Raw genomic sequence first — 52,906 nt, 5'->3', positions numbered from 1 at the left:
GGCGCGCGATCGGCATGGCGCTGACTCTAGGCGGCGTGCTGCTGGCGATGGGCAGCCCTTCGGCTGCGGGCAGCATCACCGGCCTTGCGCTGGTGTTCGGCGCGGCGGTGGTGGGGGCGCTTGGCTCGGTCTTCGTCAAGACGCTGGAACTGGATGCCGTGCGCCTGCAAGCCTGGGCGGCGGTGGTCTCGCTCGGCGCGCTTGTCCCGGCGACGCTGGTGTTCGAGACAGGGCAAATGGCCGCCGTGACCGCGGCTCCGCTGGCGGTTGCGCTCTGCGCGCTGTTTGCCGGGCTGGTGGTATCAGTCGGCGCGCATTCAGCCTATTTCCTGATCCTCCAGCGTCACGACGCCAATGTGGTGGTGCCGCTCACGCTGATGACCCCGCTGCTGACAATTGCCTTCGGCGCGTGGCTGACAGGGGATGCCATCGGCTGGCCGCTGATTGCCGGCGGCGCGCTGGCAATGGTGGGTGTTGCCGTGATCGTCGTGCGCCCCAGCGCGACCTTGTTCAAGCCGCTGCTGGTGCGCTCGCGTTTTTAATTGCGCTTCATACCACCCACCCGGCCACCATAGCCTAATGGTACGATTGGTGTCCGGGTGGGGAGGCGGGGTGGGTGGCATGCTCGCTAACGCCTCAGCCGACCAGTTCGGCGACCTTGGCGTGGGCGGCGGCGATCTTTTCTTCCGCGCCTTCGCCCATGATCCCGTCTGCCGCGATCGTGGTGATATCGGTGATGCCGAGGAAACCGAGGAAGAAGGTCAGCCAACGGCTCATGAAATCAAACTCGGCGCCCACCGGGGTGCCGCCGCTGGCAATCGCGAGGTAGGCCTTCTTGCCGGTCAGCAGGCCTTCCGGCCCGGTTGCGGTGTAGCGGAAGGTGGTGCCCGCGCGGGCCACCAGATCGGCCCAGGCCTTGAGCGTGGCGGGCGGGCCGAAATTGTAGATCGGCGTCGCGATCACGATGGTATCGGCCGCCTGCAATTCGGCGATCAGCGCATCGGCAATCGCCGCCAGTTCGGCCTGCTCAGGGGTGCGATCAGCCGCCGGGGTCAGGTTGGCGCCAAACCGCGCGGCGCTCACGAACGGCAGATCATTGGCCGCCAGATCGCGGGCCACCACGCGCGCGCCGGTCTTGGCAGCAAGGCCGTGGGCGAGCTTGTCGCCAAACCCGCGCGAGACGCCCTCGGCGCCGTTGATGCTGGTGGTGATATAGAGAAGATTGGCCATGTCAGAAGGCTCCTGTCGGGATGAAAGAAAAAGGGGTGGAGCCGGCCGGGGAGGGAGAGCAACCGGCCGGCTCCGGGGGGGAAGGTCAGGCCGCGTCGACCAGCACCACTTCGCTGTCTTCCAGCGCGGTGATGGTCACTTCGGCCAATTGGGTGATGGCAACGCCGTCGCGTGCCTTGGCTTCGACCGAGTCGATCCGCACCTTGCCCGTCGCGGGGACGAGATAGAGGTGCCGATCGGCCGAGCGCGGGGTGTAGGTGACGCTTTCACCCGCCTTGATCGTGGCGCCAAGCACGCGGGCATCGGCACGGATCTTCAGCGCGTCATTATCGTTCGCCACACCGCTCGCCAGCGGGACAAAAGCGCCGTTGCGGCTGTCCTTGGGGAACTGGCGTGCGCCCCAGCTCGGCTCGCCGCCGCGTTCATCCGGGATGATCCAGATCTGAAACAGCGTGGTGTCCTCGCTTTCCAGATTGAATTCCGAATGGCGCACGCCGTTGCCCGCGCTCATCACCTGGACATCGCCTGCTTCGGTGCGGCCTTCATTGCCCATGCTGTCGCGGTGGGTGATGGCGCCCTTGCGGACATAGGTGATGATTTCCATGTCGCTGTGCGGGTGAGTGGGAAAGCCAGTGCCCGGCGCGATGGTGTCATCATTCCACACCCGCAGCGCGCCCCAGTGGACGCGGGCCGGATCGTGGTAATGCGCAAACGAGAAGTGATGATGCGCATCAAGCCAACCGTGATTGGCATTGCCGAGTGTTTCAAAGGGACGAAGTTCGATCATGTCGTGTCTCCTTATCCGAGGTTGAAACGGCAGATAGGCGGGAAAGTTCGAACGGATAAGTGCGATAAAACTTGCCAAGATGTTCAGATAATCCGAACATCGCGCACATGAAGCTTGGTGAACCTTCGCTCGATCACTTGCGCATCTTCATCGCCGTGGCCGCGCATGGCAGCTTTGGCGGGGCGGCCAAGGCGATGGGCCGCGCGGTCTCGGCGGTGTCTTACGGGATTGCCCAGCTTGAAGCGCAGCTTGGCCTCACGCTCTTCACCCGCGAAGGCTCGCGCCGTCCGGTGCTGACCGCGGCGGGCGAAGGCCTGCTGCCCGAAGCGCGCAGCATTGCCGATGGCGTGGATGCGCTGCGCGCCAAGGCGCGCTCGCTTCATGCCGGGCAGGAGCCTTCGCTCACACTGGTGATCGATGTCATGGTGCCGAGCGAAGTGACCGCGCATGTGCTCGGCGAATTTCGCCGGATGTTCCCGACCTGCGCGCTGACCTTGCGGATCGAGGGGCTGGGCGCGGTCGCCTCCTGCCTCATCGAAGGCGGGGCCGATCTCGCGATTGGCGGGCCGGTGATTGGCGAGCATCCGGGTATGGAGCGGCAGGCCGTGGGCGAAATTGATCTGATCCCGGTCGCCGCGCCAACCCATCCCTTGGCGCAAGGCCCGATCGCACCGGGGGAAAGCCGCCGCCATCTGCAATTGGTGCTGACTGATCGCTCACCTCTGACCGAGGGGCGCGAATTCTCGGTGCTCAGTCCCTCGACATGGCGGCTGGGTGATCTGGGCGCCAAGCATTCGCTGCTGATCGAAGGGCTCGGCTGGGGCAATATGCCGCGTGCCATGGTGGCGGGCGATCTCGCAGCGGGAAGGCTGGTCGAGCTCGACCTGCCCGAACAGCCCGGCGCGCGCTATCGCCTGTCGGCGCTGTGGCGGCGCGACACGCGGCTTGGCCCGGCGGCGAGCTGGCTAGTCGATGCGTTCCGGGAGGGGCTGGGGGGCTAGCCGCGCTCATGCCTCGGCATAGTCTTCGCGGGCAAGATCGCGCAGCACGAACAGATTGTTGATTAAAGCGGCACTGTGCATGAGCGTGAGGAAGGCCAGCAAGAGCGCACCAAACAGCCCACTGAACCACACCGCCGTCCACACCACCACCCAGAAAATCCACAATCCCCGGATCCCCCACCGCTCCATGATCCACCGCAGCAGGCGGTTGCTTTCAAGCTCAGGCCCGGCACGCTTCACGAACATCGTCGTGGTGACATAGTCGGCAAAGCTCATGATGGTGGCGGCGAGAAGCAGTTCGGTGCGCCACGGCGCGAGCGTACGGTACCACAGGACGGGATCGAGCCATTCGGGCATCAGGCCCGCCCCTGCTGGGAGCGCCTCAACGCACTGATCGCGAGTATTGTGAGGATCGCCGGGAACAGCCACGGCTGCGTTAGGGCGACCACCTCACGATGAGCCTCGATCCAGCCAAGGCCAGCTTTGCCAAGCCACCAGCTGACGGCCATTAATGACGCGGCTGCCACAAGTGCAAAAAGCCCCAAAACTGCCTTCAGCATCGGCATGCTCCATTTGATATTATTGAATAATATCAGTTGATAAGGAGTCGTTCAAGCGGCCGGATCAGCTTGTCGGAGTGATGTGTGCTGGCCCGAACAGCACCGCCGCATCGCCTGCTTGCCACGGCGCGAATTTGGGCATGATCGCCTTGAAGAGTTCTGATGCGAGGTGCCCTTCCAGCCATGCGGTGAGCCGGGGCAAGGACTGTTGGCCGAACCAGTCGGGATCAATGGCGGCGAACTGCCGGACAAACGGGAAGAGTGCGATATCGGTGAGGCTGCGGCTTTCCCCGCATAACTGCGCCGCGTTCGCCAGCCGCGCGTCGAGCGGGAGCAGCAGCGTCAGGGCTGCGGCGCGGTGGTCAAGCCCATCGGCGGCATAGCGGGTGGGATATTTGGCGCGGTCGAGATGGTGCTTGAACGGCCCGTCATTGGCGGCAATCAGCGCGGCATCATCCCCCGCGAGCCAGCCTTCCGGATCATGCTGCGCCAAGGCCCAGCGCATGATGGCAAGGCTTTCGTCGATCACCGTTCCATCGGGGAGCACCAATACGGGAACCGTCGCCTTGGGCGAGGCGGCGGCAAGCGCGGGCGGCTTGGCCGCGAGCTTCACCTCGCGCAGTTCGACCGTAATACCCGCCACCCACAAGGCCATGCGCGCGCGCATCGCATAGGGGCAGCGGCGGAACGAGTAGAGGATCGGCAGCGCGCTCATGCGCTGTCGGGCGCTGCGCAGGCCGCGCATGTCTCGCCCGGCAGCACCGCGCGCCCGCAGTCGCGGCACATCGTCGCCGTGCCGGGGGCAAGGCCGTGGCCAAGGCTCACCCGTTCATCGAAGACGAAGCATTCGCCCTGCCACAGGCTCGCTTCCGCCGGCACCTCTTCGAGATATTTGAGGATCCCGCCCTTGAGGTGATAGACCTCGGCGATGCCTTCGGTGCGCAGGAAGCTGGTCGATTTCTCGCAGCGGATGCCGCCGGTGCAGAACATCGCGACACGTTTCTTGCCTTCGAGCAAGGTGTCGCGATGCGCGCGAAACCACGCCGGAAAATCGCGAAAACTGCGCGTTTCGGGATCAACGGCGCCCGCAAAGGTGCCAATCGCAACTTCGTAGGCATTGCGGGTGTCGATCACCAGCGTATCGGGATCGCTGATCAGTGCATTCCAATCATGCGGTGCGACATAGTGGCCGACCGACAAGGCAGGATCGATATCAGGCTCACCCATGGTCACGATCTCGCGCTTCACGCGCACCTTCATGCGCTGGAACGGCATGGCGGGCGCGGCGGAGAATTTGACATCGCAGCTCGCACAACCCGGCAGCGCGCGGATCTGCGCCAGCACCGCGTCGAGCGCCTGCGCATCGCCCGCAATCGTGCCGTTGATCCCTTCGCGGGCGAGCAGCAGCGTGCCCTTGATGCCGTGGGCTTCGCATGCGCCCAGCAGCGGCGCGCGCAGGGCGGCGGGATCATCAAAGCGGGTAAAACAGTAGAGCGCCGCAACGGTCACGGCGCCGGTTTGAGGCGTGGTCAAACCCGCATCACCCAGCCGTGCGGATCGGGGGCGCGGCCGTGCTGGATATCGACCAGCCGTTCGCGCATCTTGGCGGTCATCTGCCCGATGCCGCCCGCGCCAATGTGGAATTCGCCATCGGGCGAGGCAACCGTGCCGACCGGCGTGACCACCGCCGCCGTGCCGCAGGCCATGGTTTCGAGCAGCAGGCCGCTTTCAGCCTCGGCGCGCCACTGGTCGATCGAATAGGCCTCTTCGCGCACGTCGAGGCCTTCCTCGCGCAACATGGCGATCAGCGAGTCGCGGGTGATGCCGGGCAGGATCGTGCCGGTCAGCGGCGGGGTGATGACACTGCCATCCGCGCGCACGAAGAACAGGTTCATGCCGCCCAGTTCCTCGACCCATTTGTGCTCGATCGCATCAAGGAACACCACCTGATCGCAGCCCTGCGCGGTCGCCTGCGCCTGCGGGACGAGCGAGGCGGCATAATTGCCGCCGGTTTTGGCCGCGCCGGTGCCGCCGGGAGCCGCACGGACATAATCCTGCGCCACCCAGATCTTGACCGGGTTCACGCCCTTCTTGAAGTAATTGCCCGCGGCCGAGATGATGACAATGAACTTGTATTGCTTGGCCGGGCGCACGCCGAGGAAGGCTTCCGAGGCAAACATGAAGGGCCGGATATAGAGCGAACCGCCTGCAATCGGCGGCAGCCAGGCCGCATCGGCCGTCACCAGCGCGCGCACCGCCGCGAGGAACAGCGCTTCGGGAATTTCCGGCATCGCCATGCGCCGTGCGCTGGCGTTGAACCGCGCCGCGTTTGCTTCGGGCCGGAACAGGGCAAGCCCGCCTTCGGCATGGGCAAAGGCTTTCATGCCTTCAAAGATTTCTTGCGCATAATGCAGCACGCTTGCCGCCGGATCGAGCGCGATGGCTTCGCGCGGGCCGATCACCGGGGTCTGCCAGCCGCCTTTGGCATCGTCATAATCGATCACCACCATGTGATCGGTGAAGACCGTGCCGAAACCGGGATCAGCGATCAGCTGTTCGCGAGTCGCATCGGGGGTCGGCGAGGGGTGGGGGATGCGCGTGAAGTCCATGCCTTGCGCCTAATCCCGCGCGGCCATTAGAGCAAGATGAGTGTTCGGCGCACAGGCCCGACGCGGCGCGCGCCTTGCCTGCACAACATGAAAAGGGCGCTTCCAGCCCGTCGGTGGAAACGCCCTTTCATGGTCAGCGGCCAGGAAGTGCCGCTCACGAAGCCTCTAAGGGTAGTGGAAATTACCGATAGTGCCTCGCGGGGAAACTTGCCGACCTCTCTGCTGAACCATGAGACATCGGATCACCTCCTTTCGCGCTAGTAGCCAAGACCCCGCGTTTCACCGGGGGCCGAGAGCCGCGTTCGCCGCTGGCCTCGGGATCAGTTGTGAATCATTGCGCGGCCAAGGACAAGACTTGAAAAAAGTTTTTCCCAAGTCAGAATAAAAGTTCTGGTGTTGCGCAGCGCCGCACCGGCTTCAGCGGCAATCCTCGATCACCCGCGCGACTTCCGGCCATGATGGCAGGTAGAGCGGGTTCCGCCCATCGGCTTCGATGGCAAATCGTCCGCGCGCAAAGGCCATGGCATCGAGCAACGAATCATCGCTCGCCAGCACGACGAGGGTTTCGCGCCCCGCCGCCTCGCCTTCGAAGGTGCGGGTGGCCGTATGGCTGCGGATGGTGACACGCGGGCCGGGCCCGCCGCTTTCCGGCAGCGACAGCACCACACGGCGGCGGTCGGCAAAGCAGCGCAGCCGCGCGAGCGGCTGATTGGCCGTGCCGACAAACACCGCCTCGGTGTAAGCGCCTTGCGGGCCATAGCGCCACGTGCCGGGTGTCTGCGGGGCATCGGCCCAATTGCTGACCGGCGGTGCAGGCGGAACGCGGCTTGGCGCAGGCGCCGGAGCAGCCGATGGCCGCGGGGCGGGCAGGGGGTGCGGCGGCATACCCGCCGGGACACATGCGGCCAGCGCGGCGCTCAGACCAAGCGCGGCGGCGATCTTCGCATCAAGCCTGAAGTCTGATCCTTTCATGCCGCTTCAATGCAGGCTATCGCATCGCGCGTCCATGACCAAATCCGCTCCCCCCGCCAAAAAGCGCCGCGTCGATCAGCTGCTCACCGAACGCGGTCTCGCCGAAAGCCGCGCCCGTGCACAGGCACTGGTGATGGCCGGGCTGGTGTTCGCTGGCGACGTCAAGATCGACAAGCCGGGCCAGCAGATTGCGGCAGACAGCCCGCTCGAGGTGCGCGGGCGCGATCATCCATGGGTCAGCCGCGGCGGGATCAAGCTTACCCATGCGCTTGCGCATTTCGCGCTTGATCCGGCGGGCGCGGTGGCGATGGATATCGGCTCGTCCACCGGAGGCTTTACCGATGTGCTGCTGACGCACGGGGCTGCGCATGTCTTTGCTGTCGACAGCGGCACCAACCAGCTGGCCTGGAAGCTGCGCGAGGATCCGCGCGTCACCGTGCTCGAACAGACCAGCGCCCGGATCCTGACCCCTGATCAGATCAACCGCCCCTGCAACTGGGTGGTGTGCGATGCCAGTTTCATCGCGCTGGCCAAGGTGCTGGAACGCCCGCTCGCGCTCGCCGCGCCGCAATGCCAGCTTGTCGCGCTGATCAAGCCGCAATTCGAAGTCGGGCGCGAGGAAGTGGGCAAGGGCGGGGTGGTGCGCGATCCGGCGCTGCACGAACGGGTCTGCGACGAGGTGCGCAGCTGGATCAAAGGTCTCGGCTGGCGCGTTCAGGGGATCGTTGAAAGCCCCATCACCGGGCCGCAGGGCAATGTCGAATTCCTGATTGCCGCGCAGCGCGGCTGACACAGGCAACAAAAAACCGGCAGCAACCCTAGGATTGCTACCGGCTTTTTTGTTCCGTTACCCGGTGCGAGGCACCGGGTCGGCAAGCTTTACAGCTTACTGAGCCGGGGTGGCTTCAGCAGCCGGAGCAGCGGCGTCAGCGGCCGGAGCAGCGGCGTCAGCAGCCGGAGCAGCAGCTTCACCTTCAGCCGGAGCAGCAGCGGCGTCAGCAGCCGGAGCTTCTTCGGTCGCCATGGCGTCTTCAGCAACGGCGGTGGTGTCGGCTTCGGTGGCGGCTTCTTCAGCGGCCGGCGAGCAAGCGACGGTGGCGACGGCGAGACCGGCAACGGCGATCAGAGCAGAAAACTTCTTCATGGTGCATTTCCCCATAAATTGGGCCGCGAGGCCCAGTTGAATTCGAGCGCGAAGAGACTTTTCCTGCCGACCGCGCTCCGAATCACGGCAAGAATGTGGCAAGGATTAGCAGAAAATGTGGCCGCGTCACCTGCATTTCGCATCGGTTCGGACAAAATGTGGCAAAAAACGGGGGAAAGTGCCTTATTCTCGGCCGGGCCTGCCGCATACGCTTGGCAGTGATGGCCCGGCTCATGTATCCGGGCCATGAAAGGGAGTCCCTATGAACTTGCTAGCATCCAGAGAACAGTTGCGGGCCAGCCTCATGCGGTGGTCGCTGTTTCTGGTGCCTCTGATCGTGCTGCTCGGTTTTGCAGCGGGCAAGGTCGCAGGGCCGGATACGCTGTGGTTCCAGAACCTGGTGAAGCCGGCGATCTATCCGCCGCCGCCGGTGTTCGGGATCGTCTGGTCGGTGCTTTATGTCATGATCGGCTTCGCGCTCGCTCTGGTGACAAGCGCATGGGGCGCCGATGGGCGCGGGCTCGCGATCCTGGCCTTTGTCGCGCATTTCATCGGCAATCTGGCGTGGACCACCGTGTTCTTCGGCATGCAGAACATCGTCGGCGGGCTGATGGTGCTGGGTTATGCGGTGGTGACACTGCTGGTGGTGATGGCGCTGTTCTGGCGGGTGCGCAAACTGGCGGCCTTGTTGCTGGTGCCCTATCTCGCCTGGGCGAGCTTTGCCACGGCGCTCAACTACCAGTTCATGGTCGAAAACCCCGATGGCGGCGTCGCCGGAGATGGCGGCGCGGTGCAGCGGGTGAAATTGTAAGGCACCCGCCTCTGGACAAGGCGCGGGCGGCTTGCCACATAGCCTCCCATGCAAAGCCAGAACCCGATCCTCGCCGACCTCGTCAAACTCGCCAACAGCGCTGCTGGCACCGTTGCCGGCATGACCCGTGAAGCCCGCGAAACCGCGCGCGAGCGGCTGCGTGAACGGATGGGCGGGGTCGATTTTGTCAGCCGCGAGGAATTCGACACGGTCAAGGCCATGGCGCAGAAGGCGCGTGAGCAGGCCGATGCGCTGGCGGCCAAGGTGGCCGAGCTTGAAGCGGCGCTTGCCAAGAAAAAGTAAGCCCTGAACCGGGCGTCGCAGCGATGCATCTGCGCGCCTCTGCCATTCTGGTTGCTGCCCGCCCGCATGGCGAGACCGGCGCGATTGCGCGCGCGCTGACCGCCGATCACGGGCTTGTCGCCGGATATGTTGCGGGCGGACGCGGGCGGCAGATGCGCTCGGTCATGATCCCCGGCAACCGTGTCGCGCTGGATCTGGCCGCGCGATCGGCCAATCAATTGCCCTTTGCCCGGCTTGAACTGGAACATAGCCGCGCCCCGTGGATGACAGAGCCGTTGCCCGCTGCGGCGATCACATGGGTCTGCGCGCTCACGGCCGCGGCCTTGCCCGAACGCGCGCCTTTTCCGCCGCTCTATGATGCGCTCGATGCGCTGCTTGACGCCATCTGCGTCGCGCCTTCGGCGCGCGGATGGCTCGCCGCGCTTCATGCTTACGAGGCGATGCTGCTCGCGGCGATGGGCTATGGCGAGCGGGCCTCGGGCTTGCGCCCCGATCCTGCGGCTTCTGCCGAGGCGCAGCTTGCCGCGCTCCACGCGCTCGAAATGCCGCTCGCCCACTACCTGCTTGATGATGCGCGCGGCGATGTTATGGCCGCGCGCAGAATGCTTATGGAGCGGTTGGCGCGCATCATGTGACGTGCGCTTGCGGCGCCGGTCATTGCGAAAAGGACGCGCATGAAGGTTGCAGTTCTGCCCGGTGACGGGATCGGCCCTGAAGTCACCGCCGAAGCGGTCGGCGTGCTGGAAGCGCTCGGGCTTACCGGGCTGACACTGACCCATGCCGATGTCGGCGCGGCGGCCTGGCGCGCCCATGGCCACCCGCTGCCCCCGGCCACGCTCGAAGCGGCGCGCGCCGCGGATGCGGTGCTGTTCGGCGCGGTCGGCGATCCGGACTGCGACACGCTGGAACGGCATCTTCGCCCCGAACAAGCGATCCTTGGCCTGCGCAAGGAGCTTGATCTGTTTGCCAATCTGCGCCCGGCGAAGGTGTTTGCGGGGCTTGAGCACCTCTCCCCGCTGCGCGGCGATGTCGCGGGCGCGCTTGATCTGCTGATCGTGCGCGAGTTGACCGGCGATGTCTATTTCGGCGCCAAGGGCCAGCGGATCAACGATCAGGGCGCGCGCGAGGGCTGGGACGCGATGAGCTATGCCGAACCCGAAGTGCGCCGCATCGCCCATGTCGCGTTTCGGGCGGCGGCTGCCGCTGGCCAGCCGCTGACCAGCGTCGACAAGGCCAATGTCCTCGAAACCAGCCAAGTGTGGCGCGATGTGGTGGTGGACGTGGCAGGGGAATACCCCGGCGTGACGCTGGATCACATGTATGTCGATAATGCCGCGATGCAGCTTGTCAGCCATCCCGGCCGCTTCGGGGTGATGGTGACGGGCAATCTGTTCGGTGACATCCTGTCCGACCTTGCGAGCGCCTGTGTCGGCTCGATCGGGCTGCTGCCAAGCGCCTCGCTGGGGTCGCGGCAGACCGCACATGGCACCTTCGGCCTGTACGAGCCGATCCACGGCAGCGCGCCCGATATTGCCGGGCAGGGCAAGGCCAATCCGATGGCAACGATCCTGTCTGCGGCGATGATGCTGCGCCATTCCTTCGGGCTCGAGGCCGAGGCCGCGCGGATCGAAGCTGCTGTCGCCCGCGCGCTGGCCGATGGCATTCGCGGCGGCGATCTGGGCGGCAGCCACGGCACCGCCGCGATTGGCGAAGCGGTGCGCGCGCGGCTCTGACCCTCCCGGCGGTGAGCGCCAGTTATGGTTTATAAAGGATTATGGTGCATCAGGGGGCCATGGAACAGGCCTTCTTTGTGCACCCCGGCAGCTTTGATGGTGAACCCGCAGGCGATGGGGCGGCACTGGCGCCCATGACGCTTGAACTCGCCATCATCCTGCCCACGCTCAACGAACGCGGCAACCTTGCGCCGCTGGTCGAGCGGATTGACCGTGCGATGGGCGCGGCGGCGGTCTGGGAAGTGATCATCGTCGATGATGACAGCCGCGATGGCACGGCGGACGAGGCGCGCACGCTTGCGCTGGTGGACAAGCGCGTGCGCGTGATCCAGCGCATCGGTCGCCGCGGCCTCGCGAGCGCGGCGATCGAAGGCTTCTGCGCCACCGCCGCGCCGTTCGTGGCGGTGATGGATGCCGATCACCAGCATGACCCGGCGCTCCTGCCGGGGATGCTGGCCGCGCTCCGATCGGGCGAGGCCGAAATCTGCGTGGCCAGCCGCTTTGCCGAAGGGGCGAGCACCGCCGATTGGGCCGCGCCCGAGCGCGAGAAGCTGTCCACCTATGCCAATGCTGTCGCCCGCAAGATCACCGGAGTTGCACTCAGCGATCCGATGAGCGGCTATTTCATGCTCCCCGCCGCGACCGCGCGCAGGCTTGCGCCGCGCCTGTCGGGGATCGGTTTCAAGATCCTGCTCGATCTGCTGGCGACGGCGGATGCGCCGATGCAGGTCAAGGAATTCCCTCTTAATTTCGCGGCGAGGCGCGAAGGAGAAAGCAAGCTGGACCGAGCCATTCTGTTCGATTTCCTCGCCGGGCTGTTCGACAAGACGCTCGGCAAGGTGATCCCGACCCGTTTTGCGCTGTTCGGGACCGTGGGCGCGCTCGGGGTGGTGGTGCACTTCATGGTGCTCTCGGTGCTGCTCTTCACGCTGGGAGAGCGCTTTGCCATCGCCCAGACAGGGGCCGTGCTGGTGGCGATGAGCTTCAACTTCTGGCTCAACAACTGGCTGACCTATCGCGACAAGCGGTTGGTCGGCGCGCTCGCGCTGCTCAGGGGCTGGCTCGGCTTTATCGCGACCTGCGCGGTCGGGGCCTTCGCCAATGTCGCGATCGCGACCTTCATGGAAGGGCAGGGCGTGTTCTGGGCGCTCGCTGCGCTGGCGGGGATCGTGGTCGGCTCGGTGTGGAACTACGCCCTGTCGAGCCGCTTCGTGTGGGGCCGGTTCTGAGGCGCTAGCGCCAACTTTCCAGCCACGTCCAGGCAGCAAAGCTCATCGGCCCATCAAGCGGTGCGGCGGAGAGCACCGGTAGGAACACCGCAAACAGCGCCAGCGAGGCGGCAGGCACGCTCCATGCCAGCCAGCCGATGCGCGGGATCGCCCGCAGGTCCGCCATTGCTAGCGCCAGCGCGCCGAGCAGAAACGTGCTTGGCATCAGATAGTGATAATAGAACTGCACCGGCTTGGGCGCGATCACCCACAGGCCAAGGCTGACCGCATAGCCGATCACGCAGGCGAGCATGGCGGCATGGCGGCGGGTGAGCCCGCGATAGCCGCACCAGAGCAGCGCGGGCAGCCCGGCGAGCATTGTCAGCGGATTGCCAATCAGCATCACCCCGCGCTGCGCCCCATCGGCGAATTCGTAGAGATACCAGATGCCGCGGGTGTTCAGCACCCATTGCGGCCAGGTGCTCATATAGGTGTGCGGGGTCACGACCGAGGCTTGCAGCCGCAGCATTTCGATCTGCGCGCCGATCAGCCCATGCGCGGTGACGAGGGAAGGGCGCAGCAAATTGCCCATCTGGTAGGCGGGCAGGAAGGCGAGCGCATAGACCGCAAGCGGCACCAGCCCGAGCCAGCCAAAAGCCTCGACCAGTGTGATCCCCGGCACCGGCGCACCGCGACGGCTCAGCAACAGGCGGCGACGCCCGGCCATGGCCCTTGCCACCAGAAACCCGATTCCCGGCAGCATCGCAAGCGGCGCGGCGTTCCACTTGGATGCAATCGCCAGCCCCAGCATCACCCCGGTCAGCGCGAGCCGCCAGCGGCCCGTTTCGGGCTGACTGCAGGCCGCTGCAAATTGCCATGCCGCGATCAGCAGGAACGCGGCCATGAAGATATCGAGCATCGCAATGCGCGCATGGACGAACAGCGGAAAGCCGCTCGACAGCAGCACGCCGAAGGCCATCACCGCAAAACGGTTCAAGCTGGCATGCCACATGGCCCGCATCGCCGCGCCCACCGAGACAATACCCGCGATCAGCGGCATGATCCGCCAGCCGATCGCATCATCGCCCAGCACCGCCATACCAAGCGCGATCAGATATTTGCCAAGCGGAGGATGCTCGGGGTTGAGCCAGCCACCTTGCCCTGTCTGCCACCACGCCAGCAATTCGCGCGCGGCGGGGACATAATGCACCTCGTCAAAATAGGGGTGCGAGGGCAGGCTCAACCGCCACGCCACCGCCACCCCGAAGACGAGCGGAATGATCAGGCACCACCACGCCGGATCACGCGGGTGGGACGGGTGGGGTAACGGCGCGGATGCCATGGCGTGAGAGGATCAGGCCGTTGCCTCTTGCTCGGCGGCGCGCTCCAGCCAGAACAGCCGTGCGGCCATCGCCAACAGGCCGATGCTCGCGGTGATCGCCACGAACAGCGCCCAGAGCGGCAGGTTCATGCCCACCTTGCGTGCGCGCGGCGCGATCAGGAACAGGGCGAGGGTCACGGCGAAGAGCAAGTCCCACCACACTTGCACGCCCCACATATTGGTCGAATGGTTTTCGAAAACCGGCAAAAGGCCGTCGGCAAAGATCGTGCCTGCCGAATAGGCCGCAAAGCCGGCGCACAAGGCGGCGGCCAGCGCGGCGCTGCCGATCTTCTGGTCGCGCAGGACAATGCTGCCCATGGCCAGCAGGGCAACCAGTAAACCGCCTGCAAACAAGGCGATAAGCGGAGTGAGCGTGAAGTCCATGTGCATTGCGTCCCCAAGATGGAATGAGCCTGTCGCTTAGACCAAGACTGTTGAAATGTGCAGCAAAACTTGCGGGGGCCTGAAAGCGCGACTAATCGCATCGCCCATGAAGAAGACCACTGGCATGAACCGCGCTGTCACCCGCACTTGGCGCCCCGCAACGCAGGCCGTGCGCGGCGGCACATGGCGCAGCGAACATGGTGAGACGAGCGAGGCAATTTTCCTCTCCTCGGGCTATACCTATGACAGCGCCCAGATCGTCGCGGATCGCTTTGCAGGCGAGGCCGAGGGCATGACCTATTCGCGCCTCCAGAACCCGACGGTGGCGATGCTCGAGGAACGGATCGCGCTGCTTGAAGGCGCCGAGGCTTGCCGTGCGCAGGCGAGCGGGATGGCGGCGATGACCGCTGCTTTGCTGTGCCAGCTTTCGGCAGGCGATCACGTGGTCGCCGCCCGCGCGGCGTTCGGCAGTTGCCGCTGGCTGGTCGATCAATTGCTCCGCCGCTTCGGGGTGGAAACCACCGTGATCGACAGTGCGGATGATGCCGCTTGGGAAGGCGCGATCCGCCCCAACACCAAGGTGTTCTTTTTCGAGACCCCGGCCAATCCGACGCTGGATATCGTCAACATGCAGCATGTCTGCGATCTCGCCCGCGCGCACGGAATCACCACCGTGGTCGACAATGCCTTTGCCTCGCCGGCCTTGCAGCGCCCGATGGAATTTGGCGCGGATGTCGTGGCCTATTCGGCGACCAAGCTGATGGACGGGCAGGGCCGGGTGCTGGCGGGGGCGATCTGCGCCTCGCAGCAATGGATCGATGAGGTGCTGATGCCGTTCCAGCGCAACACCGGGCCGATCCTTTCCGCTTTCAACGCGTGGGTGGTGCACAAGGGGCTGGAGACGCTGGATCTGCGCGCCCACCGGCAGAGCGGGAATGCCGTGAAGCTGGGCGAATTCCTCGAACCGCGCATTGTCGCGGCGGGCGGGCGGATGCTCCATCCCGGTCTCAAGAGCCACCCGCGCCACGATCTTGCGATGGCGCAGATGGATGCAACCGGGCCGATCTTCGCCTTTGATGTCGGCACCCGCGCGCGGGCCTTTGCGCTGCTCGATGCGCTGGAATTGATTGATATTTCCAACAATATCGGCGACGCGCGGTCGCTGATGTGCCATCCCGCCTCGACCACCCATGCCAATATGGGCGACGAGGCCCGCGCCGAGATGGGTGTGACCGATGGCTTGCTGCGCATCAATGTCGGGCTTGAGGATATTGCCGATCTTGTCGAGGATATCGATCAGGCGCTGACCCGCGCTGGGATCTGAGGGGACGCATGATGAGCAAGCGCGTGGAACTGGTGTTCGATTTCGTCAGCCCCAACGCCTATCTGGTGTGGTGGCCGCTGCGCGAGCTGGTGGATCGTTACGAGGCCGAACTTGATGTGGTGCCCGTGTTTCTCGGCGGGATGCACAAGCTGACCGGCAATGCGCCGCCGATGATCCGCGATGCCGAGGTCAAGGGCAAGAACGCCTATGCCATGCTCGAGATGAACCGCTTCATCGCCAAGCATGGTCTCGGCAAATACCGGATGCATCCGCAGTTTCCGTTCAATTCCATTCTGTTGCAGCGCATGCTTTATGCGGCGTGCGAGGATGGGCGCGGCGTGCAATTCGTCGAAAGCCTGCTGCGCGCGATCTGGGAAGAGGGTCTCGATATCAGCAGCCCTGATGCCGTGGGCGCAGCGGTGACGGCGGCGGGCTTTGATGCTGGTGATCTCTTCGCCCGCGCGCAGAGCGATGCGGTAAAGCAGGGCCTTGCCGCCAACACTGATGCGGTGGTTGCGCGCGGCGCCTTCGGCATCCCGACAATGTGGGTGGGTGACGAGATGTTCTTCGGCAAGGAACGCCTCGGCCAGATCGAGGAATTGCTTGCGGGCTAGGCCCGCCTATCCCGCCTGCACCGCTTCGAGCGGCACATCCATGATCGGATACAGCCGCCAATCGGCCCAGTCGTAGTGCCACCATTCATTGGCGAGCGGGATAAAGCCCTCGGCGACCATCCATGCCTCCAGCATCCGGCTCGCGGCCAGAGCCTCGGCAGGGGCATGGGTGTTTGACCGGTAGGCCGCCGGGGTGAAATCATCATAGGCGCTCGGCATCACCACCTCGATCCCGTTGCGGTGCAGCGACAGATCAATCGAACAGCCCCGGTTGTGGCGCGAGCCGGCCCTTGGGTTGGCGACGAATTCGCGCTGCTCGGGCGGCGTGGCCTCCCACATGTCGCGCGTGATCCGCCACGGGCGATAGGCATCGAAGATCAGCAGGCCGTAGCCCGCCGCCTCGGCCCGGGTCTGCACCCGCGACAGGGCTTCGGCCACCGGGCGCTGTGCCACGGCCTTGGCTTGCGGATAGAGCACCCGGCCCATGAAATTCGCCGGGGTCGCATAGCGGATGTCAAACCGCAGGCGCCGGTCGAAGCGGGCGAGATCCACCAGATCGGGCGTGGCGGCTGCCGCGGGATCGCGTGGCATGGTGAGGGCCTCCGCCGCGCCCGTCACACAGCCGCCCAGCAGGGGCACCAGACCGGCGGCGCCGATCCGGGCCAGCGCGCCGCGCCGTGTCATCCGCGCCTTCATCACCGTGCCCTGACCCCCCATCACCATTGCCCTCTCCGCCCGCCAGCCGCGCGCTTGCGTCATTTTACCCATGCCGTGCGGGATACCGAGGTGCAAAACCGCGTTGTAGCCCTTGTGGGAGCGCGCAGACCTGTTACCTTGAGGTTCGTCATGAAAGAACTCTTCCAGCACGCCGCCACCACCGACGGGGTCACCGTGAGGGTCGCCGTCAACTTCCTGCCGGAGCAATCGCATCCGGAAGCGGGCAAGTGGTTCTGGGTCTATCACATCCGGATCGAGAACGGCAGTCATGAGCCGCTGCGCCTGCGCACCCGGCACTGGCGGATCACCGACGGGCGCGGCATGGTCAACCATGTCGATGGCGAAGGCGTGGTGGGCGAACAGCCGCTGCTCACCCCGGGCCAAAGCCATGACTATGTCTCGGGCTGCCCGCTGACGACCCCGTTCGGCTCGATGGAAGGGTTCTACACCTTCGAACGGCCCGATGGCTCGCCCTTTGAAGTGCGCATCCCGTTCTTCCCGCTGGCTGCCCCTGAAACGGCGGACGGCCGCTCGCGCGCCTGAGGCGGCTTGCGATGGGCGCAGCGCGGCCCTAACGAGACCGGCGTGAAGCGAACCCATCTCCCTCTCAATGCCTTGCGGGTGTTCGATGCCGCCGCGCGCCACCTGTCGTTCACCCGCGCGGCGGATGAGCTGGCGGTCACCCCCGCCGCGGTCGGCCAGCAGATCCGCGCGCTTGAGGATGTGCTTGGCGTGGTGCTGTTCCGCCGCACCTCCAAGGGTCTGGAGCTCACCCCCGAAGGCATGGCCGGGCTTGATCCGCTGCGCGAAGGCTTCCTGCGGTTCGAGGAAAGCGTCGCCGCGATGCAGGCCGGCCAGGCGTCAGACCGTTACACCATTGCTGTCCCGCGCGAGTTCTTTGCCGAATGGCTGGGCGAAAAGCTTGCTGCCTTCCGCAACCAGACGCCGGGGGTGCAATATGTGCTCACCGCCGACGAACACGCCGATTTCACCGAAGCGAACCTCGATCTCGCGGTGCGGCTCGCCGAAGGGCCGGGCGATCTTGAAGGTATCGCGCTGACAGCGCCGCTGCGGGTGACTGTGGCTGCCCACGGCGCATCCGATGCGTGGATCGATTGGCCCGGCGCCCCGTTGCCCGAAGGGGCCGAGGCCGCGATCACCGCAGCGAGCCCGGGGCAGGCGCTTGCTTCGGCGCTGGCGGGCATGGGCCGCACTGTGGTGCCGCTGGCGCTGGCCGAAGGCGCGCTGGCTGCCGGACGGCTGGTCGCGCTGGGCGAGCCTGAGCCGGCCCGCCGCGCCTATTGGCTGGTCGCCCCGCCGCCGCAATGGCGCAGCAAGAAGGTGCGCGCGCTCGTCGCCTACCTTTCGGCCTGATCCGCCTCCTCCTCGTCCTCCTCGTCGGGCCACTGCCCGGTGATCTCGTGATGGATGCTGTCCCACAGCCAATGCCCGCGCGTCACATGGCGGGAATCGATCATGTATTGCGAGCGGTGCTTGATCACGAAGCAGATCATCCCATTGGCGCGCGGATTGTGCGCGCCATCGTGGATCGCCCGCTCCATCGCGCAATCCTCAAGCCGCATCCGCCCCCATTCGAGCGCTTCGTCCCACGCCCGCCGGAAATCCGCCGCTCCGGGCTTCTCGCGCAGCTTGTAGAGCGCCTCGATGCTCTTGCCGACCTTGGTCGCCGCCTGTGTGACGATGCCGCTCATGGCCAGCTCGTGGATGAAGGCGCGCTGCACATCGGGCGTGATCGAGTTCCCGCGCGGCTGCTTGTGGCGATAGGGGATGAAGTCGAGCAGCGGATCATCATCGGGAATGAGCATTTCCTCGAACGCCACCCGCGAGGTCGCCTGCCGCGGGATCGCGCGCTTGTTGACGAGGAGGGTGTTACGGGGCGGAGAGGGCGCGGGCGCGGGCTTGCGGGGCATGGGGAGGGGGGTGGCACGTTCGGGGGGCGTAGGAAAATTGTATTTCCCCTCTCTGTTCGGGGCGGGCTCTCCTTTCGCGACACCCCGAGTGTGACCCGGGGGTGGGCCTTTTGGGTGTCACACGAAGCCACGAAGGCACGAAGAGGGCGGCGCGATGGGCCAGAGGGGTTCACGCAGAGACGCAGAGGGAAGGGGAGGCGCGGAGGGGCCAGCTCCTGCCGTTACCTTCACTCGTCATTGCGAGGAGCGAAGCGACGCGGCAATCCAGGGACAAAGGTTGCGGCTGGAGCGAGCGCAGGCCATGGATCGCCACCCCTTCGGTCCGCAATGACGAAAGGCGGAGCCCCCCCCCGCGCCCAACCCCGCCCTGACGGTGGCAGGAGCGCAGACCCGCAGACCGCCCTTGATCGCGTGGAACAGAGCCGAGCCCCGAACGTGCCGGTCCTCGGCAGGGCCAAAACAGGGACTCGGTGAGCCACAACGCCCGCGTTCGTCCCCTCTTTTCGTCACCCCGGACGTGCCTGCCCCGGCGAAGGCCGGGGACCCGGGGGCTGGCTTTCTGGGTGTCACACGAAGACACGAAGGCATGAAGAAGGCAGCGCAGGGGGCTAGTGGGGTTCACGCAGAGACGCAGAGAGAAGGGGAGGCGCAGAGATGCCGACGCCCGCCGCAAGCCGCACCTCGTCATTGCGAGAAGCCGAAGGCGCCGTGGCAATCCAGAGCGTTACGTGGGCCACTCTGGATTGCGCCGCTTCGCTCGCAATGACGGGAATGGGGAGCCGCCCCTTCTCCCCTTCCCGTGGGGAGGGGCCGGGGGTGGGATTACGCGGTGCGCGTGTGGCAACGCCCTGCCGGTGGCGAAGGGGCTGCGCCATGGGGCGAGCTCAATCGGGTGGAACAGAGCCGAGCCCCGAACGCGCCGGTCCTCGGCAGGGCCACATCAGAATATGACTCGGGGAGGCACAATGCCCCCGCCATCACCCCCTTTTCGTCACCCCCGGCTTGCCTGCCCCGGCGAAGGCCGGGGACCCGGGGGCTGGCTAGCTTCTGTTTCACATCGCCTGTTCGCTGCAAATCTTTGGTCTAGGCGATGCGGGCGCGAGGGTCGCCCAAGTCCATGATATAAATTTTCTCCAATAGCCCAGCGCGATAGCCAAGCTTAGCCTGCACGCTCAACATACTCTTTATTGCTGCCGCTTGAGTGTATGGATTAGGCACCCGTTCAAATAGCGGGTCTCGCACATCGGCCGAAATAAACCGCCCGGGAAAATCAGGGTGCTCGACGTTTAGCTTTTTGTTGTGGTGTACGAAACCGTCAACCCGCAGATCAATCGTCTGAAGTTCGGAGACCTCCAATTCCCCCTTTGCTCGAATTACATCGGCCATTGGCAGGTCGACAACAAGAGGCGGCGCCTTCGACCCGTTCAACTTGAAGCTGTCCACAGAGGGTCCAATCGGTTTGACCGCTTGAACAGCAGCATTCGCAAGCTTTTCAGTCAGAAGAAATAGGCGGTTGCGCCAAGCCGCCTCATGCTCCAGCCATTGCCGCTGCATTTCGAGGCGCTCATTAGCTTCGATTTCACGGGTGTCCACCCGCTCCTTAGCTTCGGTTTCGCGCATTCTTTCCATAGCACTTAGCGCGGCCTTTGCATCGGCTTCTCGCCCTCCAAGTTTTGAGAAAACCCATGTGGCGAAATAGCCGACTGCTTCTCCAGCTCCAGTTTCCAGTAGCCACCATCCAAGGGGCAAGAGCCCAGAGGCTTGGGTCAAGAAGACTTCAATTTCAGACGAACCGGCGCGCGGCTCGCGCGCATGAACGATCAGGGTGTGTCGTTCACCGCGCCGAGGCAAGCGATTTTCGCTTAGGAAGATGAGGCCGTCAGAAATGATTCGCTCAAACCCAAGTAAGGAATAGCCGAGCGATCGCATCTCTACGTTATGCCGGTCTGCATCCCCGCCCTGATACTTTACGACTAGATCGGCTTTTTCCATACAAACCCCTGAAAGAATGAATGAATTTATGCCTTGCGACTAAGTGAGTCAATTGATGCATGCAAAACAGCGATGCGGACGAGAGGTGAACTAAGGGAGTTGTAAGCCGACCCCCGGCTCAAGGCCGGGGTGACGATGCTAAGGGCAAGGCGTGGCTCCCCGAGTCCTTGTATGACGTTCCTGCCGAGGACCGGCGCGATTGGGGCAGACGATGGCACCACGCGATCAAGGCCGCGCAGATGGCGAGCGCCCTGCCACCGGCAGGAAGCTTGACCCCCCGCCCAATTCCAACTAGAGGCGCGCATCTTTTCGGGAAATCCCGATTGAGCTGAACATTGGCGGTGCGTCCCTTCAACCGGGGCAGCCGTCAAAGTAACCCGGTCTTTTCAGGCGGGTGGAGCGTTTTCGGCTCGCGTTTGTGTGCTGCGGCGAGGGGGCTCTCTCGCTGTTCGCCTTGCGCGATTCGCACCCACTTCACTTTGCCGGCACAGACTCCAACAGGTGAAGTGAGAACTTAATGCCGACAATCAACCAGCTGGTCCGCAAGGGCCGCGTTCCGCAGAAGGCCAAGAGCAAGGTCCCTGCGATGGAGCAGAACCCGCAGAAGCGCGGCGTTTGCACCCGCGTCTACACGACGACCCCGAAGAAGCCGAACTCGGCGCTGCGCAAGGTGGCCAAGGTGCGCCTGACCAACCAGCGTGAAGTCATCAGCTACATCCCGGGCGAAGGCCACAACCTGCAGGAGCACAGCGTCGTGCTGATCCGCGGCGGGCGTGTGCGCGACTTGCCGGGCGTGCGTTACCACGTCCTTCGCGGCGTGCTCGACACCCAGGGCGTGAAGGACCGCAAGCAGTCGCGTTCGAAGTACGGCGCCAAGCGTCCGAAGTAAGGTTCAACGCAGGTCCGGCGCAGGACCGCTCCCCCTCCCGGCTACCCAAACGAGGTAGTCTCTGGGTGGCCGGGAGGGGGAGCGGGCCGGAGCCGCAAGGCACCACGGAGGTGGTGCCGCACTCCGAAGGAGTTAGAAAACATGTCACGTCGTCGTCGTCCCGAAAAGCGGGTCATCCTCCCCGATCCCCAGTACGGGGATCAGATCCTGTCGAAGTTCATGAACAACCTCATGCTCGATGGTAAGAAGGCTGTTGCCGAAAAGATCGTCTATGGTGCGCTCCAGACCGTGGAAGCCAAGGCCAAGGCCGATCCGATCCAGCTGTTCCATGATGCGCTCAACAATGTGAAGCCGCAGGTCGAAGTGCGCAGCCGCCGCGTCGGTGGTGCGACCTATCAGGTGCCGGTCGAAGTCCGCCCCGAGCGTGCCCAGGCTCTTGCCATCCGCTGGCTGATCAACGCGGCGCGCGGCCGTCCGGAAACCACCATGGCAGCGCGTCTGTCGGGTGAGCTGATGGATGCCGCCAACAACCGCGGCAACGCTGTCAAGAAGCGCGAAGATACGCACCGCATGGCGGATGCGAACCGCGCCTTCTCGCACTACCGTTGGTAAAATCGCTGATTGGGGGCAGCCGCAAGGCCTGGTCTTTCGGCTGTCACAATCATCTCTATATGAGGCGTTGACCGCACCCCGGCGGCCCTCACACAATTAAGGAACCAGATATGGCCCGCGAGTATCCGCTGGAGCGCTATCGCAATATCGGCATCATGGCGCACATCGATGCCGGCAAGACCACCACGACCGAGCGTATCCTTTATTACACCGGCAAGTCCTACAAGATCGGCGAAGTGCACGATGGTGCCGCGACGATGGACTGGATGGAGCAGGAGCAGGAGCGGGGGATCACCATCACCTCGGCTGCGACCACGACCTTCTGGACCGCCGAAGATGCGACGATGGATCCGATGTCGGATCCTGAAGCGCTGCGCGCCAACATGCCCAAGCACCGCATCAACATCATCGACACCCCCGGCCACGTCGACTTTACGATTGAAGTCGAACGTTCGCTGCGCGTGCTCGATGGTGCCGTCGCCGTGTTCGACGGCGTGGCAGGTGTTGAACCGCAATCGGAAACTGTGTGGCGTCAGGCTGACAAGTACGGCGTCCCCCGCATGTGCTTCATTAATAAGTTGGATCGCACCGGCGCCGATTTCTACTACTGCGTGCAGTCGATCATCGATCGCCTTGGCGCGGTGCCGCTGGTGCTTTACCTGCCGATCGGTGCGGAAAGCCAGCTCCAGGGCGTGGTCGACCTCGTGAACAACCGCGGCATCGTCTGGAAGGACGAGAGCCTCGGCGCGAAGTACGAATTCATTCCGATCCCCGATGATCTGGCCGACAAGGCTGCCGAATATCGCGAGAAGCTGATCGAGACCGCCGTCGAACAGGACGACGAGATCATGGAAGCCTATCTCGAAGGCAACGAGCCTGACGCGGCGACGCTCAAGCGTCTCATCCGCAAGGGCACCATGGCGCGCGCCTTCGTGCCGGTGGTGTGCGGTTCGGCGTTCAAGAACAAGGGCGTCCAGCCGCTGCTCGACGCGGTGGTGGATTACATGCCGTCGCCGCTCGACGTTCCGGCGATCAAGGGCGTGCTGCCTGACAGCGACGAAGAGCAGGAGCGTCCGTCGAGCGACGACGCGCCGTTCGCCGCGCTGGCCTTCAAGATCATGAACGATCCCTTCGTGGGCTCGCTCACCTTCACCCGCATCTATTCGGGCAAGCTGACCAAGGGTCAGGTCCTGAACTCGGTGAAGGACAAGAAGGAAAAGATCGGCCGCATGCTGCTGATGCATTCCAACAACCGCGAGGACATTGATGAGGCCTTTGCCGGCGACATTGTCGCGCTGGCTGGCATGAAGGATACCACCACCGGTGATACCCTGTGCGATCCGGCCAAGCCGATCATCCTCGAGCGCATGGAATTCCCCGAGCCCGTGATCGAGCTTTCGGTGGAGCCCAAGACCAAGGCTGACCAGGAAAAGATGGGCATCGCGCTCAATCGTCTGGCGCAGGAAGACCCCTCGTTCCGCGTCTCGACCGATCACGAATCGGGCCAGACGATCATCAAGGGCATGGGCGAACTGCACCTCGACATCATCGTCGATCGCATGCGCCGCGAGTTCAAGGTCGAAGCCAACGTCGGTGCGCCGCAGGTGGCTTACCGCGAATACCTCGGCCGTGAAGTCGAAGTTGATTACACCCACAAGAAGCAGTCGGGCGGCTCGGGCCAGTTCGGCCGCGTCAAGGTTGTGGTCACGCCCGGTGAACGCGGTCAGGGCTTCGTGTTCGAAGACCAGATCAAGGGCGGGAACATCCCGCGCGAATATATCCCGGCGATCGAGAAGGGCTTCCGTGAACAGGCCGAAAGCGGCCATCTCGTGGGCTTCCCGATCATCGACTTCTCGGTCCGTCTGATCGACGGTGCGTATCACGACGTGGACTCGAGCGCGATCGCGTTCGAAATCGCTGCGCGCGGTGCGATGCGTGAAGTTGCCCAGAAGTCGGGGATCAAGCTGCTCGAGCCGATCATGAAGGTCGAAGTGGTGACTCCGGATGATTATCTGGGTGACGTCATCGGCGATCTCAACAGCCGGCGCGGTCAGATCCAGGGCACCGATACCCGCGGCAATGCCCAGGCGGTGGAGGCGTTCGTCCCGCTCGCCAACATGTTCGGCTACGTCAATGAACTGCGTTCGTTCACACAAGGGCGCGCGCAGTACACCATGCAGTTCTCTCACTATGACGAGGTTCCGGCGAATGTCGCAGCCGAGGTCAAGGAGAAACTTGCCTAAGGCGAGCGATCCGTCTAGGGGCGGCGCCTGATTCAGCGGGCGCCCGCCTTGCACCTGCGCGAAGCAATCATCTTACTCAAGAAGGTATATTGAGAAATGGCCAAGGAAAAATTTCAGCGGAACAAGCCGCACTGCAACATCGGCACCATCGGTCACGTTGACCATGGCAAGACCACTCTGACCGCCGCGATCACCAAGGTGATGGCTGAAACCTTCGGCGGCAGCGCCGTGGACTTCGCCAACATCGACAAGGCGCCGGAAGAGCGTGAGCGCGGCATCACCATTTCGACCGCACACGTCGAATATGAAAGCGGCGCGCGTCACTATGCGCACGTCGATTGCCCGGGCCACGCTGACTACGTGAAGAACATGATCACCGGTGCCGCCCAGATGGACGGCGCGATCCTGGTGGTGAACGCTGCTGACGGTCCGATGCCGCAGACCCGCGAGCACATCCTGCTCGCCCGTCAGGTCGGCGTGCCGGCGCTGGTCGTGTACATGAACAAGGTCGACCAGGTCGATGACGAGGAAATCCTCGAGCTCGTCGAACTCGAAGTGCGCGAACTGCTGTCGTCGTATGACTTCGACGGTGACAATATTCCGATCGTCAAGGGTTCGGCTCTCGCCGCTCTCGAAGGTCGCGACGACAAGATCGGCAAGGAATCGATCCTCGCCCTGATCGAAGCGGTTGACCAGTACATCCCGCAGCCGGAGCGTCCGATCGACAAGGACTTCCTGATGCCGATCGAAGACGTGTTCTCGATCTCGGGTCGCGGCACCGTGGTGACCGGCCGTGTCGAAACCGGCGTTGTGAACGTGGGCGACGAAGTCGAAATCGTCGGCATCAAGGACACCCGCAAGACCACCGTCACCGGCGTGGAAATGTTCCGCAAGCTGCTCGACCGTGGTGAAGCTGGCGACAACATCGGCGCGCTGATCCGCGGCGTGGCCCGTGACGAAGTCGAGCGTGGCCAGGTGCTGTGCAAGCCCGGTTCGGTCAAGCCGCACACCGAGTTCGAAGCCGAAGTCTACGTCCTGTCGAAGGACGAAGGTGGCCGTCACACGCCGTTCTTCGCCAACTACCGTCCGCAGTTCTACTTCCGCACGACCGACGTGACGGGCGAAGTGATCCTGCCGGAAGGCACCGAAATGGTGATGCCGGGTGACAACGTTTCGATCGGCGTGAAGCTGATTGCACCGATCGCCATGGACGAAGGTCTGCGCTTCGCGATCCGCGAAGGCGGTCGCACCGTGGGTTCGGGCGTCGTTGCCAAGATCACCAAGTAATCGGCCAGCTCCGCACACGGAGCAGCGATGAAATCAGAAAGCCCGGTTCCTCACGGAGCCGGGCTTTTCTGCTTCAAGAGTAGGGTGAGCGTGCTGTGGGGCGGCCTGTTTCAGGCGCGCGCAATTTCCTTGCAGAACGCTCTTGCCAGAATCCCGTGTGCTCCGTATAGGCGCGCATCCGCAAACGAGATTCGTCTCGCTTGCAACGAAATCACCTGAAGGCCGCCCGCAGCGGGAAACCGGAAAATGTGCGGGGTCGGGCCTTTATTGTTTGGGATGCGCCGGGCTTCCGGTGGATCCTTGGCTCTTTCGCATCGGTAGTAGGACATGGAAGCTCAGAATATCCGCATTCGCCTCAAGGCGTTTGATCACCGCGTGCTTGACCAGGCAACTGGCGAGATCGCTGACACGGCCCGTCGCACGGGCGCGCTTATTCGTGGCCCCATTCCCCTGCCGACGCGTATCGAGAAGTTCACCGTGAACCGCGGCCCGCACATCGACAAGAAGTCGCGCGAGCAGTTCGAGGTGCGCACTTACAAGCGGCTGCTCGACATCGTGCAGCCCAACGCCCAGACTGTCGATGCGCTGATGAAGCTCGATCTGGCCGCTGGCGTGAATGTTGAGATCAAGCTGGCGTAAGCCAGCCGAAATGCCCCCGCGGTTTCGTGGGGGCCTCTATCGTAGGGGCTTTTGCAGCCTCACCAAGCGATAGGGTGGATACCGCCGGATGAAAATCATCCGGGCTGCGTCCCCCGTCTTGCTCCCACGGCGCTCCTGCCACTGGCGAGCATCCAGCCCGGACGGGGCGATGCATGACAATTCGGGCTGATCTGGGGCTGTGTTGCTTGCAACATGGCCTCGCCATGCACCCGCGGATGGGCCGTGGGTGCCTCTGTTGAGGAGTTAAAGACGATGCGCACCGGCGTGATCGCAAAGAAGGTTGGGATGACCCGCCTCTTCCAGGAGGACGGACGGCATGTGCCCGTGACCGTGCTCGCTCTGGAAGATTGCCAGGTGGTCTCGCACCGCACGGCCGACCGTGATGGCTATTTCGCTGTCCAGCTCGGCGCGGGCGAAGCCAAGCAGAAGAATGTTGCCAAGCCGCAGCGCGAGCATTTCGCGAAGTCGGATGTGGGCCTCAAGAAGCAGGTTGCCGAATTCCGGGTCGAGAGCGAAGAAGCGCTCGTGCCGGTTGGTGCGACCATCAGCGCCGATCACTTCGTCGCTGGCCAGAAGGTCGACATCACCGGCCACACGCAGGGTAAGGGCTTTGCCGGTGCGATGAAGCGCTGGGGCTTCGGCGGTATGCGCGCCACTCACGGCGTTTCGATCTCGCACCGTGCGCATGGTTCGACGGGTAACCGTCAGGATCCGGGCCGCGTGTTCAAGGGCAAGAAGATGGCTGGCCACATGGGCGACCGTCAGCGCACCCAGCAGAATCTCGAAATCGTCCGCACCGATGCCGAGCGCGGCCTGCTCTTCGTCAAGGGCTCGGTGCCGGGTTCGAAGAATGGCTGGCTGCTCGTGCGCGATGCCGTCAAGCTGCCGCTTCCCGAAGGCCTGCCGTTCCCCGGCGCCGTGATCGAGAAGAAGGCGCCGCAATCTGATGAGACCCCGTCGGTGGCCGAAGTGGCTGCTGAAGAGGTGGTCGCGGTCGAAGCCGTCGAAACCGACGCGCCGGCCACTGACGAAAACAAGGAAGGCTGAGCCATGAAAGTTAAGGTTCAGAAGATCGACGGGAAGGCGTCGGGCGATATCGAACTGTCGGATGACGTGTTCGGCATCGAGCCGCGCGCTGACATCCTGCACCGTGTGGTGACCTGGCAGCTCGAAAACCGTCGCGGCACCGCCCGTCCGACGCGTGAGCGTTCGGATGTCGCCCGCACCGGCAAGAAGTTCGGCAAGCAGAAGGGTGGCGGCACGGCCCGTCACGGTGGCCGTGCTGCGCCGATCTTCATTGGCGGTGGTAAGGCTCACGGTGCGCGCAAGCGTGACTTCGAGCAGTCGCTCAACAAGAAGATCCGGGCGCTCGGCCTCAAGATGGCGCTTTCGAGCAAGGCCAAGGACGGTCTCGTCGTGGTCGACAGCCTCGAACTCGCTGATGCCAAGACCAAGGTGCTCAAGGGTCACCTCGCTTCGGCCGGCCTTTCGGGCAAGGTGTTGGTGATTGATGGCGAGAGCGTTGATGCCGGCTTCAAGAAGGCCGCTGGCAACCTGCCGGGCATCAACGTGCTCCCGGCCATGGGCGCCAATGTCTACGACATCCTCAACCACGACACGCTGGTGCTGACCAAGGCCGCTGTCGAAAAGCTGGAGGCGCGCTTCAATGGCTAAGAAGGCAACCGTCGATGCGCGTCACTACGACGTGATCATCGCTCCGCACATCACCGAAAAGTCGACGCTGGCTTCGGAAAACAACGCCGTGGTGTTCAAGGTCGCAAATGATGCGACCAAGCCGCAGATCAAGGAGGCGATCGAGGCGATCTACGACAAGAAGGTCGTCGCCGTGAACACCTTGGTCGTCAAGGGCAAGGCCAAGCGCTGGAAGGGCAAGGCTTACACCCGCTCTGACGTGAAGAAGGCGATCGTCACTCTCGCTGAGGGTGAAATGATCGACATCACCAGCGGTATCTGAGGCCAAGGGACAGGACACGAACAATGGCACTCAAGAACTACAAGCCGACCAGTCCCGCGCGTCGCGGTCTGATCCTGGTCGACAAGTCGGCCCTGTGGAAGGGCAAGCCGGTCAAGGCGCTTACCGAAGGTAAGCGCAAGACCGGTGGCCGCAACAACAAGGGTCATGTCACCTCACGTGGTATCGCCGGTGGTCACAAGCAGAAGTACCGCTTCATCGACTTCAAGCGTCGGAAGTGGGACATGCCGGCTACGGTCGAGCGTCTGGAATATGACCCGAACCGCACCGCGTTCATCGCGCTCATCAAGTATGAGGACGGTGAACAGGCTTACATCATCGCGCCCCAGCGTCTTGCTGTCGGTGACACGGTGGTGGCAGGCGAAAAGACCGACACCAAGCCGGGCAACGCGATGCTGCTCGGTCAGATGCCGGTCGGCACGATCTGCCACAACGTCGAGATGAAGCCGGGCAAGGGCGGTCAAATCGCCCGTTCGGCCGGCACCTATGTGCAGGTCGTCGGTCGTGACCGTACGCTGGTGATCGTGCGCCTCAACTCGGGCGAGCAGCGTTACCTGCGTGCCGATTGCATGGGCACGGTGGGTGCGGTGTCGAACCCCGACAACGCCAACCAGAACTTTGCCAAGGCCGGCCGTTCGCGCTGGATGGGCAAGCGTCCGCTGACCCGCGGCGTTGCGAAGAACCCGGTCGATCACCCCCATGGTGGTGGTGAAGGCCGCACCTCGGGCGGTCGCCATCCGGTGACCCCGTGGGGCAAGCCGACCAAGGGCGCACGCACCCGTCACAACAAGCAGACGGACAAGATGATCATCCGTTCGCGTCACGCGAAGAAGAAGAGGTAAGAGACGATGGCACGTTCCGTCTGGAAAGGTCCGTTTGTCGAATTGAGCCTGCTCAAGAAGGCCGAAGTCGCACAGGACACGAACAACACCAAGCCGATCAAGACCTGGTCGCGCCGTTCGACCATCCTGCCGCAGTTCGTTGGACTCACCTTCAACGTCTACAACGGGCACAAGTTTATCCCGGTCTCGGTTTCGGAAGAAATGGTTGGCCACAAGCTCGGCGAATTCGCGCCCACGCGCACGTTCCCGGGTCACGCTGCTGACAAGAAGGGCAAGCGCTGATGAGCAAGGCAAAGGCACCCCGCCGCGTGGGCGATAACGAGGCGCTGGCCGTCGGCACCACCATTCGTGGTTCGGCGCAGAAGCTCAATCTCGTTGCGGCCCTGATCCGTGGCAAGAAGGCTGAAGAGGCGTTGAATATCCTCGCCTTTTCGAAGCGCGCAATGGCGAAGGATGCGAGCAAGGTGCTCGCTTCGGCCATCGCGAATGCGGAAAACAACCACAATCTCGATGTGGACTCGCTGATCGTGGCAGAAGCCTCGGTGGGCAAGTCGATCACGATGAAGCGGTTCCACACCCGTGGCCGCGGCAAGTCGACCCGCATCCTCAAGCCGTTTTCGCGGCTGCGGATCGTGGTGCGTGAAGCAGAAGAGGCGTAAGTCATGGGCCAGAAGAGCAATCCGATCGGTCTGCGCCTGCAGATCAACCGCACCTGGGACAGCCGCTGGTACGCCGAAGGGCGTGATTATGCGGGCCTGCTCAAGGAAGACCTCGCGATCCGCAAGTACATCATGGAAAACCTGCCGCAGGCAGCGATTTCCAAGGTGGTGATCGAGCGTCCGGCCAAGCTGTGCCGCGTGTCGATCTATGCGGCGCGTCCGGGTGTCATCATCGGCAAGAAGGGCGCGGACATCGAAAAGCTGCGTTCGAAGCTTGCGACGATGACTAAGAGCGATGTGAAGCTGAACATCGTCGAAATCCGCAAGCCGGAAATCGATGCCAAGCTCGTCGCACAGGGCATCGCCGACCAGCTGGTGCGCCGCGTGGCGTTCCGCCGCGCGATGAAGCGCGCCGTGCAGTCGGCGCTGCGTCTGGGTGCCGAAGGCATCAAGATCGTGTGCGGTGGTCGTTTGGGTGGTGCGGAAATCGCCCGCGTCGAATGGTACCGTGAAGGCCGTGTGCCGCTTCACACCCTGCGCGCCAACATCGATTATGCCGAAGCGGAAGCGCTGACCGCTTATGGCATCATCGGGATCAAGTGCTGGATCTTCAAGGGCGAAATCCTCGCTCACGATCCGACCGCACAGGATCGCCTGATGATGGAAGCGCAGACGTCCGGCGTCCGGCCCGCTCGCTAAAGGTAACAGATCATGTTGCAACCGAAGAAAACCAAGTTTCGCAAGGCTTTCAAGGGCCGGATCAAGGGTGAGGCCAAGGGTGGCACCACGCTGAACTTCGGCTCCTATGGCCTCAAGGCGCTGGAACCCGAGCGGATCACCGCGCGGCAGATCGAAGCCGCCCGTCGTGCGATCACCCGCCACATCCGCCGTCAGGGCCGTCTGTGGATCCGCGTGTTCCCGGATGTGCCGGTGTCGAAGAAGCCTGCCGAAGTCCGTCAGGGTAAGGGCAAGGGTTCGGTCGAATATTGGGCAGCCCGCGTTAAGCCGGGCCGTATCCTGTTCGAACTCGATGGCGTTGCCGGCCCGCTGGCCGCCGAAGCTTTCGAGCGTGCGGCGATGAAGCTGCCGATCAAGACCAAAGTAGTCGCCCGTCTGGGTGACACCAGCCACCTGGGAGGCGAATAATGGCCGATATTGCGGACCTTCGCACCAAGACCGATGATCAACTCGCTGCCGAGCTTGTCGAGCTCAAGCGCGAGCAGTTCAATCTGCGGTTTCAGGCTGCGACCAACCAGCTCGAAGCGCCTTCGCGCATCCGGCAGGTGCGGCGTTCGATCGCTCAGATCAAGACGCTGCAATCCGAGCGTGCGGCTGCTGCCGCCGCCAAGGCGTAAGGGAGTTAGACAATGCCGAAGCGTATCCTCGTCGGGACTGTCACTTCCGACAAGACTGACAAGACCGTGACCGTGAAGGTCGAACGTAAGGTGCGTCACCCGCTCTACGGGAAGATCATCCGTCGTTCGAAGAAGTATCACGCGCACGACGAAAACAACGAATATGCCGTGGGCGATGTGGTCCGGATCGAAGAGACCCGTCCGATCTCCAAGACCAAGACCTGGACCGTCAAGGATCGGGTCGTGGCTGGCGGGGTCCAGGCTATCGAAGCCGATCTCGATGTTGCCGCGGCAGGCAACTGAGTTTGACGTTTAACGGAACTGCCGGGCGCCAGTCAAATTTGGCAGTCCCGGTAAGCCAGTGAGAAGGAAGACGGATCAATGATCCAGATGCAATCCAATCTCGACGTCGCGGACAACAGCGGCGCCAAGCGCGTCCAGTGCATCAAGGTGCTGGGCGGGTCGAAGCGTCGGACTGCTTCCGTGGGCGACGTGATCGTGGTTTCCGTGAAGGAAGCTCAGCCGCGCACCAAGGTGAAGAAGGGTGACGTGCACCGCGCCGTGATCGTGCGCACCAAGAAGGACGTGCGTCGTCCCGATGGTAGCGTGATCCGCTTTGACAGCAATGCAGCGGTGCTCGTGAACAAGAACGAGGAGCCGATCGGCACCCGTATCTTTGGCCCGGTGGTCCGCGAACTGCGTGGCCGCGGCTTCATGAAGATCATCTCGCTTGCGCCGGAGGTGCTGTGATGAGCGCTGCCAAGATCAAGAAGGGCGACAACGTCGTCGTGCTGTCGGGCAAGGACAAGGGCCGCACCGGTGTGGTCGCGCAGGTCATGCCGAAGGATGGCAAGGTGGTGGTTGAAGGTATCAACATCGCCGCCCGTCACCGCAAGCCGAGCCAGCAGAACCCGCAGGGTGGCATCGACCGTTTCCCGGCTCCGATGCACATCTCGAAGGTTGCTCTGGCCGATCCCAAGACTGGCAAGCCCACCCGCGTCCGTTTCGAAGAAAAGAACGGCAAGAAGGTGCGCGTGGCCGTGAAGAGTGGGGAGACCATCGATGGCTAAGGCCGCTTACACACCGCGCCTCAAGGCGAAGTACGAAACCGAAATCGTCAAGGCGATGACGGAAAAGTTCGGCTACAAGAACGCGCTGGAAGTGCCGCGTCTTGAAAAGATCACGCTCAACATGGGCGTGGGCGAAGCGAGCCAGGACAAGAAGAAGGTCCAGACCGCTGCCGAGGAAATGGCGCTGATTGCCGGCCAGAAGCCGGTCATCACCAAGGCCAAGAAGTCGATCGCACAGTTCAAGCTGCGCGAAGGCATGCCGATCGGTTGCAAGGTGACCTTGCGTCGTGAGCGCATGTACGAATTCCTCGATCGTCTTGTCACCGTGGCGATGCCGCGTATCCGCGACTTCCGCGGGCTGAATGCGAAGTCCTTTGATGGCCGGGGCAACTACGCCATGGGTCTGAAGGAACAGATCGTGTTCCCGGAAATCAGCTACGACAAGATCGAGAAGGTGCGGGGGATGGACATCATCGTGACCACCACCGCCAAGACCGACGAAGAAGCGCGCGAATTGCTGCGTTTGTTCGGCTTCCCGTTCCAGGGTGAAGCCCCGAGCGCACAGGCACCAGAACAGAAGGAGGCGGCGTGAGCCGCTTCCCGCTAGAGACAGGAAAGAAGAGAGCTTAAGTCCATGGCGAAACTGAGTTCGATCAACAAGAATGAGCGTCGCAAGAAGCTCGTCAAGCAGTACGCTGCGAAGTACGAGAAGCTGAAGGCGATTGCCAACGACACCTCGCTTGACGAGACCGAGCGCCTTGTCGCGCGTCTCAAGATGGCGGAGCTTCCGCGCAACGCGAACCCGACCCGGGTGCGCAACCGCTGCGCCACCACCGGCCGCCCGCGCGGCTATTACCGCAAGTTCGGCATCAACCGTATCGAACTGCGCGATCTCGGCAACAAGGGCCTCGTTCCGGGCCTGACCAAGTCGAGCTGGTGAGGATTTACAGATGGCTATGACCGATCCTTTGGGTGATATGCTCACCCGCATCCGCAACGGCCAGCAGGCGAAGAAGGACTCTGTCCTGACTCCTGCCAGCAAGCTGCGCGCCAATGTTCTCGAAGTGCTCCAGCGCGAAGGCTACATCCGTGGCTATTCCGAGGACACTTCGGCGAAGCATCCGACGCTGCGGATCGAACTGAAATATTTCGAAGGCGAGCCGGCAATCAAGCATGTCGCTCGCGTCTCCAAGCCGGGCCGCCGGATCTATTCGGGTTCCAAGGAACTTCCGACTGTCCGCAACGGCCTTGGCATCACCATCGTCTCGACGCCGAAGGGCGTGCTCTCGGATGCCGAAGCACGCGCCAACAATGTCGGCGGCGAAGTGCTTGCGGAGGTGTTCTGATGAGCCGCATCGGTAAACGTCCCGTGGCGATCCCCGGCGGGGTGACGGCCACCATCGACAACGGCGTTCTCAGCGTGAAGGGCCCCAAGGGCGCCCTGACGCTCGGCCTGTCCGACTTCATCGATTACAAGGTCGAAGAAGGCGAGATCATGGTCAAGCCGGCCAATGACAGCAAGCAGGCGCGGGCCTTCTGGGGCATGCAGCGCACGCTGGTGTCGAACCTTGTTGAAGGTGTGACCCAGGGCTTCACCAAGACCCTCGACATCAAGGGCGTCGGCTACCGTGCCAACGCGCAGGGCCGCAAGCTGAAGCTCCAGCTCGGCTACAGCCACGATGTCGATCTCGATGTGCCGGAAGGCCTCGAAGTGAAGACGCCGGATCAGACCACCATCGAGATCTCGGGCATCGACAAGCAGGCCGTTGGCCAGTTTGCCGCCGAAATCCGCCGTTGGCGCAAGCCTGAGCCGTACAAGGGCAAGGGCATTGCCTATCGCGGCGAGTATATCTTCCGCAAGGAAGGGAAGAAGAAGTAAGATGGCAAAGCTTTCTCTTTTCGATCGCCGTCGCCGCCGCGTCCGCACTGCGTTGCGGGCCCGTGCCGGTGGCAAGCCGCGCCTGTCGGTGCACCGCACCGGGCGTCACATCTACGCCCAGATCATCGATGACGCCGCCGGCCGTACGCTGGCTGCCGCTTCGAGCCTGGGCTCGGATGTCAGCGGCGCCAATGTCGCTGCTGCGGCTATTGTTGGCAAGCAGATCGCCGAAGCCGCCAAGGCTGCGGGCGTGACCACTGTCGTGTTTGATCGCGGCGGGTTCCTGTTCCATGGCCGCGTCAAGGCGCTGGCCGATGCCGCCCGTGAAGGCGGGCTGGAGTTCTGATCATGACCGAGAACACTGAAAATCCCGAAATCGTGATCGATACCCCGGAAGCCACCGAAGAAGCCGGTGAGCAGCAGGGTCGTCGTGGCCGTGGCCGTGGCGGCAACCGCGAAGGCGGTGAAGGCCGTGGGCGTGGTCGCGGGGGCCGTGATGGCAACCGTGGCAAGCGCGAAGAAGAAGATGACGGCATCATCGAAAAGCTGGTGCACATCAACCGCGTCTCCAAGACGGTGAAGGGCGGTAAGCGCTTCGGCTTTGCTGCGCTCGTCGTGGTGGGCGATGGTCAGGGCCGGGTCGGCTTTGGTCATGGCAAGGCGCGTGAAGTGCCCGAAGCGATCACCAAGGCGACGGCTTCGGCGCGCAAGAAGATGATCCGCGTGCCGCTCAAGGAAGGCCGCACCCTGCACCACGACGGCAATGGCCGTTTCGGCGCGGGCAAGGTGACCGTTCGCACCGCACCTCCGGGGACTGGCATCATCGCCGGTGGTCCGATGCGCGCTGTGTTTGAAAGCCTCGGTGTTGCCGACGTGGTGACCAAGTCGGTCGGCACCTCGAACCCCTACAACATGATCCGCGCCACCTTCGACGCGCTGTCGAGCCAGACTTCGCCGAAGTCGGTGGCTCAGCGTCGCGGCAAGAAGGTTGCCGACCTCCTCGGTCGGGGCGGGGCCAGCGCAGCCGAGGCGGAAGCCGACGCTGCGGCGATTGCGGAGTAATCCCAGATGGCTACCATCAAGATCAAGCAGATCGGTTCGCCGATCCGTCGTCCCGCCAGCCAGCGCCAGATCCTCATCGGTCTGGGGCTGAACAAGATGCACAAGATCGTCGAGCGTCAGGATACCCCTGAAGTGCGCGGCGCGATCGCCAAGATCCCGCATCTGGTGCAGGTCGTCGACTAATGCATTTTCGTCTTCTGCTTCTGGGGGAGAACTTTCCCCTGGAAGTGGACGGCGAGAAGGCTTCGATGGGTTGGTTCAAGACCGTCTGGGTCGAGGCCAGCAGTGAAGACGAGGCGAAGGCCAAATCTTTGGATATGATCCGAGACGAGCCGATACTGGCATCTGTTCCTCACGGGGGTGGTGCCAAGATCAGCTGGGAAGAGATCGTAGAGGTGGAAATGACGGAGCTCCCTGAAACTCCGGGAGGCTTTACTTTTTTCCGCATGGAACATTAGGCGCGACAAAAGCGAAAGCGAGTGCACACAATGAAACTGAATGACATCCGTGACAATGCCGGTGCCCGTAAGGGCCGCATGCGCGTGGGCCGTGGTATCGGTTCGGGCAAGGGCAAGACCTCGGCACGCGGTCAGAAGGGCCAGAAGGCCCGTTCGGGCGTCGCGATCAAGGGCTTTGAAGGCGGTCAGATGCCGCTGCACATGCGCCTGCCGAAGCGCGGCTTCAACAATCCCTTCGGCAAGGACTATGCCGAGGTGAACACTGGCATGATCCAGAAGTTCATCGACGCTGGCAAGCTCGATGCCAAGGCCGAGATCACCGAAGAGGCGCTGCGCGCTGCGGGTCTCGTGCGGGGCGGCAAGGATGGCGTGCGTCTGCTCGGCAAGGGCGGCTTCACCGCCAAGGCCAAGTTCGCCGTGACCGGCGCGACCAAGGGCGCGATCGCTGCGGTTGAAGCCGCTGGCGGTACCGTGACCGTGGCTCCGCCTGCGACGCCTGAGCACGAGAAGAAGCTGGCCCGCCGCGATGCCAACAAGGCCGCGCGCGCAGCCAAGGCCAACTAAGAGCGCAAAAATCGGAGCGCGCAGGGTTCGACAAAACCCTGCGCGCTTCCTATTTAGCCTTCGCGACGCTTTCCGCTCCTCATGTCCCCGGGCGGAGTTGGTGGGAAGGTCGCAAGGGTCGGCTTGCAATCCCAGCGCATCTGCGCCTAGGGCTTCAGGCCTCAGGCTAGGATCGATCAGACACCATGGCTTCACGCGCCGACAATATCGCAAGCAATCTCAACCTCGGCAATTTCGCCAAGGCCACCGAACTGCGCCAGCGCATCTGGTTCACCATCGGCGCGCTGATTGTCTTCCGCTTTCTCAGCTTCGTGCCGCTGCCCGGCGTCAACCCGCTGATCCTCAGCGAGCTGTATGATCAGACCCGCGGCGGCATTCTCGACATCTTCAACACCTTTTCTGGCGGCAGCCTTGAGCGCATGAGCCTCATCGCGCTTGGCGTGATGCCCTACATCACCGCCTCGATCGTGGTGCAGATGGCCTCGGCGCTGCATCCGGCGTTGGCGGCGCTCAAAAAGGAAGGCGCCAGTGGGCGCCAGAAGCTCAACCAATATACCCGCTATGGCACGGTGTTCCTGTGCGCGATCCAGGGCTACTTCCTGGCGGTGGGCCTTGAAAGCTTCGGCGCGCAAAGCGGGCTGCAAGCCGTGGTTGATCCGGGTTACATGTTCCGCATTGTCTCGGTGATCAACCTTGTCGGCGGAACGATGTTCCTCTTGTGGCTCGGTGAGCAGATGACCAGCAGAGGGATCGGCAACGGCATCTCGCTGATCATCATGGCGGGGATCGTGGCCCAGTTCCCGACCTTCGTGTCCAACCTGTTCGAAGGCGGCCGCACGGGCTCGATCCAGCCGGTGATCATCATCGGGTTCATCGCGATGGTGGTGGCGCTGATCCTGCTGATCTCCTACATGGAGCGGGCACAGCGCCGCTTGCTGATCCAATATCCCAAGCGTGCGACCGAGCGCGGCATGATGCAGGCGGATCGTTCGCACCTGCCGCTCAAGATCAACACGGCAGGCGTGATCCCGCCGATCTTCGCCAGCTCGCTGTTGCTGCTGCCGCTGACGATTTCGCAATTCGCCGGCAACTCGGTGAATACGGACAGCACGATGGGCAATTTCATCGTGACGCTGAACCAGTATCTCGCGCACGGCCAGCCGCTCTACATGTCGCTCTATGCGATCGGCATCATCTTCTTCTGCTTCTTCTACACCGCGGTGGTGTTCAACCCGGAAGAGACGGCGGACAATCTCAAGAAGAATGGCGGGTTCATCCCCGGCATCCGTCCGGGCAAGCGCACCGCCGAGCATCTCGAATATGTGCTGACCCGCATCACTGTGGTGGGGGCGATCTACCTCACGCTGGTCTGCGTCATTCCCGAGTATATGATTGCCCAGACCGGCATTCCGCTGTTCCTTGGCGGGACGAGCCTGTTGATCGTCGTCAACGTGACTGTGGATACCATCAGTCAGGTGCAGTCACATTTGCTCGCGCACCAATATGCTGACCTGATCAAGAAGGCTAAGCTGAAAGGCCGGATGCGCTGATCCAAGCTGTCATCGGGCTTGGGCGTTGCCGCGCAGCATTGTTGAAACTCCATTTGTTGAAGCAAGGCCTGCGGTACGAACCACGGGCATGATTGGGGAGAGCCTTACGTGAACATCATTCTTCTCGGCCCTCCCGGTGCTGGCAAGGGAACGCAGAGCGCCGGCCTCGTCGAGCGGCACGGGATGCGCCAGCTTTCCACCGGCGACATGCTGCGCGCCGCGGTCAAGGCGGGCACGCCGGTCGGGCTCAAGGCCAAGGCCGTGATGGAGCGGGGCGAACTCGTCTCCGACGAGATCGTTTCCGCGCTGATCGATGATGAACTCGCCAGCATGGGGCCCGAAACCGGCGCGATTTTCGATGGCTATCCGCGCACTGCGGCGCAGGCCGATGCGCTCGATGCGATCCTGGCCAAGAATGGGCGCGCGCTCGATCACGTGATCGAGCTTGAAGTCAACGAAGACGCGCTGGTGGAACGCATCACCGGGCGCTTTTCCTGCGGGAACTGCGGGGCGCTCTATCACGACACCGCCAACCCGCCGTCCGAGCCGGGCAAGTGCGATGCTTGCGGCAGCAGTGATTTCCGGCGTCGTCCTGATGATAACGAGGAAACCGTGCGCACCCGTATGGCGGAATATCGCGCCAAGACGGCGCCGATCCTGCCGGGCTATGAAGCGCGCGGGATTGTCAGCCGGGTTGATGGCATGGGCGCGATTGATGCCGTGGCCAACGCGATTGACGGCATCCTCGCCAGCTAGGCGCTTAAGCCTGCCGTGTGCTGGTGTTCGCAAAGGGAGCGTGGGTGATGCGGTGGTCGAAATTGTGCAAGCTGGCACCGGTTGTTGCCGCTGTGGTGGCGGCGGGCCTAGGAGCACCGGCGGCGGCTGAAGTCACCAAGACACATGGTACCGGCTTCATCGTGCGCCATGAGGTGATTGTCGAGGCTGATGCCAAGGCGACGTGGCTTGCGCTGATCAGCCCGGACACCTGGTGGCAGAAGGAGCACACCTGGTCGGGCGATGCGGCCAATCTCTCGCTCAAGCCCAGCGCTGGTGGCTGTTTCTGCGAGCGCATCCCCGAAGTCGACGAGCCGGGGCGCTTCACGCTCGAAGGCAGTGTTGAGCATATGCGGGTGATCCAATCCTATCCGGAAACCGCGCTGCGGATGCAGGGTGCGCTCGGCCCGTTGCAGAGCGAGCCGGTGACGGGCATTCTCACCATCGCCATATCCAAGGTGGAGCAGGGCGGCACGCGGCTTGTCTGGGAATATAATGTCGCAGGCTATATGCGTTACGAGATCCCGGTGATCGCGCGCGCGGTGGACGGAGTGATCGGCTTGCAGGCCAAGGCGCTGGCGGATCTGCTGGGACCGGGTGAGGGCGCGGATGCGTCGAGCGAGGCGCCAAAGCACGATGAGGATGCGCCCCCTGCCGAACAAGCCGCAGAAAAACCCGCTGCCAAACCTGCTCCTGCCAAGTCGGAACCGCCGGCCAAGCCCAAGGTTGAGGCCGCTTTCAGCGATCTTTCGGACAAATAAGCCGCCCTGTCATGCCCCGTTGATCGGCAAGACTTTCGCCTGATCACGGTCGCAGGTCAGGCCATCGGAACAGGTCTTTGCCGTTTGTTCACGGTACACGGTTGACGCAGCGGCCGAATCGCCCTAAGCGCGCACCTCATTCGACAGGTTCGAACCGAGTTCGGCTGGCAACGCGTCCGCGTGTGCCGACCGGACTTTTGCCGTTTGCATGCCCGCTGATGAGGGATGTGGCGGGTTCAGGCCCCGCCGGATGATGGAGCGTTGAGATAGGGTTTGCGGCTGAGGCCTCGCCCTGTGGAGCATGGAGAATTAAGTGGCTCGTATTGCCGGGGTCAATATCCCCACCAACAAGCGCGTGATCATCGCGCTCACCTATATTCATGGGATTGGTCGTCACACTGCGGTGCAGATTGCCGACAAGCTGGGCATCGCCCACACGGCCCGCGTGCAGGATCTCTCGGATGAGGAAATCCTCCGCATCCGCGAAACGATCGACGCGGATCACACCGTCGAAGGTGACCTGCGCCGCCAGACCGCGATGAACATCAAGCGTCTGATGGACCTTCGCGCCTATCGCGGCCTGCGTCACCGTAACGGTCTGCCCGTTCGCGGTCAGCGCACGCACACCAATGCCCGCACCCGCAAGGGCAAGGCGAAGCCCATCGCGGGCAAGAAGAAGTAAGCTGGCAAGCCTCGCGCTTACCTGCTTTTCCCTTCTTTCGAGCTAAAGGAATCTGAACAATGGCACGCGAACCAGGCCGTATCCGGCGCCGTGACAAGAAGAACATCACCAGCGGCGTTGCGCACATCAACGCCAGCTTCAACAACACCATGATCACCATCACCGATGCGCAGGGCAATGCGATCAGCTGGTCGAGCGCCGGGATGATGGGCTTCAAGGGCAGCCGCAAGTCGACTCCCTATGCCGCGCAGGTCGCCGCTGACGACGCCGGCAAGAAGGCCGCCGAGCACGGTGTGCGCACCCTCGAGGTGGAAGTGAAGGGCCCGGGTTCGGGCCGTGAGAGCGCGCTGCGCGGGCTCGCTGCGGTCGGCTTCAACATCACCTCGATCCGTGATGTGACGCCGATCCCGCATAATGGCGTGCGTCCGTCTAAGCGTCGCCGCGTCTGATCTTGCGATATTGCGGCGGCCCGGTGGGTCGCCGCTGTATCGTCCAGGGTCTGATGCGCCGCTCCCTCGAAAGCCCCGCATCCGGCCCGCCAGCAATTTGAACCGCCGCAAGGCGAATTAGGGGAAATCCATGTCCGTCAACACGAAGAACTGGCAGGAACTCAAGAAACCCAACACCCTCGAAATCAAGGACGGCGGTGACAGGCAGCGCAAGGCGACTTTCGTGGCCGAGCCGCTTGAGCGCGGCTTCGGCCTTACGCTCGGCAACGCGCTGCGTCGGGTCCTGCTTTCCAGCCTGCAAGGCGCGGCGATCACCTCGATCAAGATCGAGAACGTCCTTCACGAATTCTCGTCGCTCGCCGGCGTGCGTGAAGATGTCACCGACATCGTTCTGAATGTGAAGCAGATTGCGCTCAAGATGGAAGGCGAAGGCCCCAAGCGTTTGCAGCTTTCGGCAACCGGCCCGGGCGAAGTCAAGGCAGGTGACATTGCTGTCACCGGCGACATCGAGGTGATGAACAAGGATCTGGTGATCTGCAACCTTGATGAAGGCGCGACCTTCAACATGGAACTGACGGCTGACACCGGCAAGGGCTACTCGCCTGCGGTGCAGAACCGTCCGGTTGATGCGCCGATCGGCCTCATTCCGGTCGACTCGCTTTATTCGCCGGTCCGTCAGGTCAGCTACAAGGTCGAGAACGCCCGCGTTGGCCAAGAGCTTGACTATGACAAGCTCTCGCTGACGGTCGAAACCGATGGCACCGTGACCCCGGAAGACGCCGTGGCCTATGCTGCGCGCATCTTGCAGGATCAGCTTTCGCTGTTCGTCCACTTCGAGGACGGCATCCCGCAGCCGCAGGGCGCGATGATCGGTCATGCCGTGGCACCGGAAGAAAGCGACGCCAACCAGCTGAACCGTTATCTTCTCAAGAAGGTCGACGAGCTGGAACTGTCGGTGCGTTCGGCCAACTGCCTCAAGAACGACAACATCATCTACATCGGCGATCTGGTCCAGAAGACCGAGGCTGAGATGCTGCGCACGCCGAACTTCGGCCGCAAGTCGCTCAACGAGATCAAGGAAGTGCTCTCCAGCATGGGTCTGCGACTCGGGATGGACATCCCGGGCTGGCCGCCGGAGAACATCGAGGAAATGGCCAAGAAGCTCGAACAAGAGCTGCTTGGTTAAGCCAAGCGGTGGCGTTACCAAGCACCAGCTTGGTGACGCGCTGCCGCGAAGTCGGCCAGCGAGCGAAGCGCGTCTGACGTCACGGGATTTGCTCCCGTGACGGCTTGCCAAAGAGAAGGGCGAAGGTGGCGGCCCGCAATGGCCACCGGGATGGAGCTACCTTGCACGGGCTCCCTACGAACGGAGTAGAGAATATGCGTCATGGAATGTCGGGCCGTAAGTTGGGCCGCAAGACCGGTCACCGCAACGCCCTGTTTCGCAACATGGCTGCGGCGCTGATCAAGCACGAGCAGATCACCACCACGGTCCCCAAGGCCAAGGAACTGCGCCCCTACATGGAAAAGCTGATCACGCTGGCGAAGCGCGGCGGGCTTTCCAATCGCCGTCTGGCGATGAGCCGTCTCGGCGATGAAACCCAGCTCAAGAAGCTGTTTGACGTTCTGGCCGAGCGTTACGCCGATCGCGAAGGTGGCTACACCCGCGTGATCAAGGCTGGCATCCGCGCTTCGGACGCCGCCCCGATTGCGGTGATCGAACTGGTTGATCGCGATGAAGCGGCCAAGGGTCAGGATTCGGGCCCGGTGCAGGCTGAAGGCGAATACGAAGACGCCTGATCCGCGCCTTCATGGATACACAAAGGGCCGGGGCAGCAATGCTCCGGCCTTTTTTGTTGCGGGGCGGTGTGTTCAGCTTGGGATAGCGCAAGATGAACAAAGGCTGCCAAGCTGATTCAGCATCGCCACAGCGCGAATCAGCCACAACATCCCTGTCACCCCGGCAATTCCGCTGCGGTGTCAGCCCAGGGATGAAAGCCATGTTCAACACGTCTGCCCCCCTTGCCAGAGGCGCTGCCGCTGTTCTTGCAGCGGGCGCGCTGGCACTTACGTCTGCCAGCCCGGCACTTGCTGCTGATGATCGCCGGGGTGGTCCGAGCGCCGGAGAAGTGATCGCCGGTGTTGCCATTGTCGGCGGCCTTGCCGCGCTCGCAGGCGCTTTTGACGGCGATCGCGAACGCGGCGGTTGGCAGGAGGCCAATTGGCGCGGGGGGGATGGCTGGGACCGCAACTGGGAGCGGCGCGGCTTTGGTCGCGGGGATCGCGGTCTGGTTGAACGCTGCGCCCGCAATGCTGAAATCGAGGCCCGGCGGCGTGGCGGTTGGCGCTTTGCCCAGGTTACCGAGATCCGCGACATTGATCGCACCCGCGATGGCCGGATCCGTGTACGCGGCGTTCTCGAAGTGCAGGGTTCACCCGGCTTCTCGGGCCGCAATTTTGATCGCGGCCGGTTCAATTGCTTCGCCGATGGGCGCGGCCGCCCGTTCGTTGAATTCGGCGGGATCCGCGGTCTGAGATAGGGCTCCGCACGAGCGGTTCAGGTTGTTGCAAGCCTGAACCGCTTAGGCGCGTCTGGCCCCTGTGGTGGCTGGGCGCGCTTTTCGTCTGATTGAACTTGTGCCCGAGGAGAGGACGCAGATGGCTCTGCAATTCCGCCCCAAGCTTCCCCTTGCTGTTCTGGTTGCCGGTGCAGCGCTAGCGCCTGTCCCCGCCGCGGCGAGCGAACTGACCTTTGGCGAGTCCGTCATCATCGCCCCCTTTGCCGCGAGCGTTTATGATACGCGCGCGGATCGCAGCCAGTGGCATGGCTGGGATGGCGGTTGGCACCGGCGTGGCTGGCGCGGGCGTGGCTGGCGCGGGGGTTGGCGACGCGGCCCGAGCGCGGGTGATGTGCTGGCCGGGGTGGTAATCCTTGGCGGCATTGCTGCGATTGCTTCGGCGGCGAACAATAATCGCCGCGACCGCGAGGTGGTGGTGATCGATCGTGATCCCCCGCGCGATTGGGAACGTGATCGCCGCGATCCGCAGTTCCGCAATGGCGAGCGCCGCCCCGGCGATGCAGGCGGGCTGAATGGCGCGGTTGACCTGTGCCTTGATGCCGTTGCGCGCGATGTCCGGGTCGACGAGGTGGAAACCGTGCAGCGCACCGCGCAGGGTTGGCGCGTCGGCGGAACCGTGTTCAATGGCTCGCGCTTTGATTGCCGGATCGGCAATGACGGACGGATCGGGACAATCGATTATGGCGCGGGCGGCTTTGGCACGGCGAGCAGCGGGCAGTTCGATGACAGCCGCTATGCCGCGGCCCGGCTCGCCGCAGGCCCCGCGCGCCCTGATCCCGAAGGGGGCATCATGATGTTCTCCCCGTCGCCGTCGCAGGCCGCAGGTGCGGCACAACCGCTTGTGCCGCTGACGCCGCGCGTGGCGCCATCCTATCCGGGCGGGCCGGTGGATGGCGAAGCGCCGGCCCCGCTGGTGCCGGGCCCCGGCATTCCCTAGTCCCCGGCGCGGTAGCTCGGCAGGCCGATTTCCCAACGGATAGCGGCGCTGCGCAGGGCAAAGCCACAGGCAAAGGCGATCCCCCAGGCCCAGCTATCGGGCATCCCGAAATGGCGCGCGGCCAGCATCCCGCCGATGCACAGCGCCGAACTGAGCGCGGCGGCGGTGACATAGAGTTCCGGGCTCATGATGATCGAGGGGCGGCCTGCCACCACATCGCGGATGATCCCGCCGACACACCCGGTGATCACCCCCATCAAGGCCGCGGGCACTGGCGGGATGCCATAGGCCAGCGCCTTGGCGCTCCCGAGCACGGCATAAGCCGCGAGCCCCGCGCCATCGGCATAGGCGATCAGCTTGCCATCCCACAGCCGGACAGGGGTGAACCATGCGAGCAGGGCGGTCGAAAGGCACACCGCAGCCACCCACGGGTCGCGCATCCAGAACACCGGCGCATCGATCAGCAGATCGCGCACGGTGCCGCCGCCCACGCCCGTCACCAGCGCGAAGAACGCCATCGTCACGAAAGTCTGGCGTTGCTTGGCGGCGATCACCGCGCCGGACAGCGCGAACAGCGCGATACCGACAAGGTCGAGCACATCCAGCAGCGGGGTGAGAATGGTGGGATTGATCGTCGCGTTCATGATCGTTACCCAGTGCGCGGCCGCGCCTTGCGGCGGCGGAACATCAGGATGAGGCCGAACAGCCCGCTGCCAAGCGACAGTGCGGCAAAGCCGGTCAACACCGGGTGGCTGGTATCCTCGCGCCCCGAAAGGTCCATGATGTGCAGGCCCCATGCCAGATCGAACCATCGCCACCAGCGTGTGCGCACGGCTTCGATTTCGCCCGTATCGCGCCCGACATAGACATGAGTCCCATCGGCGAGAACGACCTGCCACACCGCAAGCTCGCGGCGGAAATCAAAGGGCGTTCGCTCGGCGGGGAACAGCGTGATCCGCCGGATGGTGTCGCCACCTTTGATCCGTTCAGCCACCAGCGCGCGCGCGCTGGCGGCATCAAGCGGCGCGATCGCGGTGCCGCTGGCAAAGTCGACGCGGCGGGTTGCGCCATCCATCCCCGTCAGGATGGCGACGGCGCGGCCCTGCTGCATCACCACCCGCATTTCCCTGAGCTGCGCTTCGGGCGAGGCGAGCGCGCTATCCGCCAGCACCAGCGGTTCTGCCGGAGATTCGATCCGCAGGTGATTGCCGCGCACCTCATCAATCGGGCGCAAGGTCATGAACAGCCCGCTCGCCAGCCACGCCACGATGGGCAGGCCGACGAGCCAGCCAAGCCAGATCTGCCAGCGCGCAAGCGTGCGCATGATCGGGGCGGTGTCCATCCTTGCGCCCATGGCCGCAAGCCCTCAGCCGTGCAAGATAATCCCGATGGCTTCGGCAGCAGCGATACAATCAAGATCCGACCACTGCGGCCCGATCACCTGCATCCCGCATGGAAGTGGGCTGCCGAGATAATTCCCCGCGCCAATCGGCAGCACGGTGGCGGGTAGATTGGGGAAGGTCGCAAGCCCGGCCCAAGCCAGTGCGTTGCCGCCCGGCTCCTCAGCGCCGTTGATTGTCAGCATGCCGCGAAACACCGCATCATCACGGTGCGGCATGGCAAGTACCGGCGCAGGCGGGGCCAGCACGTAGTCATAATGGGCAAACAGCGCGTCCCAGCGGGCGATAGCTTCGGCCTGGGCGTCGAGCAGATCGAACCAGTCGGTTGCCGAAGCGCGCTTGCCGCTGGGAGCAGGGGCGCCGCGCGCCATCGCGATATTCATCATCCGCAGATAGGCGGCATGTTGCCATGCAAGATCGGGGAGGCGGTCGCTCGCCCGGTCAATCATTATGCCTGCTTGCGCGAGTGCCGCGAGCGCGGCCTCGGTCGGTTCGGCGACGCTGGCGTCAAGCGGGCTGACGGGATGGTGCGTGATCGCCAGCAACCGGCATGCCTTCAGTGGCTTGGCGCGGCGGATCAGCGGGTGCTGCGCGCCGATTTCGGTGAGCACCGCGAGGTCAGCAGCATTCCGCGCCAGCGGGCCAGCGATGCTGAGCACGCCATCATGGGCCGCGACAAAGCCGGGCGCGCGGGACTGGGCGGGGCTATCATGCCCAGCCTTGCTGATCAGGCCCCAGGTCGTCTTGTGGCCCCACACCCCGCAGAAATGCGCCGGAACGCGCACCGATCCGCCAATATCCGTGCCGAAATCGCATGGCACCATCCCGCTGGCGACCGCAGCGGCGCTGCCGCCCGATGATCCCCCCGGCGAGCGGCCCGGATCATGCGGATTGCAGGTGCGGCCATAGACCGGGTTGGTCGATTGCCAATCGGTCAGATCGGGCGGCACATTGGTCTTGCCGATGATGATCGCGCCCGCTGCCTGCAACCGCTGCACCAAGGCGGCATCGCGCAGGGCGATATCATCCTTGTGCGCGCGATGGCCGAAGGTGGTCGGCAGGCCGGCCACGTCAAAGCTTTCCTTGATCGTCATGGGCACGCCGAACAACGGCTGATCCTCACGCGGTCCGGCTTCATCGAGCAGCCGTGCCCGCGTGCGCGCCGCTTCGAAATTGGGGACGGCCAGCGCGTTGATCGCGCCGTTTCGCTGTTCGATGCGCGTGATCGCTTCGTCGACCGCTTCGGCAGCGCTGAGGTGCTTGGCGCGGATGGCGGCAGCGGTTGCGCGCGCACCGGGCGCGTCGGTCAATTGCGGGTAACTCATCGCGGCTTGTCCTCTCGTCTCCTCTGAGAGGTCTAGCGGCTGGGGCAGGGCGGTAAACCCCCTGCGCGTCCTATTTCACCCGCACCAGCCGCGCTTGCCCGCGCGCGGTCAGTTCGACGGGCAGATAGAGCCCCTGTCCATGCGCGGTGATGGTGCCCGTCGCGATCTTCTCGATGGTGATCGTGTAGTCGAGCGGGCCATCGGTGCGGCGCGCCACCGCGCGATCAATCTTGGCGGTGAGCTTGGCGAAGTCATTCTCGAAATTCTGTTTCAGCGCATCGGAGATCGTCGCCTGGAATTCGGGTGCATTGGCGAGCGCGAGCAGCAAGGGCTGGCTGACGAGATTGGTGTCACCGCTGATCTTGATATCAGCAAAGCGGATCTGGCGCGAATTCGGCTCGTTTTTCGGCTGTGCGGTGAGCCAAATGAAACCGCTGGCCGCTTCGACCAGCGGCAGATCGGAGCGTGCCTTGAAGCGCGCCCCCACGGCGATGCGCCCACCGGGTGCACCATAGACCGCGATGTCGCTGAACTGCGCCGTGACCGATCCGAAATCCTCGATCACGAAGGGGCGCGCCGCGCGCTTGGCGAGCGCCTTGGCCAGCACGGGTTCGAGCACGGCATAATCGGCTACCACCGGGATGTGCAGCACGGAAGGATGCGTGGTGGCAGAGCGGGGCGCCACCGGGGGCAGGGCGGCGGGCACGGTTTCGGCGGGCTTGATGCCCACAAAGGTTTCGAAAGTGCCATCCAATCCCAGCCGCAAGGTGAGGGTGCGTCCGCGCACGCCATAGCCGCCATAGAGAAAGCGCTGCGGGGTGAGCCTGCCCCATACGGCCGGATTTTCCCGGTTCAGCTCCAGCACCGCATGGGCCGCGGTCCAGCCTTTCTGCGCAGCGGCGCGCACCGGAAGCTTGGCCAGTTCGCGGGTGATGATCCGGCCCACATCCTTGCGCACCGCGGCAAGCTTGTCATCGGCCTTGCTGGTGAAGGTGATCCGCTTGCCGAGGAAATCAATGCCCGGCTCCTTCGTCCAGTCGTAGGTGATCGCGGTGTTGCTGGCGAGCGTCCAGTCGGGTTTGAGATCGAGCCGCAGCCGCAAGGTCACATCCGCTGCGGCGGTCCCGGTTTCCCCTTTGAAGATACCCGCCACATCGCGCGCGGCCACTTCGCCGGTGATCGGCAAGGTGACGATCAGATCGCGCCCCTTGCCCGTCAGCTTCAGGCGTCCGCGCGTCACTTCGCCGATGATATGGCATTTGATCTTGGGCGATTTGACCCGGAACAGTTCGAGATCAATTTTTTTCGAGGAAATGCACTCGCTGCCGGGCTTGTCGATCGACCAGAGCTGACGCGGGATCTCGCGTTCGAGCGTGCGTTCAAGCTGCACGAGATCGACCGCGACATCAATCTCGATGTGCGACGAGGGGCTGGGGAAGGTGATCGGATCATCCGCGCGCGGCGGCGCGCTGGCAGGCTTTTCCGGCTCTGTCCCACAAGCAGCGGTCACGAAGGCGAGAACGGGGGCGAGCCAAACGATCACCTTTGCCCCCGGTCTCTGCATTCGCGGTGCCTCTTACATGTGGATCGGCTTGCCCTGCACCGCCATCGCCGCTTCCTTGACGGCTTCGGCGTGGGTCGGGTGCGCATGGCAGGTATAAGCGATATCTTCGGATGTTGCACCGAATTCCATCGCCAGCGCGGCCTCGGCGATCATCGTGCCGGCCACCGAAGCAATCGCCCAGACGCCCAGCACCTTGTCGGTCTTGGCGTCGGCGATCACCTTCACGAAGCCGTCGGGCTCGTGGTTGGTCTTGGCGCGGCTGTTGGCCATCATCGCGAACTTGCCGACCTTGATCTCGCGCCCCGAAGCCGCCGCCTGTTCGCGCGCCTGCTCTTCGGTAAGGCCCACGCCGGCGAATTCGGGCATGGTGTAGACCACGCCCGGGATCACGTCGTGGTTCACAATGCCGGTGCCGGTGGCGATGTATTCGGCGACGGCGATGCCTTCGTCCTCGGCCTTGTGCGCCAGCATCGGACCCGGAATCACATCGCCGATCGCGCGCACCCCAGCGACGCTGGTGCGGAAATCGTGCCCGGTCTCGATCTGGCCGCGCGCGTTCAGTTCAAGCCCGATGTTCTCGAGCCCGAGACCCTGGGTGTTGGGCCGCCGACCGATAGCGACGAGGACGCAATCGGCCTCGATCGTCTCGGCCGCGCCGCCCTTGGCGGGTTCGATGGTGAGCGTGGCTGTCTTGCCCTTGACCTCGGCGCCGGTCACCTTGGTGCCGAGCTTCAGCTCCAGCCCCTGCTTCTTGAAGATCTTGGCGGCTTCCTTGCGCACGTCGCCATCCATGCCGGGCAGCAGCTGGTCGAGGAATTCGACCACGGTGACCTTGGCCCCGAGACGCTTCCAGACCGAGCCCATTTCCAGACCGATCACACCGCCGCCGATGACCACGAGATGTTCGGGCACCCGGTCAAGCGCCAGCGCGCCGGTGCTGTCAACGATGATGCCCTTGTCGTTGTCGATCTCCACGCCGGGCAGGGGGGTGACGCTCGATCCGGTGGCGATCACCACTTCCTTCGCGGTGTAATCCTTGCCCGCGACGGTCACAGTGTGGGCGTCCTTGAAGGTGCCGTGGCCCTTCAGCCAATCGACCTTGTTCTTCTTGAACAGGAATTCGATGCCGCCAGTAAGGCCCCTCACCGCATCGGCCTTGTCGGCCTGGAGTGCGGCGAGATCGAGCTCGACCTTGCCGAGCTTCACGCCGTAGCGCGCGAGCGTGCCGTTGGCGGCCTCGGCGAATTTCTTCGACCCGTGCAGCAGCGCCTTCGAGGGGATGCAGCCGACATTGAGGCAGGTGCCGCCGAGGGTTTCGCGGCTCTCGACGCAGGCGGTCTTCAGGCCGAGCTGCGCCGCGCGGATCGCGCCGACATAGCCGCCCGGGCCGGCACCGATGAAGATAACGTCGTAATCGTAGGAATGGTCAGCCATTTCCAAAACTCCGTTCGCCCTGAGCTTGTCGAAGGGCTGCACTTTCTTGTGTCCGCAGTCCCTGAAGCAGGACGGGGCTTCGACAAGCTCAGCCCGAACGGATATTTGTTCTACCGATCAAAGATCAATCAGCATCCGGGTGGGATCCTCGATCGCCTCCTTGATGATCTTGAGCGCGGTCACGGCCTCGCGCCCGTCGATCAGGCGGTGATCATAGGACAGCGCCAGATACATCATCGGACGGATCACGATCTGGCCATCGCGCACCACCGGGCGTTCCTCGATGCGGTGGAGGCCGAGCACCGCGCTTTGCGGTGGGTTGATGATCGGGGTGCTCATGAGCGAGCCGAACACGCCGCCATTGCTGATGGTGAAGGTTCCGCCCTGCATGTCTTCCATCGTCAGGGTGCCCGCCTTGGCGCGCGCGCCGAAATCGGCGATGTCCGCTTCGATGCGGGCAAAGCCCTTCTTGTCGGCATCGCGGATCACGGGGACGACAAGGCCGTTGGGGGCCGAGACCGCCACCGAGATATCGACATAGTCGTGATAGATGATCTCGTCGCCATCAATATAGGCGTTGACGGCAGGCACGTCCTTCAGCGCAAGGCAGGCGGCCTTGGCGAAGAAGCCCATGAAGCCGAGGCGGATGTCGTGCTTCTTGGCGAAGAGATCCTTGTACTTGTCGCGCGCAGCCATGACCGCGCTCATGTCGACATCATTGAAGGTCGTCAGCATCGCCGCATTGTCCTGCGCGGCCTTGAGGCGCTTGGCGATGGTCTGGCGCATCCGCGTCATCTTGACGCGCTCGCTGTTGCGGCCTGCCGCACTGGTCACCATCGCGGGCGCAGGGGCCGGGGTTGGGGCAGCCGCCGGGGCCGGGGCGGCCCCGCCTGCCTTGCGCGCTTCGGCAGCGGCGATCACGTCTTCCTTGGTGAGGCGACCATCCTTACCGGTGCCCTTGATCGTCGAGGGATCGACCCCGTATTCGAGCACCGCACGGCGCACCGCAGGCGACATCGTTTCGGCCGGGGTTGGCAGTTCTTCGCTGACAGCAGGCGCGGGCGCCTCGGCCTTGGCCGCCGTTGCCGTCGGGGCCGGTGAGGCTGCCGGCGCGGACGCGGTGGCGCCTTCCTCAATCACGGCGATCACCGCGCCGACTTCGACATTGTCGCCAACCGCCGCGCGGTGTTCGGACATCACCCCTGCCACCGGCGAGGGGACATCAACCGCGACCTTATCGGTTTCGAGGCTGCAGATCGGCTCGTCCGCAGCAACCGCTTCGCCTGGCTGCTTGAACCATTCGGCGATGGTGCCTTCGGTGACGGATTCGCCGAGGACGGGGACTTTGATTTCGGTAGCCATGGGAATGGGTTCCTGCGTATTTCTGAGTGTCTGTGTAAAGTGTGGCGAGCCGTTACAGCCCCAGCGCGGCAGCGATCAGGGCTTCCTGCTGGGCCTTGTGGCGACTGGCGAGACCGGTTGCCGGAGAAGCAGCGGCATCGCGGCCCGCATAGGTCGGGCGCATGCCCGCGTGACCTGCCTTGGCCAGCGACTCCTCGATCCGCTCGTTGACGAAGAACCAGGCGCCATTGTTGCGCGGCTCTTCCTGACACCACACGACCTCCTTGAGGCTCGTCATGCGCTGCAAGCGGATTGCCAGCGGATCGCCGGGAAAGGGGAAGAGCTGCTCGATACGCACGATTGAGATGTCGTCGATCCCCGCCGCATCGCGTGCCTCGATCAGGTCGTAGGCGACCTTGCCCGAACACAGCACCAGCCTGCGGATCTTGTCGTCGGCAATCTCTGTCGTGTCCGACATGATGCGGCGGAACTGCTTGTCGCCGAGGAAGTCGGACTTGGCGCTCTTGGCCATCGGGTGACGCAGCAGCGACTTGGGGCTCATGATGACAAGCGGCTTGCGGAAAGACCGCAGCATCTGGCGGCGCAGCACGTGGAAGTAGTTCGCCGGCGTGGTGATGTTGCAGACGCACATGTTGTCGTCGGCACACAGCTGGAGGAAGCGTTCGAGGCGGGCCGAAGAGTGCTCCGGACCCTGTCCTTCATAGCCATGCGGCAGCAGCATCACCAAGCCGTTGGCGCGCAGCCACTTGCTCTCGCCGCTTGCGATGTACTGGTCGATCATGATCTGCGCGCCGTTGGCGAAGTCGCCAAACTGGGCCTCCCACAGCACGAGGCTCTTGGGATCGGCCATCGCAAAGCCGTATTCAAAGCCGAGCACGCCATATTCCGACAGCGTGGAATCGTGCACCTCGAACTTGCCGTGGGGCAAGGTGCTGAGCGGCACGTATTTGCGTTCCGACTTCTGATCAACCCACACCGCATGGCGCTGCGAGAAGGTGCCGCGTCCGGAGTCCTGCCCCGACAGGCGCACCCCGAAACCCTCCATTACCAGGCTGCCAAAGGCGAGCGCCTCTGCGGTGGCCCAGTCGAAGCCGTCGCCGGTGGCAAACATCTCGCGCTTGGCGACAAGCACGCGGTCGAGAGTCTTGTGGATCTCGAGATCGGCGGGGACTTCGGTCAGCACCCGGCCCAAGGCATCGAAGGTCTTGGGCTCGATCGCGGTTTCGACCGACCGACGCGCGGTTTCCGGGTCGGCGGGCTTGTTGAGCCCCGTCCAGCGCCCGCCGAACCAGTCGGCTTCGTTGGGCTTGTAGCTCTTGCCCGCCTCGAACTCCTCTTCGAGCAGCGCTGTGAACTCCGCCGCGATCCTGTCGCGCGTGCCGGGTTCGACCACGCCTTCGCGGATCAGGCGCGCTTCGTAGGACACGCTGACCTTGGGGTGGGCCCGGATGGTGTCGTACATGACGGGCTGGGTGAACTTGGGCTCGTCACCCTCGTTGTGACCGAAGCGGCGGTAGCACCACATGTCGATCACGACATCGCGGTGGAAGGTCTGGCGGTATTCGACCGCAAGCTTGCAGGCGAAGGTCACGGCTTCGGGATCATCGCCGTTGACGTGAAGGATCGGCGCCATGACGCCCTTGGCCACATCGCTCGGATAGGGCGAGGAGCGCGCGAACTTGGGCGAGGTCGTAAAGCCGATCTGGTTGTTGATGATGAAGTGCACGCAGCCGCCGGTGTCGTAGCCGGGGACGCCCGAAAGCGAGAGGCTCTCCCACACCACGCCTTGCCCCGCAAAGGCGGCATCGCCGTGGA

General features: G+C 63.8%; 68 protein-coding genes (2 of these 68 running past the window's edge). 47 read left to right on the top strand and 21 right to left on the bottom strand.

What is annotated here, in order from left to right; translation table 11 throughout:
* On the top strand, positions 1-542 hold the 3' portion of the coding sequence (locus tag SOQ14_RS13125; protein WP_322898561.1) for a DMT family transporter. The gene continues 358 nt to the left of window position 1, outside the view; only the last 542 of its 900 coding nucleotides appear in the window; the start codon falls outside the window, past its left edge; the stop codon is at positions 540-542.
* A gap of 94 nt (positions 543-636) precedes the next feature.
* Here the strand turns inward: SOQ14_RS13125 and SOQ14_RS13120 are convergent, their stop codons facing one another.
* The gene (locus tag SOQ14_RS13120; RefSeq protein WP_322898560.1) at positions 637-1,230 is read right to left on the bottom strand and encodes an FMN-dependent NADH-azoreductase; all 594 of its coding nucleotides are present in this window, start codon (positions 1,228-1,230) and stop codon (positions 637-639) included.
* 85 nt (positions 1,231-1,315) lie between these two features.
* Entirely contained in the window at positions 1,316-2,017 is a 702-nt protein-coding gene (locus SOQ14_RS13115; RefSeq protein WP_322898559.1) for a pirin family protein, read from the bottom strand.
* A 107-nt stretch (positions 2,018-2,124) separates the two neighbouring features.
* Between SOQ14_RS13115 and SOQ14_RS13110 the strand changes: the two genes are divergently transcribed.
* Positions 2,125-3,018 (top strand): LysR family transcriptional regulator, encoded by an 894-nt coding sequence (locus SOQ14_RS13110; protein WP_322898558.1) that lies wholly within the window; start codon positions 2,125-2,127, stop codon positions 3,016-3,018.
* A gap of 6 nt (positions 3,019-3,024) precedes the next feature.
* Here SOQ14_RS13110 and SOQ14_RS13105 read toward each other — a convergent pair whose 3' ends face one another.
* The 6 genes from SOQ14_RS13105 to SOQ14_RS13080 all read right to left on the bottom strand — a co-directional run bounded on the left by SOQ14_RS13105 (position 3,025) and on the right by SOQ14_RS13080 (position 7,159).
* A complete protein-coding gene (locus SOQ14_RS13105) occupies positions 3,025-3,375 on the bottom strand; it encodes a hypothetical protein (protein ID WP_322898557.1) in 351 nt (116 codons plus the stop codon).
* Positions 3,375-3,584, bottom strand: coding sequence for a hypothetical protein (locus tag SOQ14_RS13100; RefSeq protein ID WP_322898556.1), 210 nt, complete (start codon positions 3,582-3,584; stop codon positions 3,375-3,377). Before SOQ14_RS13100 ends, SOQ14_RS13105 begins: the two co-directional genes overlap by 1 nt.
* A 58-nt stretch (positions 3,585-3,642) precedes the next feature.
* Positions 3,643-4,293, bottom strand: coding sequence for a glutathione S-transferase (locus SOQ14_RS13095; protein ID WP_322898555.1), 651 nt, complete (start codon positions 4,291-4,293; stop codon positions 3,643-3,645).
* A complete protein-coding gene (trhO, locus tag SOQ14_RS13090) occupies positions 4,290-5,111 on the bottom strand; it encodes an oxygen-dependent tRNA uridine(34) hydroxylase TrhO (protein ID WP_322898554.1) in 822 nt (273 codons plus the stop codon). The genes SOQ14_RS13095 and trhO overlap by 4 nt, the downstream gene beginning before the upstream one ends.
* Positions 5,108-6,187, bottom strand: coding sequence for a branched-chain amino acid aminotransferase (locus tag SOQ14_RS13085; protein ID WP_322898553.1), 1,080 nt, complete (start codon positions 6,185-6,187; stop codon positions 5,108-5,110). The genes trhO and SOQ14_RS13085 overlap by 4 nt, the downstream gene beginning before the upstream one ends.
* A gap of 417 nt (positions 6,188-6,604) precedes the next feature.
* Complete coding sequence (locus SOQ14_RS13080; RefSeq protein ID WP_322898552.1) at positions 6,605-7,159, bottom strand: hypothetical protein; 555 nt, start codon at positions 7,157-7,159, stop codon at positions 6,605-6,607.
* Between the two features lie 34 nt (positions 7,160-7,193).
* Between SOQ14_RS13080 and SOQ14_RS13075 the strand changes: the two genes are divergently transcribed.
* On the top strand, positions 7,194-7,949 hold the full coding sequence (locus SOQ14_RS13075) for a TlyA family RNA methyltransferase (RefSeq protein WP_322898551.1): 756 nt from the start codon (positions 7,194-7,196) through the stop codon (positions 7,947-7,949).
* A 96-nt stretch (positions 7,950-8,045) separates the two neighbouring features.
* On the opposite strand, the gene SOQ14_RS13070 is transcribed toward SOQ14_RS13075, so the two are convergent.
* Positions 8,046-8,303, bottom strand: coding sequence for a hypothetical protein (locus SOQ14_RS13070; protein WP_322898550.1), 258 nt, complete (start codon positions 8,301-8,303; stop codon positions 8,046-8,048).
* 304 nt (positions 8,304-8,607) lie between these two features.
* Between SOQ14_RS13070 and SOQ14_RS13065 the strand changes: the two genes are divergently transcribed.
* The 5 genes from SOQ14_RS13065 to SOQ14_RS13045 all read left to right on the top strand — a co-directional run bounded on the left by SOQ14_RS13065 (position 8,608) and on the right by SOQ14_RS13045 (position 12,379).
* Positions 8,608-9,114: a TspO/MBR family protein gene (locus SOQ14_RS13065; RefSeq protein ID WP_322898549.1), complete on the top strand. Its 507-nt coding sequence runs from the start codon at positions 8,608-8,610 to the stop codon at positions 9,112-9,114.
* 48 nt (positions 9,115-9,162) lie between these two features.
* A complete protein-coding gene (locus SOQ14_RS13060) occupies positions 9,163-9,417 on the top strand; it encodes an accessory factor UbiK family protein (protein WP_322898548.1) in 255 nt (84 codons plus the stop codon).
* Between the two features lie 23 nt (positions 9,418-9,440).
* A complete protein-coding gene (gene recO / locus SOQ14_RS13055) occupies positions 9,441-10,052 on the top strand; it encodes a DNA repair protein RecO (protein WP_322898547.1) in 612 nt (203 codons plus the stop codon).
* Positions 10,053-10,091: 39 nt separating this feature from the next.
* The gene (leuB, locus tag SOQ14_RS13050) at positions 10,092-11,150 is read left to right on the top strand and encodes a 3-isopropylmalate dehydrogenase (RefSeq protein ID WP_322898546.1); all 1,059 of its coding nucleotides are present in this window, start codon (positions 10,092-10,094) and stop codon (positions 11,148-11,150) included.
* Positions 11,151-11,284: 134 nt separating this feature from the next.
* A complete protein-coding gene (locus SOQ14_RS13045) occupies positions 11,285-12,379 on the top strand; it encodes a glycosyltransferase (protein WP_322898578.1) in 1,095 nt (364 codons plus the stop codon).
* A 4-nt stretch (positions 12,380-12,383) separates the two neighbouring features.
* On the opposite strand, the gene SOQ14_RS13040 is transcribed toward SOQ14_RS13045, so the two are convergent.
* Both SOQ14_RS13040 and SOQ14_RS13035 read right to left on the bottom strand, forming a co-directional pair.
* Positions 12,384-13,700 carry a phospholipid carrier-dependent glycosyltransferase gene (locus SOQ14_RS13040; protein ID WP_322898545.1) on the bottom strand — a complete coding sequence of 439 codons (1,317 nt, stop codon included), beginning with the start codon at positions 13,698-13,700 and terminating at the stop codon, positions 12,384-12,386.
* Positions 13,701-13,712: 12 nt separating this feature from the next.
* The gene (locus tag SOQ14_RS13035) at positions 13,713-14,123 is read right to left on the bottom strand and encodes a hypothetical protein (protein WP_322898544.1); all 411 of its coding nucleotides are present in this window, start codon (positions 14,121-14,123) and stop codon (positions 13,713-13,715) included.
* 106 nt (positions 14,124-14,229) lie between these two features.
* On the opposite strand from SOQ14_RS13035, the gene SOQ14_RS13030 reads away from it, so the two are divergent.
* Both SOQ14_RS13030 and SOQ14_RS13025 read left to right on the top strand, forming a co-directional pair.
* On the top strand, positions 14,230-15,447 hold the full coding sequence (locus SOQ14_RS13030) for a trans-sulfuration enzyme family protein (protein WP_322898543.1): 1,218 nt from the start codon (positions 14,230-14,232) through the stop codon (positions 15,445-15,447).
* Between the two features lie 11 nt (positions 15,448-15,458).
* On the top strand, positions 15,459-16,061 hold the full coding sequence (locus SOQ14_RS13025) for a 2-hydroxychromene-2-carboxylate isomerase (RefSeq protein ID WP_322898542.1): 603 nt from the start codon (positions 15,459-15,461) through the stop codon (positions 16,059-16,061).
* A gap of 6 nt (positions 16,062-16,067) precedes the next feature.
* Here SOQ14_RS13025 and SOQ14_RS13020 read toward each other — a convergent pair whose 3' ends face one another.
* Positions 16,068-16,820, bottom strand: coding sequence for a M15 family metallopeptidase (locus SOQ14_RS13020; RefSeq protein WP_322898541.1), 753 nt, complete (start codon positions 16,818-16,820; stop codon positions 16,068-16,070).
* An 87-nt stretch (positions 16,821-16,907) separates the two neighbouring features.
* Here SOQ14_RS13020 and apaG point away from each other — a divergent pair, with 87 nt between their 5' ends.
* Positions 16,908-17,321, top strand: a complete 414-nt coding sequence (gene apaG / locus SOQ14_RS13015; RefSeq protein WP_322898540.1) for a Co2+/Mg2+ efflux facilitator ApaG/CorD — start codon at positions 16,908-16,910, stop codon at positions 17,319-17,321.
* Positions 17,322-17,363: 42 nt separating this feature from the next.
* Positions 17,364-18,152: a LysR family transcriptional regulator gene (locus SOQ14_RS13010; protein ID WP_322898539.1), complete on the top strand. Its 789-nt coding sequence runs from the start codon at positions 17,364-17,366 to the stop codon at positions 18,150-18,152.
* On the opposite strand, the gene SOQ14_RS13005 is transcribed toward SOQ14_RS13010, so the two are convergent.
* Positions 18,137-18,709, bottom strand: coding sequence for a hypothetical protein (locus SOQ14_RS13005; protein WP_322898538.1), 573 nt, complete (start codon positions 18,707-18,709; stop codon positions 18,137-18,139). The two genes, SOQ14_RS13010 and SOQ14_RS13005, sit on opposite strands and share 16 nt — an antisense overlap.
* Positions 18,710-19,792: 1,083 nt before the next feature.
* Complete coding sequence (locus tag SOQ14_RS13000; protein ID WP_322898537.1) at positions 19,793-20,701, bottom strand: DUF7946 domain-containing protein; 909 nt, start codon at positions 20,699-20,701, stop codon at positions 19,793-19,795.
* 517 nt (positions 20,702-21,218) lie between these two features.
* Here SOQ14_RS13000 and rpsL point away from each other — a divergent pair.
* The 35 genes from rpsL (at position 21,219) to SOQ14_RS12825 (ending at position 44,006) form a co-directional block, all read left to right on the top strand.
* Positions 21,219-21,590 carry a 30S ribosomal protein S12 gene (rpsL, locus tag SOQ14_RS12995; RefSeq protein WP_006831873.1) on the top strand — a complete coding sequence of 124 codons (372 nt, stop codon included), beginning with the start codon at positions 21,219-21,221 and terminating at the stop codon, positions 21,588-21,590.
* A 141-nt stretch (positions 21,591-21,731) separates the two neighbouring features.
* Positions 21,732-22,202, top strand: a complete 471-nt coding sequence (gene rpsG, locus SOQ14_RS12990; protein ID WP_322898536.1) for a 30S ribosomal protein S7 — start codon at positions 21,732-21,734, stop codon at positions 22,200-22,202.
* 110 nt (positions 22,203-22,312) lie between these two features.
* Entirely contained in the window at positions 22,313-24,445 is a 2,133-nt protein-coding gene (gene fusA / locus SOQ14_RS12985; protein WP_322898535.1) for an elongation factor G, read from the top strand.
* Between the two features lie 96 nt (positions 24,446-24,541).
* The gene (gene tuf, locus SOQ14_RS12980; RefSeq protein WP_322898534.1) at positions 24,542-25,732 is read left to right on the top strand and encodes an elongation factor Tu; all 1,191 of its coding nucleotides are present in this window, start codon (positions 24,542-24,544) and stop codon (positions 25,730-25,732) included.
* A 327-nt stretch (positions 25,733-26,059) separates the two neighbouring features.
* Complete coding sequence (rpsJ, locus tag SOQ14_RS12975) at positions 26,060-26,371, top strand: 30S ribosomal protein S10 (RefSeq protein ID WP_034905023.1); 312 nt, start codon at positions 26,060-26,062, stop codon at positions 26,369-26,371.
* A gap of 273 nt (positions 26,372-26,644) precedes the next feature.
* The gene (gene rplC, locus SOQ14_RS12970) at positions 26,645-27,439 is read left to right on the top strand and encodes a 50S ribosomal protein L3 (RefSeq protein ID WP_322898577.1); all 795 of its coding nucleotides are present in this window, start codon (positions 26,645-26,647) and stop codon (positions 27,437-27,439) included.
* Positions 27,440-27,442: 3 nt separating this feature from the next.
* Positions 27,443-28,066: a 50S ribosomal protein L4 gene (gene rplD, locus SOQ14_RS12965; protein ID WP_322898533.1), complete on the top strand. Its 624-nt coding sequence runs from the start codon at positions 27,443-27,445 to the stop codon at positions 28,064-28,066.
* Complete coding sequence (locus tag SOQ14_RS12960) at positions 28,059-28,367, top strand: 50S ribosomal protein L23 (protein WP_322898532.1); 309 nt, start codon at positions 28,059-28,061, stop codon at positions 28,365-28,367. Before rplD ends, SOQ14_RS12960 begins: the two co-directional genes overlap by 8 nt.
* Before the next feature lie 23 nt (positions 28,368-28,390).
* Positions 28,391-29,227 carry a 50S ribosomal protein L2 gene (gene rplB, locus SOQ14_RS12955; RefSeq protein WP_322898531.1) on the top strand — a complete coding sequence of 279 codons (837 nt, stop codon included), beginning with the start codon at positions 28,391-28,393 and terminating at the stop codon, positions 29,225-29,227.
* 6 nt (positions 29,228-29,233) lie between these two features.
* Positions 29,234-29,509, top strand: a complete 276-nt coding sequence (rpsS, locus tag SOQ14_RS12950; RefSeq protein ID WP_322898530.1) for a 30S ribosomal protein S19 — start codon at positions 29,234-29,236, stop codon at positions 29,507-29,509.
* Positions 29,509-29,886 (top strand): 50S ribosomal protein L22, encoded by a 378-nt coding sequence (gene rplV / locus SOQ14_RS12945; RefSeq protein ID WP_322898529.1) that lies wholly within the window; start codon positions 29,509-29,511, stop codon positions 29,884-29,886. The genes rpsS and rplV overlap by 1 nt, the downstream gene beginning before the upstream one ends.
* A 3-nt stretch (positions 29,887-29,889) precedes the next feature.
* Positions 29,890-30,585, top strand: a complete 696-nt coding sequence (gene rpsC, locus SOQ14_RS12940) for a 30S ribosomal protein S3 (protein ID WP_322898528.1) — start codon at positions 29,890-29,892, stop codon at positions 30,583-30,585.
* Between the two features lie 12 nt (positions 30,586-30,597).
* Positions 30,598-31,032, top strand: coding sequence for a 50S ribosomal protein L16 (gene rplP / locus SOQ14_RS12935; protein WP_322898527.1), 435 nt, complete (start codon positions 30,598-30,600; stop codon positions 31,030-31,032).
* Positions 31,032-31,241 (top strand): 50S ribosomal protein L29, encoded by a 210-nt coding sequence (gene rpmC / locus SOQ14_RS12930; RefSeq protein ID WP_322898526.1) that lies wholly within the window; start codon positions 31,032-31,034, stop codon positions 31,239-31,241. Before rplP ends, rpmC begins: the two co-directional genes overlap by 1 nt.
* Before the next feature lie 12 nt (positions 31,242-31,253).
* Entirely contained in the window at positions 31,254-31,544 is a 291-nt protein-coding gene (gene rpsQ, locus SOQ14_RS12925; RefSeq protein ID WP_322898525.1) for a 30S ribosomal protein S17, read from the top strand.
* 78 nt (positions 31,545-31,622) lie between these two features.
* The gene (gene rplN, locus SOQ14_RS12920) at positions 31,623-31,991 is read left to right on the top strand and encodes a 50S ribosomal protein L14 (protein WP_006831888.1); all 369 of its coding nucleotides are present in this window, start codon (positions 31,623-31,625) and stop codon (positions 31,989-31,991) included.
* The gene (gene rplX, locus SOQ14_RS12915) at positions 31,991-32,311 is read left to right on the top strand and encodes a 50S ribosomal protein L24 (RefSeq protein ID WP_322898524.1); all 321 of its coding nucleotides are present in this window, start codon (positions 31,991-31,993) and stop codon (positions 32,309-32,311) included. The genes rplN and rplX overlap by 1 nt, the downstream gene beginning before the upstream one ends.
* Complete coding sequence (gene rplE / locus SOQ14_RS12910) at positions 32,304-32,903, top strand: 50S ribosomal protein L5 (protein ID WP_322898523.1); 600 nt, start codon at positions 32,304-32,306, stop codon at positions 32,901-32,903. Before rplX ends, rplE begins: the two co-directional genes overlap by 8 nt.
* A 42-nt stretch (positions 32,904-32,945) precedes the next feature.
* Positions 32,946-33,251, top strand: a complete 306-nt coding sequence (rpsN, locus tag SOQ14_RS12905) for a 30S ribosomal protein S14 (RefSeq protein WP_322898522.1) — start codon at positions 32,946-32,948, stop codon at positions 33,249-33,251.
* Between the two features lie 10 nt (positions 33,252-33,261).
* Complete coding sequence (rpsH, locus tag SOQ14_RS12900; RefSeq protein ID WP_322898521.1) at positions 33,262-33,657, top strand: 30S ribosomal protein S8; 396 nt, start codon at positions 33,262-33,264, stop codon at positions 33,655-33,657.
* Positions 33,657-34,190: a 50S ribosomal protein L6 gene (rplF, locus tag SOQ14_RS12895; RefSeq protein WP_322898520.1), complete on the top strand. Its 534-nt coding sequence runs from the start codon at positions 33,657-33,659 to the stop codon at positions 34,188-34,190. Before rpsH ends, rplF begins: the two co-directional genes overlap by 1 nt.
* Before the next feature lies 1 nt (position 34,191).
* Complete coding sequence (rplR, locus tag SOQ14_RS12890) at positions 34,192-34,536, top strand: 50S ribosomal protein L18 (protein WP_322898519.1); 345 nt, start codon at positions 34,192-34,194, stop codon at positions 34,534-34,536.
* A 2-nt stretch (positions 34,537-34,538) separates the two neighbouring features.
* Positions 34,539-35,252 carry a 30S ribosomal protein S5 gene (rpsE, locus tag SOQ14_RS12885; protein ID WP_322898518.1) on the top strand — a complete coding sequence of 238 codons (714 nt, stop codon included), beginning with the start codon at positions 34,539-34,541 and terminating at the stop codon, positions 35,250-35,252.
* 6 nt (positions 35,253-35,258) lie between these two features.
* Positions 35,259-35,435 carry a 50S ribosomal protein L30 gene (gene rpmD / locus SOQ14_RS12880; RefSeq protein ID WP_066529830.1) on the top strand — a complete coding sequence of 59 codons (177 nt, stop codon included), beginning with the start codon at positions 35,259-35,261 and terminating at the stop codon, positions 35,433-35,435.
* Positions 35,435-35,710, top strand: a complete 276-nt coding sequence (locus tag SOQ14_RS12875; RefSeq protein WP_322898517.1) for a hypothetical protein — start codon at positions 35,435-35,437, stop codon at positions 35,708-35,710. The genes rpmD and SOQ14_RS12875 overlap by 1 nt, the downstream gene beginning before the upstream one ends.
* Positions 35,711-35,740: 30 nt before the next feature.
* A complete protein-coding gene (gene rplO / locus SOQ14_RS12870; RefSeq protein WP_322898516.1) occupies positions 35,741-36,274 on the top strand; it encodes a 50S ribosomal protein L15 in 534 nt (177 codons plus the stop codon).
* 185 nt (positions 36,275-36,459) lie between these two features.
* Positions 36,460-37,824, top strand: coding sequence for a preprotein translocase subunit SecY (gene secY / locus SOQ14_RS12865; RefSeq protein WP_322898515.1), 1,365 nt, complete (start codon positions 36,460-36,462; stop codon positions 37,822-37,824).
* A gap of 108 nt (positions 37,825-37,932) precedes the next feature.
* A complete protein-coding gene (locus tag SOQ14_RS12860; RefSeq protein WP_322898514.1) occupies positions 37,933-38,580 on the top strand; it encodes an adenylate kinase in 648 nt (215 codons plus the stop codon).
* Between the two features lie 47 nt (positions 38,581-38,627).
* On the top strand, positions 38,628-39,359 hold the full coding sequence (locus tag SOQ14_RS12855) for an SRPBCC family protein (RefSeq protein ID WP_322898513.1): 732 nt from the start codon (positions 38,628-38,630) through the stop codon (positions 39,357-39,359).
* Between the two features lie 313 nt (positions 39,360-39,672).
* Complete coding sequence (gene rpsM, locus SOQ14_RS12850; protein WP_322898512.1) at positions 39,673-40,041, top strand: 30S ribosomal protein S13; 369 nt, start codon at positions 39,673-39,675, stop codon at positions 40,039-40,041.
* A 59-nt stretch (positions 40,042-40,100) separates the two neighbouring features.
* Complete coding sequence (rpsK, locus tag SOQ14_RS12845; RefSeq protein ID WP_017666383.1) at positions 40,101-40,490, top strand: 30S ribosomal protein S11; 390 nt, start codon at positions 40,101-40,103, stop codon at positions 40,488-40,490.
* A 130-nt stretch (positions 40,491-40,620) separates the two neighbouring features.
* A complete protein-coding gene (locus SOQ14_RS12840; protein WP_322898511.1) occupies positions 40,621-41,676 on the top strand; it encodes a DNA-directed RNA polymerase subunit alpha in 1,056 nt (351 codons plus the stop codon).
* A 194-nt stretch (positions 41,677-41,870) separates the two neighbouring features.
* A complete protein-coding gene (gene rplQ, locus SOQ14_RS12835) occupies positions 41,871-42,290 on the top strand; it encodes a 50S ribosomal protein L17 (RefSeq protein ID WP_322898510.1) in 420 nt (139 codons plus the stop codon).
* 200 nt (positions 42,291-42,490) lie between these two features.
* Positions 42,491-43,030, top strand: coding sequence for a hypothetical protein (locus SOQ14_RS12830; protein WP_322898509.1), 540 nt, complete (start codon positions 42,491-42,493; stop codon positions 43,028-43,030).
* A gap of 118 nt (positions 43,031-43,148) precedes the next feature.
* Positions 43,149-44,006 (top strand): hypothetical protein, encoded by an 858-nt coding sequence (locus SOQ14_RS12825; RefSeq protein ID WP_322898508.1) that lies wholly within the window; start codon positions 43,149-43,151, stop codon positions 44,004-44,006.
* Here the strand turns inward: SOQ14_RS12825 and SOQ14_RS12820 are convergent.
* From SOQ14_RS12820 to SOQ14_RS12790, 7 genes are all read right to left on the bottom strand, one after another.
* Complete coding sequence (locus tag SOQ14_RS12820) at positions 44,003-44,650, bottom strand: trimeric intracellular cation channel family protein (RefSeq protein ID WP_322898507.1); 648 nt, start codon at positions 44,648-44,650, stop codon at positions 44,003-44,005. The genes SOQ14_RS12825 and SOQ14_RS12820 overlap by 4 nt on opposite strands.
* Before the next feature lie 5 nt (positions 44,651-44,655).
* Positions 44,656-45,348: a hypothetical protein gene (locus SOQ14_RS12815; RefSeq protein ID WP_322898506.1), complete on the bottom strand. Its 693-nt coding sequence runs from the start codon at positions 45,346-45,348 to the stop codon at positions 44,656-44,658.
* Between the two features lie 24 nt (positions 45,349-45,372).
* Complete coding sequence (locus tag SOQ14_RS12810; protein ID WP_322898505.1) at positions 45,373-46,731, bottom strand: amidase family protein; 1,359 nt, start codon at positions 46,729-46,731, stop codon at positions 45,373-45,375.
* A 70-nt stretch (positions 46,732-46,801) separates the two neighbouring features.
* Positions 46,802-48,274 (bottom strand): DUF4403 family protein, encoded by a 1,473-nt coding sequence (locus SOQ14_RS12805; protein ID WP_322898504.1) that lies wholly within the window; start codon positions 48,272-48,274, stop codon positions 46,802-46,804.
* Between the two features lie 33 nt (positions 48,275-48,307).
* The gene (gene lpdA, locus SOQ14_RS12800; RefSeq protein ID WP_322898503.1) at positions 48,308-49,729 is read right to left on the bottom strand and encodes a dihydrolipoyl dehydrogenase; all 1,422 of its coding nucleotides are present in this window, start codon (positions 49,727-49,729) and stop codon (positions 48,308-48,310) included.
* Positions 49,730-49,846: 117 nt separating this feature from the next.
* Positions 49,847-51,091 (bottom strand): 2-oxoglutarate dehydrogenase complex dihydrolipoyllysine-residue succinyltransferase, encoded by a 1,245-nt coding sequence (odhB, locus tag SOQ14_RS12795; RefSeq protein ID WP_322898502.1) that lies wholly within the window; start codon positions 51,089-51,091, stop codon positions 49,847-49,849.
* A 52-nt stretch (positions 51,092-51,143) separates the two neighbouring features.
* Positions 51,144-52,906 carry the 3' portion of a 2-oxoglutarate dehydrogenase E1 component gene (locus tag SOQ14_RS12790; RefSeq protein ID WP_322898501.1) on the bottom strand. It continues 1,033 nt past the right edge of the window, so only the last 1,763 of its 2,796 coding nucleotides appear in the window; the start codon falls outside the window, past its right edge; it ends in the stop codon at positions 51,144-51,146.

The sequence above is a fragment of the Erythrobacter epiphyticus genome, assembly GCF_034653295.1.
Lineage (GTDB): Bacteria > Pseudomonadota > Alphaproteobacteria > Sphingomonadales > Sphingomonadaceae > Erythrobacter.
Note: the sequence above shows the minus strand (reverse complement) of the source record. Positions and strands in the feature narration are given on the sequence as shown.

Coding starts and splice junctions, on each gene's coding strand:
- SOQ14_RS13105 (WP_322898557.1), bottom strand. CDS start 3,375: ATGCCCGAATGGCTCGATCCCGTCCTGTGGTACCGTACGCTCGCGCCG.
- rpsQ (WP_322898525.1), top strand. CDS start 31,254: ATGCCGAAGCGTATCCTCGTCGGGACTGTCACTTCCGACAAGACTGAC.
- SOQ14_RS12960 (WP_322898532.1), top strand. CDS start 28,059: ATGGCTAAGAAGGCAACCGTCGATGCGCGTCACTACGACGTGATCATC.
- SOQ14_RS13100 (WP_322898556.1), bottom strand. CDS start 3,584: ATGCCGATGCTGAAGGCAGTTTTGGGGCTTTTTGCACTTGTGGCAGCC.
- SOQ14_RS13120 (WP_322898560.1), bottom strand. CDS start 1,230: ATGGCCAATCTTCTCTATATCACCACCAGCATCAACGGCGCCGAGGGC.
- rplO (WP_322898516.1), top strand. CDS start 35,741: ATGAAACTGAATGACATCCGTGACAATGCCGGTGCCCGTAAGGGCCGC.
- rplQ (WP_322898510.1), top strand. CDS start 41,871: ATGCGTCATGGAATGTCGGGCCGTAAGTTGGGCCGCAAGACCGGTCAC.
- SOQ14_RS12815 (WP_322898506.1), bottom strand. CDS start 45,348: ATGGACACCGCCCCGATCATGCGCACGCTTGCGCGCTGGCAGATCTGG.
- rpsS (WP_322898530.1), top strand. CDS start 29,234: ATGGCACGTTCCGTCTGGAAAGGTCCGTTTGTCGAATTGAGCCTGCTC.
- SOQ14_RS13060 (WP_322898548.1), top strand. CDS start 9,163: ATGCAAAGCCAGAACCCGATCCTCGCCGACCTCGTCAAACTCGCCAAC.
- SOQ14_RS13045 (WP_322898578.1), top strand. CDS start 11,285: ATGACGCTTGAACTCGCCATCATCCTGCCCACGCTCAACGAACGCGGC.
- fusA (WP_322898535.1), top strand. CDS start 22,313: ATGGCCCGCGAGTATCCGCTGGAGCGCTATCGCAATATCGGCATCATG.
- recO (WP_322898547.1), top strand. CDS start 9,441: ATGCATCTGCGCGCCTCTGCCATTCTGGTTGCTGCCCGCCCGCATGGC.
- rplV (WP_322898529.1), top strand. CDS start 29,509: ATGAGCAAGGCAAAGGCACCCCGCCGCGTGGGCGATAACGAGGCGCTG.
- rpsK (WP_017666383.1), top strand. CDS start 40,101: ATGGCACGCGAACCAGGCCGTATCCGGCGCCGTGACAAGAAGAACATC.
- rpsH (WP_322898521.1), top strand. CDS start 33,262: ATGGCTATGACCGATCCTTTGGGTGATATGCTCACCCGCATCCGCAAC.
- rpsL (WP_006831873.1), top strand. CDS start 21,219: ATGCCGACAATCAACCAGCTGGTCCGCAAGGGCCGCGTTCCGCAGAAG.
- rplC (WP_322898577.1), top strand. CDS start 26,645: ATGCGCACCGGCGTGATCGCAAAGAAGGTTGGGATGACCCGCCTCTTC.
- SOQ14_RS13075 (WP_322898551.1), top strand. CDS start 7,194: ATGACCAAATCCGCTCCCCCCGCCAAAAAGCGCCGCGTCGATCAGCTG.
- SOQ14_RS13070 (WP_322898550.1), bottom strand. CDS start 8,303: ATGAAGAAGTTTTCTGCTCTGATCGCCGTTGCCGGTCTCGCCGTCGCC.
- rpmC (WP_322898526.1), top strand. CDS start 31,032: ATGGCCGATATTGCGGACCTTCGCACCAAGACCGATGATCAACTCGCT.
- rpmD (WP_066529830.1), top strand. CDS start 35,259: ATGGCTACCATCAAGATCAAGCAGATCGGTTCGCCGATCCGTCGTCCC.
- SOQ14_RS13005 (WP_322898538.1), bottom strand. CDS start 18,709: ATGCCCCGCAAGCCCGCGCCCGCGCCCTCTCCGCCCCGTAACACCCTC.
- lpdA (WP_322898503.1), bottom strand. CDS start 49,729: ATGGCTGACCATTCCTACGATTACGACGTTATCTTCATCGGTGCCGGC.
- rplB (WP_322898531.1), top strand. CDS start 28,391: ATGGCACTCAAGAACTACAAGCCGACCAGTCCCGCGCGTCGCGGTCTG.
- SOQ14_RS12875 (WP_322898517.1), top strand. CDS start 35,435: ATGCATTTTCGTCTTCTGCTTCTGGGGGAGAACTTTCCCCTGGAAGTG.
- SOQ14_RS13110 (WP_322898558.1), top strand. CDS start 2,125: ATGAAGCTTGGTGAACCTTCGCTCGATCACTTGCGCATCTTCATCGCC.
- SOQ14_RS13115 (WP_322898559.1), bottom strand. CDS start 2,017: ATGATCGAACTTCGTCCCTTTGAAACACTCGGCAATGCCAATCACGGT.
- SOQ14_RS13080 (WP_322898552.1), bottom strand. CDS start 7,159: ATGAAAGGATCAGACTTCAGGCTTGATGCGAAGATCGCCGCCGCGCTT.
- rplF (WP_322898520.1), top strand. CDS start 33,657: ATGAGCCGCATCGGTAAACGTCCCGTGGCGATCCCCGGCGGGGTGACG.
- SOQ14_RS13040 (WP_322898545.1), bottom strand. CDS start 13,700: ATGGCATCCGCGCCGTTACCCCACCCGTCCCACCCGCGTGATCCGGCG.
- SOQ14_RS13035 (WP_322898544.1), bottom strand. CDS start 14,123: ATGGACTTCACGCTCACTCCGCTTATCGCCTTGTTTGCAGGCGGTTTA.
- rpsJ (WP_034905023.1), top strand. CDS start 26,060: ATGGAAGCTCAGAATATCCGCATTCGCCTCAAGGCGTTTGATCACCGC.
- SOQ14_RS13065 (WP_322898549.1), top strand. CDS start 8,608: ATGCGGTGGTCGCTGTTTCTGGTGCCTCTGATCGTGCTGCTCGGTTTT.
- rplE (WP_322898523.1), top strand. CDS start 32,304: ATGGCTAAGGCCGCTTACACACCGCGCCTCAAGGCGAAGTACGAAACC.
- SOQ14_RS13030 (WP_322898543.1), top strand. CDS start 14,230: ATGAAGAAGACCACTGGCATGAACCGCGCTGTCACCCGCACTTGGCGC.
- apaG (WP_322898540.1), top strand. CDS start 16,908: ATGAAAGAACTCTTCCAGCACGCCGCCACCACCGACGGGGTCACCGTG.
- secY (WP_322898515.1), top strand. CDS start 36,460: ATGGCTTCACGCGCCGACAATATCGCAAGCAATCTCAACCTCGGCAAT.
- rpsG (WP_322898536.1), top strand. CDS start 21,732: ATGTCACGTCGTCGTCGTCCCGAAAAGCGGGTCATCCTCCCCGATCCC.
- SOQ14_RS12855 (WP_322898513.1), top strand. CDS start 38,628: ATGCGGTGGTCGAAATTGTGCAAGCTGGCACCGGTTGTTGCCGCTGTG.
- SOQ14_RS12840 (WP_322898511.1), top strand. CDS start 40,621: ATGTCCGTCAACACGAAGAACTGGCAGGAACTCAAGAAACCCAACACC.
- SOQ14_RS13085 (WP_322898553.1), bottom strand. CDS start 6,187: ATGGACTTCACGCGCATCCCCCACCCCTCGCCGACCCCCGATGCGACT.
- odhB (WP_322898502.1), bottom strand. CDS start 51,091: ATGGCTACCGAAATCAAAGTCCCCGTCCTCGGCGAATCCGTCACCGAA.
- leuB (WP_322898546.1), top strand. CDS start 10,092: ATGAAGGTTGCAGTTCTGCCCGGTGACGGGATCGGCCCTGAAGTCACC.
- SOQ14_RS12810 (WP_322898505.1), bottom strand. CDS start 46,731: ATGAGTTACCCGCAATTGACCGACGCGCCCGGTGCGCGCGCAACCGCT.
- tuf (WP_322898534.1), top strand. CDS start 24,542: ATGGCCAAGGAAAAATTTCAGCGGAACAAGCCGCACTGCAACATCGGC.
- SOQ14_RS12820 (WP_322898507.1), bottom strand. CDS start 44,650: ATGAACGCGACGATCAATCCCACCATTCTCACCCCGCTGCTGGATGTG.
- SOQ14_RS13025 (WP_322898542.1), top strand. CDS start 15,459: ATGAGCAAGCGCGTGGAACTGGTGTTCGATTTCGTCAGCCCCAACGCC.
- SOQ14_RS13095 (WP_322898555.1), bottom strand. CDS start 4,293: ATGAGCGCGCTGCCGATCCTCTACTCGTTCCGCCGCTGCCCCTATGCG.
- rpsN (WP_322898522.1), top strand. CDS start 32,946: ATGGCGAAACTGAGTTCGATCAACAAGAATGAGCGTCGCAAGAAGCTC.
- SOQ14_RS12825 (WP_322898508.1), top strand. CDS start 43,149: ATGGCTCTGCAATTCCGCCCCAAGCTTCCCCTTGCTGTTCTGGTTGCC.
- SOQ14_RS13000 (WP_322898537.1), bottom strand. CDS start 20,701: ATGGAAAAAGCCGATCTAGTCGTAAAGTATCAGGGCGGGGATGCAGAC.
- rplX (WP_322898524.1), top strand. CDS start 31,991: ATGAGCGCTGCCAAGATCAAGAAGGGCGACAACGTCGTCGTGCTGTCG.
- rpsE (WP_322898518.1), top strand. CDS start 34,539: ATGACCGAGAACACTGAAAATCCCGAAATCGTGATCGATACCCCGGAA.
- SOQ14_RS12830 (WP_322898509.1), top strand. CDS start 42,491: ATGTTCAACACGTCTGCCCCCCTTGCCAGAGGCGCTGCCGCTGTTCTT.
- rplD (WP_322898533.1), top strand. CDS start 27,443: ATGAAAGTTAAGGTTCAGAAGATCGACGGGAAGGCGTCGGGCGATATC.
- rplN (WP_006831888.1), top strand. CDS start 31,623: ATGATCCAGATGCAATCCAATCTCGACGTCGCGGACAACAGCGGCGCC.
- rplR (WP_322898519.1), top strand. CDS start 34,192: ATGGCAAAGCTTTCTCTTTTCGATCGCCGTCGCCGCCGCGTCCGCACT.
- rplP (WP_322898527.1), top strand. CDS start 30,598: ATGTTGCAACCGAAGAAAACCAAGTTTCGCAAGGCTTTCAAGGGCCGG.
- rpsC (WP_322898528.1), top strand. CDS start 29,890: ATGGGCCAGAAGAGCAATCCGATCGGTCTGCGCCTGCAGATCAACCGC.
- SOQ14_RS13020 (WP_322898541.1), bottom strand. CDS start 16,820: ATGACGCAAGCGCGCGGCTGGCGGGCGGAGAGGGCAATGGTGATGGGG.